The sequence below is a fragment of the Shinella sp. WSJ-2 genome, from assembly GCF_003432075.1.
Taxonomy (GTDB): domain Bacteria; phylum Pseudomonadota; class Alphaproteobacteria; order Rhizobiales; family Rhizobiaceae; genus Shinella.
In genome coordinates this window covers 1-41,194 of sequence record NZ_QWBU01000022.1, presented here as the reverse complement: position 1 = coordinate 41,194, position 41,194 = coordinate 1, and the positions used below count along the sequence as shown (strand labels likewise).

Annotated in this window: 32 protein-coding genes, 2 tRNA genes and 2 pseudogenes; 12 read left to right on the top strand and 24 right to left on the bottom strand. The window is 60.3% G+C overall.

The features are described 5' to 3' along the window. A pseudogene (gene purU / locus D0Y60_RS24010) lies at window positions 1-277 on the bottom strand (formyltetrahydrofolate deformylase); the annotation flags it as partial. Window positions 278-648: 371 nt separating this feature from the next. Here purU and D0Y60_RS24005 point away from each other — a divergent pair. Next, the gene (locus D0Y60_RS24005) at window positions 649-1,833 is read left to right on the top strand and encodes a hypothetical protein (protein WP_117372500.1); all 1,185 of its coding nucleotides are present in this window, start codon (window positions 649-651) and stop codon (window positions 1,831-1,833) included. A gap of 13 nt (window positions 1,834-1,846) precedes the next feature. On the opposite strand, the gene D0Y60_RS24000 is transcribed toward D0Y60_RS24005, so the two are convergent. From D0Y60_RS24000 to D0Y60_RS23965, 8 genes are read right to left on the bottom strand one after another with little or no spacing between them, the layout of a single operon-like run. Continuing rightward, entirely contained in the window at window positions 1,847-2,860 is a 1,014-nt protein-coding gene (locus D0Y60_RS24000) for a succinylglutamate desuccinylase/aspartoacylase family protein (protein WP_117372499.1), read from the bottom strand. 9 nt (window positions 2,861-2,869) lie between these two features. Next, entirely contained in the window at window positions 2,870-3,214 is a 345-nt protein-coding gene (locus D0Y60_RS23995; RefSeq protein ID WP_117372498.1) for a RidA family protein, read from the bottom strand. A 35-nt stretch (window positions 3,215-3,249) separates the two neighbouring features. Further along, window positions 3,250-4,554 carry an alanine racemase gene (locus tag D0Y60_RS23990; RefSeq protein WP_117372497.1) on the bottom strand — a complete coding sequence of 435 codons (1,305 nt, stop codon included), beginning with the start codon at window positions 4,552-4,554 and terminating at the stop codon, window positions 3,250-3,252. Continuing rightward, window positions 4,547-5,503, bottom strand: a complete 957-nt coding sequence (locus D0Y60_RS23985; protein ID WP_117372496.1) for an amidohydrolase family protein — start codon at window positions 5,501-5,503, stop codon at window positions 4,547-4,549. The genes D0Y60_RS23990 and D0Y60_RS23985 overlap by 8 nt, the downstream gene beginning before the upstream one ends. Further along, entirely contained in the window at window positions 5,500-6,441 is a 942-nt protein-coding gene (locus tag D0Y60_RS23980) for an ABC transporter permease (protein WP_117372502.1), read from the bottom strand. The genes D0Y60_RS23985 and D0Y60_RS23980 overlap by 4 nt, the downstream gene beginning before the upstream one ends. After that, window positions 6,438-7,403: an ABC transporter permease gene (locus D0Y60_RS23975; RefSeq protein ID WP_117372495.1), complete on the bottom strand. Its 966-nt coding sequence runs from the start codon at window positions 7,401-7,403 to the stop codon at window positions 6,438-6,440. Before D0Y60_RS23975 ends, D0Y60_RS23980 begins: the two co-directional genes overlap by 4 nt. Continuing rightward, the gene (locus D0Y60_RS23970) at window positions 7,400-8,908 is read right to left on the bottom strand and encodes a sugar ABC transporter ATP-binding protein (protein WP_117372494.1); all 1,509 of its coding nucleotides are present in this window, start codon (window positions 8,906-8,908) and stop codon (window positions 7,400-7,402) included. Before D0Y60_RS23970 ends, D0Y60_RS23975 begins: the two co-directional genes overlap by 4 nt. A gap of 21 nt (window positions 8,909-8,929) precedes the next feature. Then, window positions 8,930-10,003, bottom strand: a complete 1,074-nt coding sequence (locus D0Y60_RS23965; RefSeq protein WP_117372493.1) for an ABC transporter substrate-binding protein — start codon at window positions 10,001-10,003, stop codon at window positions 8,930-8,932. Between the two features lie 227 nt (window positions 10,004-10,230). Here D0Y60_RS23965 and D0Y60_RS23960 point away from each other — a divergent pair, with 227 nt between their 5' ends. After that, window positions 10,231-11,019, top strand: coding sequence for an IclR family transcriptional regulator (locus tag D0Y60_RS23960; RefSeq protein ID WP_117372492.1), 789 nt, complete (start codon window positions 10,231-10,233; stop codon window positions 11,017-11,019). Between the two features lie 5 nt (window positions 11,020-11,024). On the opposite strand, the gene D0Y60_RS23955 is transcribed toward D0Y60_RS23960, so the two are convergent. After that, window positions 11,025-12,239: a TIGR03862 family flavoprotein gene (locus D0Y60_RS23955; protein WP_117372491.1), complete on the bottom strand. Its 1,215-nt coding sequence runs from the start codon at window positions 12,237-12,239 to the stop codon at window positions 11,025-11,027. A gap of 125 nt (window positions 12,240-12,364) precedes the next feature. Between D0Y60_RS23955 and D0Y60_RS23950 the strand changes: the two genes are divergently transcribed. After that, on the top strand, window positions 12,365-12,766 hold the full coding sequence (locus D0Y60_RS23950) for a cupin domain-containing protein (RefSeq protein ID WP_117372490.1): 402 nt from the start codon (window positions 12,365-12,367) through the stop codon (window positions 12,764-12,766). Here D0Y60_RS23950 and D0Y60_RS23945 read toward each other — a convergent pair. The 7 genes from D0Y60_RS23945 to zorA all read right to left on the bottom strand — a co-directional run bounded on the left by D0Y60_RS23945 (window position 12,763) and on the right by zorA (window position 22,719). Continuing rightward, window positions 12,763-13,227: a hypothetical protein gene (locus D0Y60_RS23945; protein ID WP_117372489.1), complete on the bottom strand. Its 465-nt coding sequence runs from the start codon at window positions 13,225-13,227 to the stop codon at window positions 12,763-12,765. The two genes, D0Y60_RS23950 and D0Y60_RS23945, sit on opposite strands and share 4 nt — an antisense overlap. A gap of 54 nt (window positions 13,228-13,281) precedes the next feature. Next, window positions 13,282-14,904, bottom strand: a complete 1,623-nt coding sequence (locus D0Y60_RS23940) for an ABC-F family ATP-binding cassette domain-containing protein (RefSeq protein WP_117372488.1) — start codon at window positions 14,902-14,904, stop codon at window positions 13,282-13,284. A gap of 108 nt (window positions 14,905-15,012) precedes the next feature. Continuing rightward, window positions 15,013-15,102, bottom strand: a tRNA-Ser gene (locus D0Y60_RS23935). Window positions 15,103-15,222: 120 nt separating this feature from the next. Continuing rightward, entirely contained in the window at window positions 15,223-18,189 is a 2,967-nt protein-coding gene (locus tag D0Y60_RS23930; RefSeq protein ID WP_117372487.1) for a DEAD/DEAH box helicase, read from the bottom strand. A 9-nt stretch (window positions 18,190-18,198) separates the two neighbouring features. After that, complete coding sequence (locus D0Y60_RS23925; RefSeq protein ID WP_117372486.1) at window positions 18,199-19,611, bottom strand: EH signature domain-containing protein; 1,413 nt, start codon at window positions 19,609-19,611, stop codon at window positions 18,199-18,201. Further along, the gene (locus D0Y60_RS23920) at window positions 19,608-20,552 is read right to left on the bottom strand and encodes an OmpA family protein (RefSeq protein WP_117372485.1); all 945 of its coding nucleotides are present in this window, start codon (window positions 20,550-20,552) and stop codon (window positions 19,608-19,610) included. Before D0Y60_RS23920 ends, D0Y60_RS23925 begins: the two co-directional genes overlap by 4 nt. A 7-nt stretch (window positions 20,553-20,559) precedes the next feature. Further along, window positions 20,560-22,719, bottom strand: coding sequence for an anti-phage ZorAB system protein ZorA (gene zorA / locus D0Y60_RS23915; RefSeq protein WP_147324559.1), 2,160 nt, complete (start codon window positions 22,717-22,719; stop codon window positions 20,560-20,562). Window positions 22,720-22,925: 206 nt separating this feature from the next. Between zorA and D0Y60_RS23910 the strand changes: the two genes are divergently transcribed. From D0Y60_RS23910 to D0Y60_RS23890, 5 genes and pseudogenes are all read left to right on the top strand, one after another. Then, on the top strand, window positions 22,926-24,476 hold the full coding sequence (locus tag D0Y60_RS23910; protein ID WP_117372483.1) for a class I SAM-dependent DNA methyltransferase: 1,551 nt from the start codon (window positions 22,926-22,928) through the stop codon (window positions 24,474-24,476). Beyond that, window positions 24,473-25,651, top strand: coding sequence for a restriction endonuclease subunit S (locus tag D0Y60_RS23905; RefSeq protein WP_117372482.1), 1,179 nt, complete (start codon window positions 24,473-24,475; stop codon window positions 25,649-25,651). The genes D0Y60_RS23910 and D0Y60_RS23905 overlap by 4 nt, the downstream gene beginning before the upstream one ends. 6 nt (window positions 25,652-25,657) lie before the next feature. Then, window positions 25,658-29,074 carry a DEAD/DEAH box helicase family protein gene (locus D0Y60_RS23900; RefSeq protein WP_117372481.1) on the top strand — a complete coding sequence of 1,139 codons (3,417 nt, stop codon included), beginning with the start codon at window positions 25,658-25,660 and terminating at the stop codon, window positions 29,072-29,074. Window positions 29,075-29,134: 60 nt separating this feature from the next. Beyond that, window positions 29,135-30,208 carry a hypothetical protein gene (locus D0Y60_RS23895; RefSeq protein WP_147324558.1) on the top strand — a complete coding sequence of 358 codons (1,074 nt, stop codon included), beginning with the start codon at window positions 29,135-29,137 and terminating at the stop codon, window positions 30,206-30,208. Between the two features lie 245 nt (window positions 30,209-30,453). Then, window positions 30,454-31,197 (top strand): annotated as a pseudogene (locus D0Y60_RS23890) (NYN domain-containing protein). 151 nt (window positions 31,198-31,348) lie between these two features. On the opposite strand, the gene D0Y60_RS23885 reads toward D0Y60_RS23890, so the two are convergent. Further along, a complete protein-coding gene (locus D0Y60_RS23885) occupies window positions 31,349-32,488 on the bottom strand; it encodes a DUF4268 domain-containing protein (RefSeq protein WP_117372479.1) in 1,140 nt (379 codons plus the stop codon). 255 nt (window positions 32,489-32,743) lie between these two features. After that, window positions 32,744-33,124 (bottom strand): hypothetical protein, encoded by a 381-nt coding sequence (locus D0Y60_RS23880; RefSeq protein WP_117372478.1) that lies wholly within the window; start codon window positions 33,122-33,124, stop codon window positions 32,744-32,746. A gap of 223 nt (window positions 33,125-33,347) precedes the next feature. On the opposite strand from D0Y60_RS23880, the gene D0Y60_RS23875 reads away from it, so the two are divergent. Next, entirely contained in the window at window positions 33,348-33,929 is a 582-nt protein-coding gene (locus tag D0Y60_RS23875; protein ID WP_117372477.1) for a recombinase family protein, read from the top strand. 9 nt (window positions 33,930-33,938) lie between these two features. On the opposite strand, the gene D0Y60_RS23870 is transcribed toward D0Y60_RS23875, so the two are convergent. From D0Y60_RS23870 to D0Y60_RS23860, 3 genes are all read right to left on the bottom strand, one after another. Then, window positions 33,939-34,283, bottom strand: a complete 345-nt coding sequence (locus D0Y60_RS23870; RefSeq protein WP_117372476.1) for a hypothetical protein — start codon at window positions 34,281-34,283, stop codon at window positions 33,939-33,941. 70 nt (window positions 34,284-34,353) lie between these two features. Continuing rightward, complete coding sequence (locus D0Y60_RS23865) at window positions 34,354-34,887, bottom strand: hypothetical protein (protein WP_117372475.1); 534 nt, start codon at window positions 34,885-34,887, stop codon at window positions 34,354-34,356. Between the two features lie 1,335 nt (window positions 34,888-36,222). Beyond that, a complete protein-coding gene (locus D0Y60_RS23860) occupies window positions 36,223-37,215 on the bottom strand; it encodes a site-specific integrase (protein WP_117372474.1) in 993 nt (330 codons plus the stop codon). Between the two features lie 182 nt (window positions 37,216-37,397). On the opposite strand from D0Y60_RS23860, the gene D0Y60_RS23855 reads away from it, so the two are divergent. From D0Y60_RS23855 to D0Y60_RS24660, 3 genes are all read left to right on the top strand, one after another. Beyond that, window positions 37,398-38,681 carry a PAN domain-containing protein gene (locus D0Y60_RS23855; RefSeq protein WP_245409295.1) on the top strand — a complete coding sequence of 428 codons (1,284 nt, stop codon included), beginning with the start codon at window positions 37,398-37,400 and terminating at the stop codon, window positions 38,679-38,681. Window positions 38,682-38,873: 192 nt separating this feature from the next. After that, window positions 38,874-39,413: a type II toxin-antitoxin system antitoxin SocA domain-containing protein gene (locus D0Y60_RS23850; protein ID WP_117372473.1), complete on the top strand. Its 540-nt coding sequence runs from the start codon at window positions 38,874-38,876 to the stop codon at window positions 39,411-39,413. Then, window positions 39,379-39,762: a hypothetical protein gene (locus D0Y60_RS24660; RefSeq protein ID WP_147324557.1), complete on the top strand. Its 384-nt coding sequence runs from the start codon at window positions 39,379-39,381 to the stop codon at window positions 39,760-39,762. Before D0Y60_RS23850 ends, D0Y60_RS24660 begins: the two co-directional genes overlap by 35 nt. A 111-nt stretch (window positions 39,763-39,873) precedes the next feature. On the opposite strand, the gene D0Y60_RS23840 is transcribed toward D0Y60_RS24660, so the two are convergent. Both D0Y60_RS23840 and D0Y60_RS23835 read right to left on the bottom strand, forming a co-directional pair. After that, window positions 39,874-39,963: transfer RNA gene (locus tag D0Y60_RS23840), tRNA-Ser, on the bottom strand. Between the two features lie 194 nt (window positions 39,964-40,157). Then, the gene (locus tag D0Y60_RS23835; RefSeq protein WP_117372471.1) at window positions 40,158-41,099 is read right to left on the bottom strand and encodes a DUF5655 domain-containing protein; all 942 of its coding nucleotides are present in this window, start codon (window positions 41,097-41,099) and stop codon (window positions 40,158-40,160) included. Window positions 41,100-41,194: the final 95 nt, after the last annotated feature.

Sequence of the window (41,194 nt, the reverse complement as noted above, 5' to 3'; positions counted from 1 at the left end):
ACACCATGAGCAGCACCTTCATGCGCTCGTCGCTGTCGTTGAAGCGCCACGTCATCGCATATTTCTTGGCGACCGGGGCGAAACCCGACTTGATCTCTTCCTCGGAGACGCCTTCCTGCGAAAGGAAAGTAAGGCGCATGAAGAACAGGCCCGTCTCGAGATCGTCGAACTGCGACGAATCCGAGATGTAGCACCCCTTTTCGGCGAGGTAGCCGGTGATCGCGGCGACGATGCCGCGGGTCGATTGGCAGGATACGGTCAGGACGTGGCTTTTCATCTGTTCGTTTCTCGCGTTCGGCCGATGCGGGGGCAAGCACCGGCGATCCCCTTGTCTGCCGCCGAATTTTTACGGCTCGGCGCATATTTCAGGCCGCTTGCGTCAACGCAAGCCCCTGCAATGACGAGAAGCTACGCCGCCTCTTGCGAGGAATCCCTCCGGTTCGCGACATCCAATGCGTCGAAAATGCCACCGGGGGGCTTCACGGGGCCCGCGCGGCGCCAAAGACCGCCCGCGCTTGACCTGATGTGATGGTGCGTGGCGCGCGATTCTTGCAGCAATGCAAGCCGGCCTGCCGAAACGGAAAAATCTTTCTGGACACTATTATGGACACATGTTCTATACACTGGACAGATTTGACGGAGCCGATCATGCATCTTTCCATGTGGACCTACCCCTGGGACGTTCAGGACCAGGGGCTTAAGGCGCTTGCCGCCGACCTGAAGGGCCGCGCCGGCCTCAACACGGTGAGCCTTGCCACATCCTATCACGCCGGCCGCTTTCTCCAGCCGCGCAGCCCTGAGCAGAAAGCCTATTTCCCCGAGGACGGCACCGTCTATTTCCGCCCGGACGAAACCCTCTGGCAGGGCAAGGCGATCCAGCCGCTGATGGCGCAGAACACGGTCGAGCGCGGCGATATGCTGGACGCACTGATCAAGGCCCGCGCGGAAACCGGTCTTGCCGTCTCCTGCTGGACGGTCTGCCTGCACAACAGCCGGCTCGGCTTGCTGCATCCCGATCATGTGACGCGCAACGCCTTCGGCAATGCCAACACCTACAATCTCTGCCCGTCGAGCCCGGCGGCGCGCGACTATGTCGTGACGCTGGTGCGCGACATCACCAACAGTTACAAACCCGACATGCTGGAACTCGAAAGCCCGAATTTCATGGGCTTCGCGCATGAACACCACCATGAGAAGGACGGCGTCGGCCTGAATGCCGAGGACGACTTCCTGCTCTCGCTCTGCTTCTGCGATCATTGCACCGCGCGGGCGAAAAAGGCCGGCGTACCGATCGAAGGCGCGCAAAAAATCGTTTCGCGCTTCATCGCCGAGCTTTGCGAGCGCGCGATACCGGAAAAGCAGTTTCCCGATTTCCCGCAAGCCGGCATCGACGCCTTCCGCGCCTATCCGGACCTGCATGCCTTCCTGACCTGGCGCTTCGAGCCGGTGACGAGCCTGATCGAGGAGATCAAGGCCGCAGCCGATCCGGCGACCCGCATCGTGCTGATCGACCTGAAGGATGCCTGGCTCGGCGGCGTCGATCTCGTCGAGGTCGGCAAACGCTGCGACGGCGCGATCCTCTGCTGCTACAACATGACGCCGGAAGCGATCGGCGACGTCATCCGCGCCGGCCGGGCGATGCTCGGCAAGGACAAGTTCGTCGGGCTCGGCCTGCGCGTCTTCTACCCGGAAGTCGACGGTCCCGAAATCCTCACCGCACGCGCGAAAGCCGCCGTCGACGCGGGCGCCGACGGCGTCAATTTCTACAATTACGGACTCATTCCGGCGAAACGTCTTGACTGGGTGGGCGAGGCCGTCGGCGCGATCATCTGATCGCGCCAGCGCCTTATCTGTCGATCGGCTCGGCGACCTGGATCAGGCAGTCACCGGCCTGGCTGTCCGTGTGCAGGCGGTGGGAGATGACGATGCCGCTCTCGGCAAAGTGCAGCTCCTCCTCCGGCAGGTCCAGCCGCTCGAGATCGTGATACCAGCCGGCACGGTCGCCGGCCGCGACCCGCGCACCAAGCGGCACCGCCGGTTCGAACCAGCCGCGCCTGTTCGCATAGATGCCCTGGCTGTGCCGCAAGAGCGACAGAAGCTGCAGGGCTGGCGGTGCACGAAGCGGCGCCCGTGACAGCTGCGGTGCATCGACAATGCCGAGCGCCATCAACAGCCGGTCGATTGCCGCCGCCGTGAAGGCCATGCTCTCGGGCGTCACCGTGCCGCCACCGCCGAATTCACCGGAAAGGCCGATCGTGCCTGCGCGGCCGGCGGCCCCCATCGAGGTCGGTGCGGCCGGGCCGTTGTCGGCGATGAAGGCATGGGCCGCCCCCATTGCCCGCATCAGCGCCACGGAGCGCTCAAAGCGCGCGGCATCCGCCTGCCGCTCGATCAGCGTGCAGGCGAGATGCGCCATGGACGTGCCGCCCGAATGCAGATCGAGCACCGCGTCATGCCGCGGGAAGAGATCGTGTTCGAGGAAATGCGCCATGCGCGCCGTCGGCGTGCCCGCGGGATCGCCCGGAAAGGCGCGGTTGAGATTGCCGCCGTCGAAGGGCGAGCAGCGTTTTGCCGCCATCACCGCCGGCAGATTGGCCATCGGCAGGATGGTGACGGCCCCACGCATCGCCGACACATCGAGCCGGCGCATCAGCCGGCCGAGCTGAAGCTCGCCCTCATATTCGTCGCCATGGTTGCCCGCCATCAAAAGCAGGCTCGGCCGCGCGCCGTTTTTCAGGCGCAGGATCGGGACGCGGATCTGGTAATAGGGCGAGCGATCGACCGAATAGGGAATGGCGAGATGCCCGGCCTGCCGGCCGTCCCTGTCGAAGTCGATCGGATTGACGAGGCCGCTGTGCATCTCAGCCCCTCAAAGTGCCGCGACGGCGGTCATCTCGACGCGCAGGTCCGGATCGGCAAGGCGGGCCTCGACGCAGGCGCGGGCCGGCGGATTTGCCGGATCGATCCAGGCGTCGTAGACGCCGTTCATCGCATCGAAATCGACGATGGCAGGCAGGAAGACATTGACGGCCAGGAGTTTCGAGCGATCCGTGCCGGCTTCCTTCAGGAGGGCGTCGATCTTGCCGAGCACGTCGCCCGTCTGGCCTTCGATGCCGGCCTTGCGATCGTCCGCCACCTGGCCGGCGATGTAGACGAGCCCGCCATAGCTGACGGCCTGGCTCATGCGGGACCCCTTCTGGTAACGCTGGATCATAACGTGTTTTCCTTTTCTTGCCTTGGGAGGAGGTATCAGCCGAAGCTGGTGAGATAGGCCGTCGTGACCGAGTGGTCGGGCGCGAGGCCGTAAAGGATGGCGTGCCGGTCAAGGCAGGTGCAGGGATGCGAAATGCCGAATTCGACGACATCGCCAATGGCGACATCAGCCCCGGCCGGCAGCGCCACGAAGGCATGCTGGTCGTTGAGACGCAGCACGCCAGCCTCGGTGAAACCGGCAAGCCGCCCCCCGTTCCGATAGAGCGCGAGCGGACGCGGCAAGCCCTGATCGATCGCCACGTCGCGCAGGCCCATGCCACAGATGGCAAGGCCCGGCTCGGGCAGGGACAGAACCTCCGCCCAGACCCTAAGCGCCGGCTTGAACGCCTGCGCGGCAGACCGGACATCCGCCCCCACACGAAACCCGTCGCGCGCATCGAGGCCGGCAAGGCCGCGCTCGTAGATGCCGTGATCGTGGAAGAAGATCGCGCCGCTGCGGAGGACAAGCCGGCAATCGGGGTCGGCAGCAACGGCCGCAGACAGGCCGGCAACGACCCGGTCGAAGAAGACGGAGCCGCCGGCGGTGAGAAGGAGCGGCCGGTCCTTGCCGACCCGCGCCCGAACCTGCGGCAGGAACTCTGCGGTGAGGGCCATCAGCCCGTCGATACGGGCAAGCGTCTCCTCGGCATCAGCCGTCGCGGCGGCACCCTCATAGGCCGCCACACCGGAGAGGCGAAACGCCGGGCTTTCAGCCGTGAGGATGACGTCCAGAATCTCCGTCGCCGCTTCGATGCTGCGGGCACCGGCGCGGCCGGCGCCGAGCTCGACCATCAGGCCCAGCGGCGGCAGGTCATTGCGGGATTGCCAGGCATCGCGCAGCGTCAGGGCGAGCGGCACGGAATCGACGAAGATATGCAGCTCAGCATCGGGATAATTGGCGAGCAGCGCGGCCAGCCGGCGGGCGGCGGCGGGGCCGCCGATCTCGTTGGCCAGGATCAGCCGGCGCTGGCCGGCCTTCAGCAGCACGGCGGCCTGACGGATATCGGCCACCGTCGTCCCCCAAGCACCGGCGGCGATCAGCGCGGCGGACAAGGCGGTGGACATCGGCGTTTTGGCGTGCGGCGCAATCTCGACGCCATGACTTTTCACATAGGCCATCATCGCCGCGACATTGCCGGCAAAGGCTTCCTGCTCGAGCGAGATCAGCGGCAGCGCCATTTTTCCATCGAACGGTTTCCAGCCCTGCCGGCCGATCGCCGCAAGCGGCAGGGCCGCATGGCCCGGGGGAAAGCCACGGATGCGGTCATCGATGAGGGGATCGGCGGCGTGAAGGTCAGACATGCAGTTCTCCCTTGGCCGCAGCGGGTGCGGCCAGTTCGAGACGGTAGGTTTCATTGGCGGTGGTGAAGAACAGGGCCTGCTGCTCATCGAGCGAAAGCGGCGCGGCCAGGGTTCGGAAAACGTCGTAGATTTCGTCGAAGGAGGCGTGCAGGCCGGCAACCGGGAAATCGCTGGCGAACATCGCACGCGATGGACCGAAACAATCGAGGCAATGCTCGATGACCGGCGACAGGCTTTCCAGCGTCCAGTCATTGTCATAGGCGACGAGGTCGGAAATCTTCAGCCGCACATTCGGTTCGCGGCCGAGCGCGCGCAGGCCGCTACGCCAGATCGCCATGCCGGTCTCGTTGCGGTCGGCCGGGCTGCCGCCATGGTTGAGCACAAAAAGCGTCTCGGGAAAGGCGCGCACGAGATCGAGCGCCTCGCCCATCTGCGGGGGATAGAGCATCAGGTCGAAGACGAGGCCATGGCGGGAAAGTTCGGCAAGACCGGCCCGCCAGACCGGATCGGCCATGCGATGGGCGTGCGGGGCAAAGCTTTTCGACGGCTCCGCATGCCAGCTGACGATATCGCGGATGCCGACGACATGAGGATTGGCCGCCTCCGTCGCGATCAGCCTGACGGCATCGGGACTGTCGAGCGGCACGCGGGCGATAAAACGGCTGGCCACGCCGGTGCTGCGGTCGAGACCATCGAGCCAGCGGCTTTCCTCTAGCGGATGCGCATCGGACCAGCCGGCTTCGACATGCACCGTGGCGACGACGTTCTGGTTTGCCGCATCCCGGCGATAGTCTTCGACGCCGTAATCCCGCAGGATCGGCGCGAGGCTGCCATAGACCATCTCGCCGCCCGTCGCCCGCGCCTTCTCCAGCCAGGGATGCCGGCCGAGCGAGAGGTCCCAGAGATGGTGGTGCGGGTCGATGACCGGCCCGCTGTAGCGCACCGTCATCGCCGCGCCTCGCGGCCGGAAACCAAAAGCAGCGCCAGAATCAGCGTGCCGAACATGATGGAACGCCAGCCGGGCGAGGCATTGACGACAGTGATCAGCGCGGTCGTCGTGACAAGCAGGATGGCACCCGGAATGGTGCCGGCATAGGTGCCGCGCCCGCCGAGGATGGAGGTGCCACCGAGCACGACGGCGGCAATCGACGTCAGGAGGTAGGGATCGCCGATGCCGACATAACCCTGCCGGTTCATGCCGAGCACCAGAATGCCGGCAAGGCCCGCGAAGAAGCCGGAAAGCGCATAGAGGATCAGCGTGTTGCGCGTCAGGCTGACGCCGGACAGGCGGGCGGCCAGCGGATTGGCGCCGATGGCAAGGAACCGCGCGCCGATCGGCATGCGGTGGATCAAGGCGAGCACGACGGCCGAAACGACAATCCAGAGCAGCACGCCGGAGGGAACGCCGAGCGGCCGGCCCTGGCCGAGCAGGATGACGGCCGGATTGCTGACCGTGACGGCGCTGCCACCGGCGACGACGACGAGCAGACCTTGCAGGAAGGTCGCCATGGCGAGCGTCATGATGATCGGCGGCACGCGCAGATAGGCCGCCCCCGCACCATTGAGGAAACCAATGCCGGTCGCGATGGCGAGCGCCAGCGCGATACCGACGAGGCCGGTCGGATCCCAGGCGGGTGAGATCAATGGAAGCAGGATCGCCGTCACCGTGATGATGGCGCCGACCGAGAGATCGATGCCGCCCATCAGGATGACGAGTGTCTGGCCAGCGGCGGCGATGCCGATGACGGCAGCAAGCTCCAGGAGGTAGCGCAAGTGCCCATAGGCGCCGAAGCCACGCAGGGTAAGGCCGGCGATAAGCCAGACAAGCGCCACCAGCACGAAGGTGAGCAGCGGCGGATTGCGGAAGATGGATTTCACGGCACTCAACGCTTTGCCCTCCATGCTTTCAGAAGCTCCGGCACCGCGACGGCGCCGACGATAATCAGGCCCTGCGCGATGTATTGCGCGACCGGCGGAAAGCCGAGGAAGAACATCACGTTGATCATGACGGAAAGCAGCAGGCTGCCGCAGATCGCGCCGCGCATCGTGCCCTTGCCGCCGAGGAAACCGACGCCGCCGAGCACTGCCGCGGCGATGGAATTCAGCGTGAAGGGCGTGCCGATGACCGGATCGCCGGAGCCCGTCTGGGCCGCGACGAAGAGGCCGGCAAGCGCCGCCAGCAGGCCGGACAGCGCGAAGGCGACGACCTTCGCCCGCTCCACCGGCACGCCGGAGCGGAAGGCGCCGACGGGATTGTCACCGGCCGCATAGATGCCGAGGCCGAGCGGCGTGGCGAGGAATGCCTTCCAGGCAACGAGCACGACGACGAGCAGCAGGAAGGCGACGGGCGTGTGGCCGGCGAGCGTGTTGGACAGCCAGCCCGGAATGAAGCCGCCGGGACGCGGCAACAGGATCAGCGCGACGCCGGTGATGATGAAGGAGCCGGCCAATGTGACGATGATCGCAGGCAACCTCAGATGCGCGACGATCGCGCCGATGACGGCACCGATGGCAAGGCCGGTGAGCGCGACGGCGACGATACCGCCGGGCACGCCGAACACACCGTCCATGGTCGTTGCCGCGATGACGGCGCCGAGGCTGACGAGCGGGCCGATGGCGAGCGTGATGCCGCCATTCAGCATCAGCAGCGCCTGCGCCATCGTCACCAGTGCGAGCGGGAACCAGTTCTGGGTGAATTTCGAGAAGCCGCCGACCGAGAGGATGCCCGGAAACAGCACGGCATAGAGGATGAGAAAGGCGGCGACGATGAGATAGAGCCCGCCAAGGCCGCGATTGCGGCGGCGCTGGATGGCGCCATAGAGCCATGAGGAGGACGAAACAGCGCTCATGCGGCCGCTCCCTTTCTGTCGATGCCCATGGCCGCGCCGACGATGGCCTCTTCGCTGATCGCCTCGCCTGCCAGCTCGGCGGCGACGCGTCCCTCGCGCAGCACCACGACGCGGTCGCAGAGATGGACGAGCTCCGGCGTATCGGAGCTGGCGATGATGACGAGCCGCCCTTCGGCGGCGAAGCCGCGCAACATCAGGTAGATTTCCCGCTTGGTCTCGATATCGACGCCGCGCGTCGGATCGTTGAGCAGCAGCACCGAGGGATCGAGCGGCAGCCATTTGGCGAGCGCCACCTTCTGCTGGTTGCCGCCGGAAAGCGCCTGGACGGGGCGAGCGACGTCACCCTTGATGGTGAGCCTTTTGGCAAGTTCGGCAATCAGCCCGGCTTCACCCGCGCGATCGCGAAAACCGTTGCGGGCAAGGCGTCCAAGCGAGGGGAGGATCAGGTTGGACGCAATGGAATGGGGCAGGACAAGCCCCTCATGCTTGCGGTCGGCCGGCACATAGACGAGGCCGGCGGCATTCGCCGCACCGACATTGGCGGGCAGGCCCGGCTTGCTGGAGACTTCCGCCTTCGCGGCCTTGGCGGGGATGGCGCCATAGAGGCCAAGCAGCAGGTCTTCCTGCCCCTGCCCCACCAGGCCGCCGATGCCGACGATCTCGCCGGCCCGGCCGGAAAAGCCGATATCGCGCACGAGACCGGCGGAAAAACCTTCGACCTCAACGCGCAATGCGCCGGGATTGGCGGAGGCGCGCGGCGGGAAGAGATCGCCCGTCTCGCGGCCGACCATCAGGCGCACCAGTCCCTCACCGTCGATGCCGGACAGCGACTGGTCCGCCGTGACGCCACCGTCTTTCAGCACCGTGACGTGGGAGCAGAGCGCCTGCACCTCGTTGAGGCGGTGGGAAATGTAAAGAAGGGCCGTGCCGCGATCGCGCAGCGTTTCGATGAGGCCGGCGAGAATGCCCGCCTCATGCGCCGAGAGCGAGGAGGTCGGCTCGTCGAGGATCAGCACGCGCGGCTTGCGGTAGAGCGCCTTGGCGATCTCCACCATCTGCCGCCGGCCGAGCGCCAGATCCGCCACGGGCATATCGAGCGGTTCGGTGAGGCCGACCATGGCACAGACGTCGCGCACGCCGCGATGCAGTTCGGCATAGTCGATCAGGCCGAAGCGGCGCGGGAAGGCGCCAAGCCCGATATTTTCCGCAATCGACAGGTCCGCCGTGAGGCTCAGCTCCTGCTGCACCACAGCTATACCGGAAGCGCGGGCGGCGGCCGGGCTGAAACGCCCGACCGGCTTGCCGTCGACGGCAATCGTGCCGCTATCCGGCTGAAGAGCACCGGAGAGAAGGTTGATCAGCGTGGACTTTCCCGCACCGTTCTCCCCGAGCAGGGCATGAACCCTGCCCGGACGAAGGGCGATATCGACGCCCTTCAGAACGGGATTGCCGAAAAATCCCTTGAACACCTGCCGGGCTTCCAGCAGGGGTTTTTGATCCATCATGACGGCATCCTTCAGAGCGGATTACTTCTGGGCGAGCAGCTTGTCGAAGAGCGCCTGGTCGTAATCCGAGTAGATGTAACCGTCGGCCGGGAACTTGTCGGCGCGGGCGAGATAGCCGTCGATCGTGCTGTCGTCGATGACCGGCAGTGGCACCTTGACGAAGGCCGGCACGTCCTTGCCTTCCAGCGCCTGCACGGCGGTGTAGACCGACAGCGCGCCCAGCCAGTTCGGCTGCATGGTGGCCCAGCCCTTCAGGCCCTTTTCCTTCCACAGTTCGAGGAACTGGCGGGCGTTTTCACCGGTGATCGGAACCTGCTCGCGGCCCTGGCGGTCGAAGGCCATGACGGAGCCGGCCGAGAGTGCGCCGCCGAGCGACAGCACGCCGTCGATTTCCGGATTGGCGAAGAGCAGGCTGGTCATCGCTTCCTGCGCGGGGGCGGCGTTGTATTCCGTGTTGGTCTCGGTGATGATTTCGAGGCCCGGATTGGCGTCGAGCACCGGCTGGGCGCCCTTGCGGCGGTCATCGCTGACGGAAATGCCGGCCGGGCCGTTCATGACGATGATCTTGCCCTTGCCGCCGAGCTGGTCGGACAGCCACTTGGCCGCACCGGCACCCCATTCGCTGGAATCGGTGTTGATCTTCGCCGTCACCTTGTCGGTGTTGACGAGGCTGTCGAAGTTGACGACGGCGATGCCCTTGTCGCAGGCATCCGAAATCACGCGGTCGAGCGCGTTGGACGAGCCGGCGATGACGACGATGGCGTCGACATTGGCATCGATCATCGACTGGATGTGCTGGATCTGCGTCTGGGCATTGCCCTGCGCGTCCGTGATCATCAGGTCCTTCACGAGGCCGGCCTTCTTCAGCTGCTCGACCTCGGCGGCAATCGTGCCCTCCGTCTGCTTCATCCAGGTCGGCACGGAATAGATGTTGGCCCAGCCGACCGTATAGGGCGCCTTGCGATCGCCCTTGATGCAATTGGCGGCAGCGGACGCCGTGCCGGCCGAAAGCGCAAGCAGGCCCATGGCGACGGCGGCGCTCGCGAAGAGGCGGCTGCGCAGCGAAGCGGACGGGTTGTTCTCAAAAGTCTTCATTGTCGATCCCCTTTTGTGTGCGGCAGCAGAAACGGGCTTGCCATCCGTCAATGTCCAATATAATGTACATATGATCTAAATACCGGACGTCGCGATCTTATGCCGAATTTTGCGCTCCGCAAGAGGGGTGCCGAAATTTCCTGCATGGAAGGCAAGGTGCGCGCATTGACAGCGGCAGCGCCCGGCATGAGAAGCTTGGCGGCAACGAGAGGCAGGAAGGAACGACGATGGATGCAGTTCTGGACGAAGCGGCGGGAAAACGCGCACGCGGGCTCGACCGGGCCTTCGAGATCCTCGACTTCCTGCGCGAGAAACGCCAGGCGCTGAAGCCGAACGAGATCGCCGCGCAGATCGGCGCGCCGCGCTCATCGGTCTACGAGCTGGTGAACCTGCTCTTGCGCAACGGCATCCTGGAATTCACCGGCGGCGAGGGCCGCGTCTATCTCGGTCGAAAACTCTATTTCCTCGGCGCGGCCTATGAGAACCATTTCGATTTCACGCGCGAATGCGAGGCGGCGCTGGAGCGGCTGGCCGACGAGACGCGCGAGACCGCGCAGTTCTGCATGCTGGACGGCAACAAATACACCGTCGTGCGCATGCGCGAGGGGGCCCGCCCCTTCCGCATCTCCACCGATGTCGGCCAGTCCGTGCCGATCCCGTGGACCGCGTCCGGCCGCGTGCTCGTATCGCATATGACCGATGCCGAAATCCTCGCCTTCATTCCGCCGCAGGATTTCCAGCTGCCGAGCGGCGAATGGCTCGATCCGGCGACCTTCCTCGCCGAGGTGCGCGCCGCCGAAGGCGACGGCCATTTCACCTTCAACAGCATCGTCGACAGCTTTACCCATTGTTTTGCCGTGCCGGTCATGGGTGATGCGGGCCATGCCGTCGCGACGCTCTGCCTCGTTGCGCCGCGCGCGGACGGGCTTGCCAATCGCGAACAGTATCTTGCCTGCCTGAAGGACGCCGCCCGGCGCCTTGGCGGCCACGCGCCGGCCCAGGCGAAACGGGCCTGAGCGTCTCAGGCCCGCTTGGATAGCCAGCGATCGATCCCATCGGCCGCCGCGCGGCCGGTCGCAAAGCAGGCCGTCAGCAGATAGCCGCCGGTCGGCGCTTCCCAGTCAATCATCTCACCTGCGACGAAGATGCCCGGCAGCGCGGTCAGCCCATAACCGTCACCAAGCGCATCGAAGCGGATGCCGCCGGCCGAAGAGATCGCTTCGGCGATCGGCCGCGGCCGGACGAGACGAATGGGCAGTGCCTTCACCGCCGCCGCCAGTGCCTCAGGCGAGAGACGCGCGACATCGGCAACACATTCCCGCAGCAGCGCCGCCTTGACGCCATCCAGCCCCGCGCCTTTGCGCAGCCGGGTGGAAAAGCTCGCCTTGCCGCCCTGCCGGGCGAAATCTGCAGTCAGGCGCTCGGCACTTCTTCCATGTGCAAGATCAACCACCAGCGTCGCCGTGTCAGTCGTCTCCAGAGCGTCGCGCAACGCTGCCGCATGGGCATAGACCAGACTGCCCTCGATCCCGGTTTTCGAGAGGACGAACTCGCCGGGAATCGTGCCGGCGGCCGATTGCGCGGTCACGCCCTTTACCGCCGCGCCGGCGAATTTCTCGACAAGGACGGGAGACCAGTCCACGTCGAAGCCGCAATTGGCCGGGCGCAGCGGCACAATGCCGACGCCCTTTTCCGCAAGCCACTCCACCCAGGCGCCATCCGATCCAAGCCGCGGCCAGCTCGCGCCGCCCAGCGCCAGAAGCACCGCATCGAACGCTATCACCGTCTCGCCATCGGGCGTCTCGATCCGCAATCCGCCCTCGGCAAAGCCCGTCCAGCGATGCCGCACACGGATATCGACGCCCTGTCTTTCCAGCCGGGCCCGCCAGGCGCGCAACAGCGGCGAGGCCTTCATGACCTCGGGAAAGACCCGGCCCGACGTGCCGACGAAGGTTTTTGTGCCGAGGCCATCCGCCCAGGCCCGGAGATCATCCGGCGTAAAGGCCTCAAGTGCTGCGCGCAGCCGCGTATTTGCGGCGCCGAAACGGGTCGCGAACCGCGCAAAGGGCTCGGAATGGGTGATGTTTAGGCCGGATTTTCCGGCGAGCAGAAATTTTCGGCCGATGGTCGGCATGGCCTCAAGCACTATCACGGCATGGCCGCGCGCCGACAGCACCTCCGCCGCCATCAGTCCGGCCGGCCCGCCGCCGACGATCCCGATCCGTCTTCCACTCATCCGCTTCGCCTCAAAACCCATTGCGTCGTCATAGAGCGTCTGCCACCACTTCGCCAGCAATCGCCTTATCGCGTGAACGCACAGCGTGGCCGATATAGGATCGCGCGACGAATCGGGAGACATGCATGGATATCAAGCGCAACGGCACCAGCCCCTCGGCCCCTGGCCATGCCGACTATTTCACCGGCACCGTCCGCCTCGACACGCCCTTCAAGGCCGAAGCTCCCGGACGCGCCGGCGGCGCCATCGTGACCTTCGAAGCCGGCGCCCGCACCGCCTGGCACACCCATCCGCTCGGCCAGACCGTCATCGTGACATCCGGCCTTGGCTGGGCACAGCGCGAGGGCGGACCCATCGAGGAAATCCGTCCCGGCGACGTCGTCTGGTTCCCGCCGGGCGAAAAACACTGGCACGGCGCCACCGACAAGACCGCCATGACCCACATCGCCATCGCCGAATCGGAAAACGGCTCGCCCGTGACCTGGCTGGAACAGGTGACGGATGAGCAATATCTCGGCCGGTCCTAATCCGCCGACGGCCGGTATTTTCGCGTGAAAGGCACGCCGTTGAACGTGTGCGTGCAGCAAGCGCAGTTGGGCTCCATCTGCTCGACGCTCAGAGCCGGATCGACTCTCTGCAGGCGATTGGTGTCATCCACGAAGAGGCCGCTGTAATAGGCGCTCTCGCCCATGCAGACGAACGGCTTCCTCTCCGCCTGCGACCGCGCCACCGTCCAGAAGATCGGTTCTGCCCTGTCCAGCCGGGCGATCGCCTCTGCATGCATGGCGTCCCAATCGTCCCCCACGCGCGACAGCAGAAACTTGAAGAGCGGCGTATAATCGAGTCCATGCCGCTGCCGACCACCCATCGCGCCGGCATGTACGCGATCGTCGCGCCGCCGGGAGGATTTGTAGTCCTCACCCCCACCATGGCGCACGCCGTGGGTACGCGTGTTGACGCTGCGATAAAGCGGCTTCTTTCGGTCCATGCGCCCCTCCGGTCTCGTCCGTCTTAACGCATGGCGCGCCTCGGCGACAGCCGATCAGACGTGAAGACCCGGCGCCTCATGGCCGGACTGGGCGACATATTCGGTATAGCCGCCCGGATATTGATGCACGTCGTCGCCGTTGAGTTCCAGCACGCGGTTCGACAGCGCACCGAGGAAGCGCCGGTCGTGCGACACGAACAGCATCGTGCCCTCGTAATCGGCAAGCGCCTTGATCAGCATTTCCTTGGTGTCGAGATCGAGATGGTTCGTGGGCTCGTCAAGGATCAGGAAATTCGGCGGATCGAACAGCATGGCCGCCATGACCAGCCGTGCCTTTTCGCCACCCGAAAGCACGCGGCACTTCTTCTCCACGTCATCGCCGGAGAACCCGAAGCAGCCGGCGAGCGTGCGCAGCGGCCCCTGCCCGGCGCGCGGAAACTCCGTCTCCAGCCATTCGAAAACCGTCAGATCGCCATCGAGCAGATCCATCGCATGCTGTGCAAAATAACCGACCTTGACGCTCGCGCCGATCGTCACGCTGCCTTGGTCCGGCGTGGCCGCCCCCGCAACGAGCTTCAGAAGCGTCGATTTGCCCGCACCATTGACGCCCATCACGCACCAGCGCTCGCGCCGGCGGATGAGAAAGCCGAAATCGCTGTAGATCGTCTTGCTGCCATAGGCCTTGTCGACATTCCTGAGATTGACCACGTCTTCGCCGGAGCGCGGCGCCGGCTGGAATTCGAACATCACGGTCTGGCGGCGGCGCGGCGGCTCGACGCGCTCGATCTTGTCGAGCTTCTTCACGCGGCTCTGCACCTGCGCGGCATGCGAGGCGCGCGCCTTGAAGCGCTCGATGAACTTGATCTCCTTGGCAAGCATGGCCTGCTGCCGCTCGAACTGCGCCTGCTGTTGCTTCTCGTTCTGCGCTCGCTGCTGCTCGTAAAAGCCGTAATCGCCGGAATAGGTGGTGAGCGAACCGGCATCGATCTCGATGATCTTGGTGACGATGCGGTTCATGAACTCGCGGTCGTGCGAGGTCATCAGCAGCGCCCCGTCATAGTTCTTCAGGAACTGTTCCAGCCAGATCAGGCTTTCGAGATCGAGGTGGTTGCTCGGTTCGTCGAGCAGCATGACATCGGGCCGCATGAGCAGGATACGGGCGAGCGCCACGCGCATCTTCCATCCGCCCGAAAGCTTGCCGACGTCGCCGTCCATCATCTCCTGGCTGAAACTCAGGCCCGCCAGAACTTCACGCGCCCGGCTTTCCAGCCCATAGCCGTCGAGCTCCTCATAGCGTGCCTGCACCTCGCCATAGCGCTCGATGATCGCATCCATCTCGTCGAGCCTGTCGGGATCGACCATCGCCGCCTCGAGTTCGTGCAGCTCCGCCGCGACCGAGCTCACCGGTCCGGCCCCGTCCATCACCTCGGTGACGGCGCTGCGCCCCTCCATCTCGCCGACATCCTGACTGAAATAACCGATCGAGACATTCTTCTCCGTCGAGATCTGCCCCTCATCCGGCTGCTCCTGTCCGGTGATCATCCGGAACAGCGTCGTCTTGCCAGCCCCGTTCGGCCCGACCAGCCCGATCTTCTCGCCCTTGTTCAAGGCGGCCGCCGCCTCGATGAACAGAATGCGATGGCTGTTGGACTTGCTGATATTCTCGATACGGATCATGGAAAAACGGGCCTCGTCGTGTCCCGCGCCCTATGCCACGACGCGATGCACAAAGTCCATGCGCTCCCTTCGGGAACGCCAGTCATTTAAGCTTGGGAAAGAAAACAATGGCGGAGAGGGTGGGATTCGAACCCACGATACGGTTGCCCGTATGCCGCATTTCGAGTGCGGTGCTTTCGACCACTCAGCCACCTCTCCGCTTAACTGGTCGGCGCTCTTCAGCGCGGGGCGGTTTATGGTGGCAGATGCTTGCGAAGGCAATTTTGACTCCGGCACCGGCAGTGTGGCCGAGGCGTGCCTCGAATGCTCGCAGTAACATCATCCAACCACGTCCGCGAACAAGCCATCGACATCTCGTTCCGAAGTCGGCGGTGCAAGCATGTCTCGCGACAATGATCGTTTACGCTCCAGCAAATCGTGCAGTTTCTGGTCGAACGAGCCAGCCCCATGGGTAGGGTGGATCGCCATTGGCAGGTGAATTGTGACATCCTTGTTTTGACCGATGCGAAAGGCGCGGTCGTTGCATTGATCCTCGACCGCCGGATTCCACCATCTGCTGAGATGGATCACATGATTCGCCGCCGTAATGGTGAGGCCGATACCCGCGGCTTTCGGCGAGAGGATGAGGAGATCGAAACCTGTCGGGGCCTTTTGGAAGGCATCGACGATCTCCTGGCGCTGTCGGCCGACCATCGTTCCATTGATAATCGGCGGTCGCGCCGAAAGATTCAGATGCTCCGCGATCGCCGCTGCAAACGTCTGTTGCATGGCCCGGTCTTCAAGGAAAACAAGAGCCTTTTCCGACCGCCTACGAATCTCCTCAAGAAGAGTGACGGCCTTCTGCACCCGCGCGGAACTGTTGATCCATGACATGCGCCAGGCTGCATCATAGGCATTGGCCTCGCCTGCGCGATCAGGATGCAAGGATATGCCGCGGAGCAGATGGAGGGTCTCAAGCATGCTCTTGCGGCTTTTCGAACCCGCGCGTGCCGCTGCGACGGCGTCATCATACGCCCTTGTCTGGCTCGCCGGCATCGCCACGGAGTATGGCAAGATATGCTTGGCTGGCAGGTCCTTTGCGACGTCATCCTTCATACGCCGCAACATGATGGCTGGCGCATTGCCCTGAGGCCGGTCCATCTTCGCCTTGAGCTCGGCAAGTGCATGCGGATCTTCATCGCCATACGTGCTGGAAAAGCTTTTGAGGTCACCCAGATAGCCGGGCGCGATCCGATCCATGATGCACCATAGATCCTCCAATCGGTTTTCGATCGGCGTTCCGGTCATACCCAGAACGAAGTCGATGTTCATCGTCTTGGCGGTGTGGCTGTTGATCGAATCCGGCGACTTCACTTTCTGCATCTCGTCGAAGATTGCTATCGAATAGGCGATGCGCGCAAAGCTGCGGTGATAAAGGGCGAGTGTCTCATAAGTCGTGAGGATCCAGTCGGCCTGTCGCATATAATCGACATCCAGCGCGTCTTCTTCGGTCCATCCGGCGCTTTTGCGAGTCTTAAGTGCTTTCAGACCAGAGCCGAATGCCTCCGCACAGGAACCAAGCTTGCCCGGCTTGAGATGGATGCCGGCCTCTTTTTTCCAGTTGTCGAGAAGGGATGTCGGAGCAACGATCAGGATCGGGCCCTGCAGCGCTCGATAGGCGCCCCGCCTCGCCGCCATGTTGTCCCTGATCCAGGCAAGAAACGCGAGTGCCTGAAATGTTTTGCCAAGTCCCATATCGTCCGCGAGCAGCGCACCGGGCCAACCTTGCGTCCAGCAATTGCAAAGCCAGTCGAAACCCTGGAGCTGATGCTGCTTGGGCTGTGTGCCGTTTATGCTCTGCGTTGGAAAGCCGCCGGGGATTAGCCTGCTTCGTTTCGCCAGTCTGGACTGGAAGTCAAGCTCCTCCAGGTTTTGCCTGATGATCAGGACATCATTGTCCGAATCCTCGCGAGATACCCTTTCGCCCTGCAGCTCGCCAGAATAGGACACGCCGTCTTCATCGAGCCTCGTGAGCATCGTTCGAACATCTGTAGTTGGATAAAGCTCCTGCTCGAAATTGATCTCCTCGGAGCGGTCATGCTCCGCCTGGTCACAGAGAACTTGCAGTTCCTCGATCTTGTCCGGAGTGGCATTGAGTGACTTGCTACCGATCCGAACAACGAAGTTTTCCGGAAGCCACTGGTTGGACTTTTTCTTGATCCAGGGCAGGCTTGGTTTTTGCCACAAGCCCAGGCCTTCGATCCGATCGGAATATTGCGCCGTCTCGACGAAAAGGCTGGAGGCGAGCACGTCGCCGTCATCGCCCAGCGCCGCTGCGATACGGGTGCGCGGGTTCTTCAGGAACTCTCTGCGGGCCTCGGGCGATGCGCTGCGCATCTGCTTGACCACGTCGAGTGCGGTGCGAAGCGTTGGCTCCAGCAGAAGGTAGGTATTGCGGGCAACCACATAAGCCGCTTCGGTCTTGCCGGGCCGGGAGAGCGCCTGTTCGTAAAATGTGTCCTGGAGGATTGGTGGCAACAGCGCATCGGCATCGTTGCTGCGCTTGTCGGTGTCTGAAGCCCAAGCCGAGGCATCGTCGCCGTCGGTTTCAGGCGCATCATTGCCATCGTCCACCTCGCCAAGCTCAGGCTCGACCGTGCGCGACATCAGCACCGGCAGGAAATCGGTTCCCTGAGCTGTTTCGCGGACATCAAGGCCGAATGCGCCGGCCTGATAAATCGCCAGAGAACCCACAAACTTGTCGGCCTGCACGTCGCTGCCAAGATGGGCCTTCAACTTATCCTGAACCTGCTGCCAGAAAGGAAGGCGCTCGGCGAAGGGTCGGCCGGCGGAATTGTTGTAGTCGCGGGCCGCGATGTGGATGTCGTAGAGCGGACGAGACAATCGCGCCCAGTCGCCACCCACGCGGAGGAAGGGGCCGTGAAAGTCCGGGGTGATAGGCCGAGAGTTTCGGTCCTGCCAGGTCAGGAGTAGGATGCTGTCGGAGTTGTCGATCCGGCCGCGCATGGAAAGGTTGACCGAAAGACCAACCAGTTTGGGCACGCACAGCATAGCGGCCTGCGTCGCAGACAAAGACAAGATGAATTCCGGCTTTGCGAAGACGCCATCACCTGAAGGAACGAGGTCACCGGCTGCGACGGCATGCGATAGAAAGCGAAAGCCGTGATCTGCAGCGACAGCCTTGTCGCCCCACTCCTGATAGGGAATTGCTTTCTTGCCGAGTAGGCGTCTCCGTTCGAACTCGATGAGAGCGCCGTTATGCTGTGGGACGCACCTGAAGCTCATGATCAATCCCTATTTGTAGTCACTGGGCTGCAACCTCATATTCGTCATCCGATATATTCGTTCTGCGACCGTGCGCTGCCAGCTATAGGTTTTGGGTGAGCTATGCGTTTTGACGAGGTGTCGTGAAGTTTCTGTATCGTCCTTAGCAATCATTACGTCGTCCGAACTATAGCTTCGCTGATAGAGCTTTGGCGCACTTCGCTCGGACGCATCGGACCAGATGTTCACCTTGCCATTGTGGCTCCAGTCGGCGACAATTCCTTGCCCCACCTCCAGGAGAAGCACGGCGTGCGTGCGCTGGACCTGTTTGGAGCCAGCACCGACAAATGTGGCGAAGTCTACGCTCTTGCCAAAACGATTACGCGCCAATCGAGCACCGTCCTCCGCGAAGACAACCCATGCACCTCTGATTATACCTTTCCTATGCGCGGCCTCCCAGAACGCACGTCGATATCTCCACATCTGAGCGTCGTTTGGATCCTTTACTGTGAGTCCAACTATATCGAGGAACTGTCGAAGCGATTGCTCGGTGAGCCACGAAACGATCAATGCCTTGATCTGAGGGAAGCGTTCCCAGCGGCCAGGATAGGTTCGCGGGTCTTTAAAAATCGAAACGATGAAATTTAGGAAGATATCTTTTATCGCTTTCTCGGGAGACTTTCCGAGAAACGGTTTGATCAACGCTTCGGCTATCTCCAGATCAAGTCCCTTGAAGACAAGCTCGTTTCGGCTGTCGAGCGCGTATGATTTGACCATCTCCAGGCGCTTCATATGGTCGGGTTCTGCCCCGTCGCCGAGTTGCACCAACAGATTTCGGGTGATCGCTTCCGTGAAGCCAGACTGGGCGTCAAGCGCGCCGAACCCGAGAGATCGCATCGTGTCGGAAGGCGACATAGTCTGACGCAACGCCAGGGCAGCGATATTCTTCGGGCCACGCACCGGATCGTAAAGTGCATGGTCGGTTTGATATGATGCGAACAGCCCGCCCCAGCGAAGACTGCCTCGTTGCAAGATCGAACTGACGACCTCGAGTCCTGGCCTGTCTGAGCGAAACTGTATCAAATAAACTGCCGCGAGCGTTCGAAACAGCTTGCGCTTGTCGCTTCTATCCACTTCCTCGACTATTCGCTTCAGGGCCGCCGGATGGTCGGCCAGTGGCGTCCTGGCTTCCCACAGGCACCAGATGGCATCGCGAAGTTCTTTTGTCGACAAAGCATCGCCTGCCAGCAGCATAGGCAGAAGTCGCGCGGCAATTTCATTGATGGAAACGACGTCATGCCTTGTGGCGTCATCAATACCAGTTGCGCCAATTGATCGCGCTGCTTCATGCACGAAGGCGTGTTTGGGTATGACGTCATGACCGGAGAGCCCGGCCGCGCGGGCCGTCATGCCTGTGCAAGCTTCGCGGAACAGCCCAATCATCTGAGTGTCGCTGCCTCCCGCAGTTTCTCGATCTGTCCCTCCATGTTGTCAGTGAGACGGAGCACGTCTTTCAGTCGATCGGAAGGGTCAACCTGCATGACAAAGCGCATGTCGATGCGCCGGTTCTTCTCCCAAGCCTGTTGAGCAATTTCAGCGCCTTGCGCATGCATTTCTGTCCCCGGTATCGGCCGCGTCGAGGAGTAGCCTGAAACGGAAAGGATTTCCTTCTCCTCTGGGTTTCTAAGCGCTCTAAGCGATGGCTCGAAGGCAGTAAGCGTTCTGTAGGTCTCGACAGCCCGCTCGGTTGATAGTTGCCAATTCCGGCTATCACCGGCTGCTGTCTCCGACCCTTGTTTGTCGGTGTGGCCTTCAATGAAAACGGTGTCGATTGCAGCGCCAGGCGCGAGCTGCTTGCAATGCGTTGCACTATTTGAAACGACGCAACTTGTGTATCGCGGCAACACCCGCGCCAGCACAGCAGCAAGCTTTTTAACATTATCTGAAGCCTGTGCGTTCAGGTTTGACTTGTCGGTGGCAAAGCGAATTGCGTTTTCCGTCAAGCGCAGAACGCCATTTTCACGATCGATCTGAACGTCGAGACCCGTGGCTTTCAGTTCGCGCTCAAGATCGTTGAGCAATGCGGTCCGCTCGCGCTGCGACTGGCTGAGATCCTCAAGCTCTTCGTTGATCTCGGATCGCAAGCCATGGAGCTGCTCGCTTACCTGCCTGACTTTCTCCAGGACTTCTTCGATCTGCACTTTCGATTTATCGGCTTGCTTTTCGGATTCGTCAGTCTGCTTCTGAAACTGCAGCGCGAAAACCATCAACATAATGATGAAGATGAAAAGGATGCCAATCATCATGTCGGTCATCGACACGAAATAATTTTCCTCTTCCTCCTCAACCGCCGGCTTACCGGCAGCATCGTCAAATGCCAGCATAGCTCACCTACTCCGCCGCAGGCCGCACAGAAGATCGCAGGTCTGAGATCGAGCTGGAGAATTCGTCAAACGAATCGCTCATTTCCTTTACCGACGACGATAGCGTATTGACCGCATTGGCGAGCCCACGATCAATATCGGTTGCGTAGCGGCTCAGCGTGTCGCCCTGCCGCTCGGTCGCTGTCGCAAGGTCGCTGACCGATTTCGCCAGTGCTTCGTCAATGCGGGCGAACCGTGCTTCATAATTGCTCCAGATCGTGGCCATGCTCTCGGATTGCTCGCGCAGCGATCCGTTCAGCTGCTGTGAGGCAGCCTGGCTGGCCGCAAGCGCCTCGACGGCTGCGCGGAGCGAATCTTCGAAGTTGGACGTTGCTGAGGCAATCCTTTCACCGGACTGCAGCAAAGGTGCCGATGCCGAGCGGATATCGGTTGCCGTCTTTGAGAACGCATCGGAGACTATACGCGTTTGCGACGTTGCTTCGCCCAGGGCATTGGCCTGTGAAGAGAGTGCTGAATTGGATCCGCGCAATGCACTTTCGAAGCGGTCCACTTCCTGGCGGATCGTAGCGATTGCCTCGGCAAGGCCTGTTTTGATAGCTTCGGCGGCTCCCGCTGCGATCGCGCTGACGGTCGAGACCGCACTTTCCTGCGCGGTTCTAATTTGCTCCTGCGTTTTTGCCACGCCATCCCGCAGGTCGCCGTCGAGAGAAGTCATGCTGCCGGTCAGGGTGCTGACCTGAATTTCCAGCTTCTCCATCACTCGGCCCATGGCCGCCTCGATCCGCTCCGAAGCTCCACCCGCGGCACGCCCTAGCTCCGCGTCGACCTGCTCGCTCGCCTTGTCAAATGTCGCCTTCATGGCGGCAAGAATCTCCGCAAGCCCATCGCGGTTGCGGTTGGCGCCGTCGTCCATCGAGCGGGCGGCATCGGCGACCAGGCGGTTGAGATTTTCCGCTGCCTCGCTCATACGACGCGCGAAATCCTCTCCCGAACCGCGGACGCCGGTCTGCATATCAGCAAGCGTCGCCTGCATGGCACCCAAGGTTTCGGCAAGCTGGCGCAATTCCGTGCCGGCGCTGCCTTGGACGCTCGACGAGAATTGCGCGAGCATGTCGTTGATGCCGCTCTGGCTGCTCTCCGTGATCTTGCCGAGCACACCGGTGATACTGTCGTTGATCGGCGTCATTGCAGACGCGAACGCCGACTTGATCTGCGGCTCGAGTTCACGGCCCATTTGGGCAAAGAACTTATCGCTGTTGATTTCCTTCAGCTGATCCCGCTGTTCCTTGGCCGCTTCGGCTATCTCGATGGCAACCGATTGCGGTGGGACATATTTTAGCCTGCTCTCCGCAGCCTCGCAAAATTTGTGCACGCTGGCCTCGAGCCAGATCGTATAGACCTTGAACACGATGGATAGAAGAAGCGAGCAACCCAGCCCGGCGATGGAAGTGGTGAACTTGAAGGATGCGATCTGCAGTAGCTCGGTCATCGCCACCTGCATGTCGTCGACATTGCCCGCGCTGGAAGCGCTTCCCGCCTTGTAGAGTGCCAGGACTATGCCTGCGAATGTCAGCAGCAAGCCCACCGCAACAAAATACCCGGGAATGCTCGCCATGATCTTCAGGCCAAAAAAACGCTCCCGAATGGCGCCGAAATGGATGAAGCTCTGAGGTCGCACCGTGTTCTTGATGAGCGGCGGCTCACCCGCTGACGGCTTTATCAAGGTCTCATCGAACTCACGCCAGGCGTAACCAAGCAGCTTGCTGCTTTCCAAGTGGTGGTAGATCGACTGGTCGTATTCGTTGGCAAATTCAGCCCGTGTTTTCTGGCGTGAGACAACGCGGCGAAGGTTGTAGAGCGCGCCGATGATCGCGGCGACGTGGAGCAGCCCAAAAGTCACCATCAAGGAAATGGCCACAGCGAAGATAAGCGACGCGAGGCTGAAGATGAAATCCGTCTGACTCAGTGCGTCCAGCGCAGCTTTTGCGTCTTGCGCACCAACCTGGCCATTCAGCAACGCCAAACCGTTACTGACGCGTTCGAGGATCAAACCGATATCGAGCGGCGGCAACGCAAAGCTTAGAGCGAAGACAATCCCCATTGCCAACACCCAAAATGCCACCAGCCTTACAAACCAGTTCCAACACAAATTAACGAGATGCCCCATGCCCCTACCCACGATTTCACCAGAGCTGGTCCGCGATGCGCACCAGCGGCCCAATGTCATTGAAATGCTGTGCGATGCAAACGCACCGGTTGTTTTATTTCCCGCTAAATGCGGGAATTGTCCAGATAACAATCGGTTTACTTTGTTGAAATCGATAACGCAGCGGCTAATGTTGCGGCGAAATGATTTGCAGGGATACTCAACGCATGCTCACAGGTGAAATTCGCTCGAAGGTCGATCAGGTCTGGAATGCCTTCTGGGCGGGCGGCATCGCCAATCCGCTCGAGGTGATCGAGCAGATAACCTACCTCTTGTTCATGCGCGGCCTGGACGACATCCAGACCCGTGAGGAGAATAAGGCCAACATGCTCGGCCGGAAGATCGAGAGGGTGATCTTTCCTGACGGTGTCTACCGGCAGGATCGCGATGGCAAGGATGTGAGTTACCAGGAACTGCGCTGGTCGCGGCTGAAGAACGAAGATCCAGCCCGGATGTATCTGCTGGTCTCGGATTTCGTCTTTCCCTTCCTGCGTGAGATGGCCGAGGACGGCACCGCTCATTCGGAACACATGAAGGGTGCGCGCTTCACCATTCCGACGCCCGGCCTGCTCGCCAAGGTGGTCGATATGCTGGCGGAAATCCCGCTGGAGGACCGTGACACCAAGGGCGATCTCTATGAATACATGCTGGGCAAGATCGCGTCCGCCGGCCAGAACGGCCAGTTCCGCACGCCGCGCCACATCATCAAGCTGATGGTCGAACTCACGAAGCCGACGCCGCAGGATGTGATCTGCGATCCGGCGAGCGGCACCTGCGGCTTCCTGGTCGCGGCCGGCGAACATCTGCGCGAGCACCACAAGGGCCTGTTTCGCGATGCGAGCCTCAACCGGCATTTCCATGACGGCATGTTCCACGGCTACGATTTCGACCAGACCATGCTGCGCATCGGCTCGATGAACATGCAACTACACGGTGTCGAGGGCGCCGATATCCGCTACCGGGATTCGCTTTCCTCCAGCCATGGTGACGATGCCGATAAATATTCGCTGATCCTCGCCAACCCGCCCTTTGCCGGCTCGCTGGATTACGAAACGACCGCGGGCGATCTGTTGTCCATCGTCAAGACGAAGAAGACCGAACTTCTGTTCATGGCGCTGTTCCTGAAGCTCCTGAAACCCGGCGGCCGCGCGGCAGTCATCGTGCCGGATGGCGTGCTGTTCGGCTCGTCCACGGCGCACAAGGCGATCCGCAAAATGCTGGTGGACGATCACAAGCTGGACGCCATCATCAAGCTGCCGTCGGGCGTGTTCCGGCCCTATGCCGGCGTCTCCACCGCGATCGTCTTCTTCACCAAGACCAATTCCGGCGGCACGGATCACGTCTGGTTCTACGATCTGCAGGCCGACGGCATGAGCCTGGACGACAAGCGCCAGATGTTGCTGCCGGAGGAAAAGTTCGGCCCGGTGCCGAAGGAAAAGCTCACCGCAGATGAGCACGCAAAGAACAATCTGCCGGATGTGCTGACCCGCTGGGCCGAGCGCAATGGCGCGGAACGCGACAACCCACGCACCGGCCAGAGTTTTACCGTGACGCGGGATGAGATCGCGGCGGCGGATTATGACCTCTCGCTCAACCGCTACAAGGAAGTGGTCCACGAGGCGGCGGAGCACCGGCCGCCGAGGGAGATCATTGCGGAACTGCTGAAGCTGGAGGATGAGATTGCCGCGGGGTTGCGGGAGTTGGAGGGAATGCTGTGAGCTGGACGCGGGCACCGCTAGAAGAACTCGCTTCCGCCATCGACTATGGCATTACGGCTTCCGCAAACTTTTCTGAAGGTGAGGCGAAGTTTCTTCGTATTACCGACATCCAGGATAACTCGGTCGATTGGGCCAAAGTCCCCTACTGCGACGCCCCTCCCAAAAAACTTGCCAATGCGATGCTGGCCGATGGAGACATTGTATTCGCACGCACTGGGGCTACGACAGGAAAGAGCTTTCTGCTAAAAGCGACTCCGAAGAATGCCGTTTTTGCGTCCTACCTCATCCGAGTTAGGCCCACTGCAAAAATCGACTCTGGTTATCTTGCTCACTTCTTTAACACGGACGACTACTGGGGACAGATACGAGCAAAAGCTCAAGGCGCTGCTCAGGAAGGCGTGAACGCATCGAAGCTTGCTTCGCTGGAAATCCCCCTCCCGCCCCTTGATGAGCAGAAGCGGATTGCGGCGATCCTGGATAAGGCCGACCAGCTGCGCCAGAAGCGCCGCCAGGCCATCGCGCTGCTCGAAAGCCTCACCCAGTCGATCTTTCTGGAGATGTTCGGGGATCCGATAGGTAATCCAAATGGCTTCGAGGCTGTGGAGCTCGACGGCCTTGTCGATCGAAAGCGGGGTATAAGTTACGGAATAGTGCAGCGAGGAGGTGAATTCTCGGGCGGCATCCAGGTCCTTCGCATCGGAGATATCTTGGACGGCGAGGTGAGGATTGACGGGCTTGTGCGAACAGATCCACAAATCGCTTCAAAGTTCCAGCGAACTAGATTGCTTGGAGGAGAGCTGGTTATTTCCATCCGAGGAACAGTCGGTCGATGCGCAATCGTTCCGGAAACACTCACAAACGCCAATGTTTCTCGAGAAATAGCTGTAATCCCCTCCCTTGAGCGAGAGCGAAACGAATTTCACTTGGCTCTTCTTCGAACAGAATCAGCACAACGAAGACTTAGGGATGACGTTAAAGGCGTGGCACAAAGCGGGATAAATCTTGAAGACCTTAGGAAACTTCCGATAATTCGACCACCGCTGGATATGGTTGAGAAGTTTTTGCACATATGTTCAAAGTTGAGCTCGCAACGTAGTCGAGTGAAACTCTTTGATGAGTTGGGAGAGAAGACATTCTCCTCCCTCCAGCACCGCGCCTTCTCCGGTCAGCTCTGAGGTCCAATGTCCAATTTCGCCTTCCTCGCCCCCGAGTTTCCAGAGATCTTCGACAGCGCGAAGCGGGCGGAGGGGCTGGTGGAGGGCGATGCGCGGGCGGCGGCGTTTTATGCGCGGCGCACGGTGGAGCTGGCGGTGCAATGGGCCTACACCCATGATCCGGGCCTGAAATTTCCCTATCAGAGCAATATTTCGGCGCTGATCCACGAGCCGAGCTTCCAGAAGATCGCCGGGCAGGCGGTGTTTTCCAAGGCCCGCGTCATCATCAAGATCGGCAATCAGGCCGTTCATGAAAGTCGCGAAACCAAGGTGGCCGAGGCGGCCAATGCCGTGCGCGAGCTGTTCCACCTCTGTTTCTGGCTGGCCCGCACCTATGCGCGACGGGACCGCCCGGCGGACGATCTCGCCTTCGATCCCGCGCCGCTTTCCCGCAAAAACGATGTGGTGAAGCGCGCCTTTGCCGAGCTCACCCGCATGAAGGGCGAGATGGAGGCGAAGGACAAGTCCTTCGAAGCCATGCTGCGCGACAAGGCAGATCTCGATGCCGAGTTGCAGCGCCTGCGCGCCGAGGTGGCTGCGGCCCGCCGGGAGAACGAACGGAAGCCCGACCATCACGACTATTCCGAGGCCGCGACCCGCGACCTCTATATCGATCTCCTGCTGAAGGAAGCCGGCTGGAAGCTTGACAGTCCGCGCGACCGGGAATTTCCCGTCGAAGGCATGCCCAACAACGAAGGCAAGGGCTTTGTCGATTATGTGCTCTGGGGTGACGACGGCAAGCCGCTGGCGCTGATCGAGGCCAAGCGAACACGGCGCGATCCCCGCGCCGGCCAGCAGCAGGCAAAACTCTATGCCGACTGCCTGGAAAAACAGTTCGGCCAGCGGCCGATCATCTTCACCTCCAACGGTTACGAACACTGGATCTGGGATGACACTGCCTATCCGCAGCGCGCGGTTTCCGGCTTCTACAAGAAGGACGAACTGGCGCTGATGGTGCAGCGGCGGGTCAGCCGCAAGGCGATCGCAGACCTTCCGATCAACAGGAAAATCGTCGAACGCTCCTACCAGCACCGCGCGATCCGCCGCACGACAGAGGGTTTCGAGAAGGACCGGACGCGCAAGGCGCTGCTCGTCATGGCCACAGGCTCCGGCAAGACACGCACCGTGATCGCGCTCACCGACCTTCTGATGCGCGCCGGCTGGGTGAAGCGGGTGCTTTTCCTGGCTGACCGCGTGGCGCTGGTGAACCAGGCGGCGCGCGAGTTCAAACGGCAGCTGCCGGACACATCGCCCGTCAACCTGGTAACGGAAAAGGCCGGCGAGGGCCGCGTCTTCCTCTCCACCTATCCGACGATGATGAACCTGATCGACGAGCGCAAATCGGGCGAGGCGCGCTTCGGTCCCGGCCATTTCGACCTCGTCATCATCGACGAGGCGCATCGCTCGGTCTACCAGCGCTACGGCGCGATCTTCGACTATTTCGACAGCCTGCTCGTCGGCCTTACCGCCACGCCGAAGGACGAGATCGACCGCAACACTTACGGCCTGTTCGACCTCGAGGATGGCGTGCCGACTGACGCCTATTCGCTCGACAAGGCGGTGGAGGACGAATATCTCGTGCCGCCGCACTCGGTCTCCGTGCCGCTCAAATTCCAGCGCGAGGGCATTCGCTACGACGATCTTTCCGACACCGAGAAAGAGCAGTGGGACATGCTGGAATGGAACGAGGAGGATGGCGATCCGCCCGACAGCGTGCAGGCCGAGGCCGTCAACAAATGGCTGTTCAATGCCGATACCGTCGACAAAGTGCTGGCGCATGTGATGACCGAAGGACTGAAGGTGGCCGGCGGTGATCGCCTCGGCAAGACGATCATCTTCGCCAAGAACCAAGATCATGCGGAATTCATCGAGGAGCGCTTCAATCGCGCCTATCCGCATCTCGCCGGCCATTTCGCCCGCATCATCACCTTCAAGACCGAGTATGCGCAAAACCTCATCGACGATTTTTCGAAGAAGAACGGCAATCCGCATATCGCTATCTCGGTGGACATGCTCGATACCGGCATTGACGTGCCGGAGGTCGTCAATCTCGTCCTGTTCAAGCTGATCCGCTCGAAGACCAAGTTCTGGCAGATCATCGGCCGAGGCACGCGGCTTTGCCCGGACCTTTTCGGTCCTGGTGAGGACAAGGAATACTTCCGTGTCTTCGACTATTGCCAGAACCTTGAATTCTTCCGTCAGAACCCGCAGCCGGACGAAGGCCGAAACGCGAAAAGCCTGAACGAACGGCTGTTCGCCGCCCGCTTCGATCTCGTGCGCGCCCTGGACGAGACGCACAGGCTGGATGGCATGGCTGAGCCGGAACAGGAAGGCTATGACGCGGGAAACGGTGCGCCGCTGACCGAGCAGACGATCCGCGACGAGGCGCTGACTGCACTGCGCACCTATGTCACCGGCATGAACCTCGACAACTTCATCGTGCGCGGCAAGCGCCGTGCCGTGGAGAAATACAAGGGTGCCGGCGCCTGGGATGATCTGAGCGACGCGGTGCGCGCGGAACTGCTCGACGAGGTCGCCCCGCTGCCGAGCGAGGTGAAGGGCGAGGCGGAAGAGGCGAAACGCTTCGATCTTCTGATCTTCAATCTGCAGCTTGCGCTTCTCAAGGGCTCGAAGAGCTTCGACCGGTTGAAGAAACAACTGATCGAAATCGCCTCGGCGCTGGACGAGCAGACCGCGATCCCGCTCATCGCGGCCCAGCACCCGCTCATCCTCGAGATCCTCTCCGAGGCCTGGTGGGAGGGGATTACCGTGCAGCTGCTCGAATTGGTGCGGCTCAGGCTGCGCGGCCTCGTGCAGCATATCGAGAAGGGCAAGCGCCGGATCGTCTACACCGACTTCGCCGACGAGCTTGGCCCCAGCGCCGAGATCGATCTGCCGGAAGTGGGTGAGGTGGATTTCGCCCGCTTCAAACGCAAGGCGCGGCATTTCCTGCGCGAGCACGAGGACCACATCGCTATCGCCAAGCTGCGCCACGGCAAGCCGCTGACCTCGACAGACATCGACGAATTGCAGGCGATGCTTCTGACGGCTGGTATCGGTGACGCCAGGCACCTGGAGAAGGCGATCGAAATCGCGCACGGCTTCGGCGCCTTCGTGCGCTCCCTCGTCGGCCTCGACCTGGCGGCTGTCGCCGAAGCCTTCTCCGGCTTCATCTCCGACAGCGGCGCTACCGCCGACCAGATCGAGTTCATCGACATGGTCATCGAACACCTGACCGAAAAGGGCGTCATGGATCCCGGCCTGCTCTACGAGAGCCCCTTCATCGACGTCGCGCCGGAGGGGCCGCAGCAGGTCTTCGATTTCGAGAAGACGAAGAGGCTGGTCGAGGTCATCCGGGGACTGAACGAGAGCGCGGCGGGGTAGTCCAGAATAATGTTACAGTCATACCTTTTTCACATCGGCAGCGATGGTTCCCTCAGCGAAATGAAACCCCAAGCCTACGACAATGAAGACCATATCCAGCGGCTACTCGCGGAGTATCCGGCAATTCTGGGTGGGCAATACCGCGATCAGGAGCCACGCCGCTGGGCTTTGGTTCAACGCGAAGTTCCCGTTCCGGACGGAGCAATTTCGGAGCGGCGCTGGTCGCTCGATCATCTCTATGTGGATCAAGATTCCATTCCGACTCTCGTTGAGGTCAAGCGCAGTCGAGACACCCGAAGCCGGCGTGAAGTCGTCGGGCAAATGTTTGATTATGCGGCCAATGGTCCAGCCTATTGGTCAATCGGCGAGTTGCGCGACGCCTTTGCTTCTACGCATTCGGGTCTCGGCGGCGACCCTTCAGAGGCCCTGCAGGCTCTGTTGGGCGAGGACATTGACGCGGAGCGGTTCTGGTCGCGGGTGGAGGACAACCTTCGTGCTGGCCGCATCCGCATGATCTTCCTAGTTGACGAGATGCCGCCCGAATTGCTGCGGATCGTGGAATTCCTGGCAAAGCAACTGCGCACCGCAGAAGTTTACGCCGTCGAGGTTCGCCAGCATGTCGGAGCGAGCGGTCAAGTCCTCGCGACAAGCATCCTTGGGCAGTCTCAGAACGATGAGCAGAAAGTCTCCGTTGGCCGCAGCCTGGTCACCCCATCGATCGACGAGTGGTTCACGTCGTATCGCGAGCGACACGGAGACGTGGCAAATGAAATCGCCCGCAACATTTATGACTGGGCAGAACAGCTGTCGCTCCATCCTTTTGTTACAACTGCGCAGACACCGTCACTCGGTTGGTGGCTGCCAGAACAAGGCGCGCGGCGCTACCCGCTCTTTTTGACGGGCAACGGGAAAATTTCCATCTCGCTTTCTTACCTCGCAAGCTCACCACTGTTCGTGGAGGAAAGCGATCGTCAAGAGTTGGTTGACGGATTTCGCTCTACTGGAGTGCCGTTCATGTTGAGTTCTTTGAACGGTGACATCCGCATCCCGGTTACCGCGCTCCAGGATGAAATAACAAGAGGCACCTATTTGGCGCAGGTGCAGAAACTTGTTGAGCGCTTTCGGAATGGGTAGCGATCGGCACGTGTTTAGAATTCCGAGAGCGACCTAGTCAAAAATCGCGAACCGCGCGCAAGCTAAATTTTCCTGGTTAACTCACGGTCGCTTGCTGGCCGGCTCGGTGGTCAAAACGCCGATCCGCGGCTTTAATGGACGAACGCTCTAGGTAATTCTGAAACGGAATGGACGACTTGACCTAGCGTTGAGAGATTCGAGAAGCTACTTGGAAGCGGTCGGAGCCCACCAAGGAACAAGTGGACATGCCAACTGAACCTTGATCGCCGCGCCTTGCCGTCCTCATCGACGCCGACAACGCGTCAGCCAAGATCGTCGACGGCCTATTCGAGGAGATCGCGAAGATCGGGGAAGCTAGCGTCCGCCGCATCTATGGCGATTTCGCAAGCGCGCGCTCGAAGTCTTGGATCGATGTGCTTGCAAAGCATGCGATCATTCCACAGCAGCAGTTCGCCTACACGATCGGCAAGAACGCTTCGGATATCACCCTCGTCATCGACGCGATGGATCTCCTCCACAGCGGCCGCTTCGATGGCTTTTGCCTGGTCTCGTCCGATAGCGACTTCACGCGCCTGGCTGCGAGGATCCGCGAACAGGGCGTCGATGTCTTCGGGTTCGGCGAGCAAAAAACTCCAGAAAGCTTTCGGCAGGCGTGCCGTAGATTTATCTACACCGAAAACCTGCTACCGGTGGTCGTTTCAAATGGTGTCGAGGCCATGCAGGCTCCAATGTCACTCCAGCAGCCGAACGCGGCGACGCCAATTATCAAAAAGGTGATCTCCCAGATGGAAAGCGAGGACGGTTGGGTGCCGCTCGGTGCCGTGGGCAACCAGCTTGCGAACCTGGCGTCGGACTTCGATCCACGAACATACGGATTTCGAAAGCTGAGTGACCTGGTGAGGAAGACAAATGCCTTCGACCTCGAGCAGTTCGAGGGGAAGCCGCTGCGGATCCGAGTTAAGCAGCCAGGGCCGAAGAAGAAGGCTTGATCGCGAAGCCGGATGGTTCTGGTTGACGCACAGCTGCTCGCTGGCTGGCTTAAAGCAGCCTAAGAATTTCTGGCCAGCGACTCCGACACGGCCGTTGTCCTGGGAGTCTGTTTGCCGTTTTCCAGGAATCGCGTTTTTCCAAGCCAAGCCATTAATCGCTTTCCCGGTCTTCGCTTCTGGACTGGCGCGAAAGGCTTACCAAGCGATCCCTGAATGCGGGCTCTAAACGTCGCACGCCGTCGACCATCCACTGTGCCATGGAACTCCATTCGTCTTCATCAAATCCGCTAAAGCTATGTCTTGCCACGATACGAGACTGCACTTGGCCATCATTGCGGCGCCACTCGAGAGGAGCGCCGAATGCTTCTTCTATCTCCGCTTTCTGAGCGAAAAGAGCATCGAAGAGCCGCTTGTTTTCGTGCTCGGACTTGCGGTTTAGGTTCACCTCGACTCGTGCTTCTGACTGAGTGAAAGCAAGTGCGTAGGGACAGTCACGAACGCCCGATCCTGCGACTATCCAGTTTTGCCTGCCGGGGCTGATGTTGCTAAACAGCGTAACGTTGGCCTCACGCATCTTTTGCAGAACGAAGGACCAGTATCGCAAGCGGACGTCGTGGCGCCTGCTCTGGGTGGCGAAACTCGCCGTCTCCTCCACTTCCTTAGAAGCTATTCCAATCATATAATCAGCGGCTTCGGGCGGCGGGATGATCTGCTGCAAGTCTAGGAAAAGCTCGTCGCCCAAACCGAATGCAGTTACTCGAAAGCACTGCACAGCGATGCCACGACCAATTAACCACAGTGCGGTCGCGGTAACTTCACGCCGGAAATTTGCAGCGACAAACATGATGCGCTGGCCACTACCCGGATTAAGGACGACCTCCTCGAGGTTCTCAATCCCTAGGAATTCGCAGATCAGGTCAGACGCACTACCGCCATCGCAATGGCGATCGAGATATTGCTGGAAGACCTCCACAATCTGGGCCTTCTTCATGCCGGAAACGTAGGCAGCATACTTCAATGCCTGCCACGTAACATCACGGCCGGAGTCATCCAGCTTGTTCTCGATCACCACGAGATTGCCGCTCTTGTCGAGCGCAAGAAGATCAAGGCGTTCACGTGTCTCGTCGAACCCGTCGAACTCCTTCTGAAGTATCAGCAGATCCTCGCCCAAAGCATCGGGCTGGTGGACGAGCCACTCCTGTAGATGGTCTCGCTCGCGCAACGCCAGGTCGCCAAATCGTTTCCGACTTAGGCGTGCTATTCGGTTACTGGAACGATCAACCCGGAACATCAGGATACCTTTTTACGCATATTTGCAAGAAACGGACCGGGTAGTGGTAGCTGTCCCGTTGTATTGCTGGCAAGCTCTTGCGCGATGCAAGTTCTCAATTGCTGGACGGGATGCTCCTGGCTGACTCACAGCTGCTCGCTGGCGAGCGCCGAGCGTTCCGACGCTGCTTCACAGCTCTCGACATGCCAAACGCGCCAGCGAGTCTACCTGATCGCTCTGGGCGACAGCGACCGGATATTGAGATTGTGTGACACTTCAATCGCCAAATTTCTTCGCGACAAGCTGCTTCAAGCTGGTCGCTTCGCTTTTGTAGATGCTGTCCAGCGTCGCCAGAGAGTCGTGGTCCTCTGGATAACATCTTCCTCCCCTGAGGACGACTTCGGCTCGTCGTCGTTGCACGAACTGAGAGATCACATCACTCATGTTAATATCTGGCACGACCATTAGAGTTTCAAAAACCTGATCTTCTAGCAGCGGATCGACCGCGATATTACAACTCTCCGATACCGACCTTATTCTCGCTGCTGTCGTCGCGAGCACATCGACCAGTGTGCTTAGCTCATCGGCGGCACCGGCCGGACTAGAGATTAGCGCACTCGCAAGGGCTGCGATGGCCGTCAGCAGTTTGATCGTCATGGAAGCGCTTCACTCTCATGTTGGCGCTGCACAAAAGGGAAGGGTTCCGTCATAACGAACCCGCGTTCCGACGCCCCGCGCTAAAGTGTTGATTTCTCAGCCGTCAATTGCCGCGGTGCACAGAAATCCCCGTGCGCACAAAAAGGTTCCTTTTAATCAATGGCTTGGCGAGTATTTTGGAGGAGAACACCCGCCATCGTGGTAGAGCTGAAGCAGAATAGATATGCGCAATTTCGGATATGCTCGCGTCAGCACAGTCGAGCAAAACATGGATATGCAACTAACAGCGCTAAGAGCCGCTGGCTGCGGAACGATCTTGACGGACGAGGGCTTCTCCGGCGCGGACTTCACTCGTCCAGGTTTAACCAAGATGTTGCGAACCCTGCATCGAGGTGACACGCTCACCGTCTGGAGGCTGGATCGTCTCGGACGGTCACTGTTTGAGCTCCTAAAGCTGGTTCGGGAACTGAACGAGCGTGGCGTCGAGTTCCGCTCTCTGAGCGAGAGCCTCGACACAAGCACATCCGCCGGACGCTTGCTTCTGCACGTCCTGGCAAGCATGGCCGAGTTCGAACGATCTCTAATCAGCGAGCGGACGCGGGCGGGCATGGCCGCCGCACGTGCTCGCGGTAGCCGGATGGGCAGAAGACCGGCGATGACGCCAGAACAGTTAAACACTGCAAAAGCAGCAATCGAGATCGACCACCGGTCGGTAGCTGAGGTTGCAGGTGAATACAGGATCCACCCGCGAACTCTCGGTCGACTGTTGCGCCATCAGTCCGCTGCCTCGACCTCGCCCGGCTGACGGGCTCACCTAGTCAGCAGCACCCCTCTTCAAGACGGCATGCACCCACCGCACGCCGACAGGGGGCATCTGTCCATCTTCCGCTGCGATCAGCCTGCCAATCAGACGAGCCACGTCGCCATAGCTGCGCTCCTCCCGGAGCCAGGTCAGGTATTCGTAGCCGCAGATCTTCCGCATGTCGGGGTCATAGCGGCGCGGAAACGGCTCCTGGTCTTCGGTAAGGATCTGGCACAAATCCCGGAGCGTCACAGGTGCGTTGTCGCGCACGTCAGCACCGTAGCTATCCTTCTTATCCATGTAGTATTCGAAGCGGTCGCGGAAGAACCGGCGGATGTCGATTATATTGTCAGGCATATTGGTCTCTGCTCAAGAGTGGGAGGCGCTAGTTAAGCCTCGTTCCGAGAAATTGGTGATCTTCAAACGGTCAGAACATTCCGAACGTCGGATCACTCATCATCTGATTCACTTCTTCTGATTCCGCCTGGCGCATGCTGTTCCGCTGCTGCTGACGAACGATGAGTTCCGCCTGTATGTCCGAAGCTGAGGCTCCGTTCGCTTCACGGCGCTTGACGAAATTGCGATCCGCACGCTGGCCACGCTTGCGTTCTTCCTTCTCAGCGGCCGTCAAATGCGACAGATTTTCGTTCGGTTTAGCGCGGACCTTGCGGCGGCTTGCGTTCCGTGACTCCCGTCCTTCACCTGCGCGCCAGCTATCTACATCGCGACGCCGACGCCAACCTTCATCACCGTCACGCCTCGTTTCTTCCTCAAACCGCTTCTTTGCCTCGCGGATTTGATATTCCAGTTCCGCCAGCCGGCGCTCCTTATCCGGCTGCGTGGAGAGCTCTTCATGCCTTTCCTGCAATTCCCGAAGTTCCCTCAGCCGACGGTCAAAGGGCGTCAGCCTGGTCTTCGCCGGAATGAAGGTGAAAGTGTCGTCATCGCTAACGTCTGCCATTGGTTGCCCTCGTCTGTTGTTCACACGAGGACTTATAGCGGTGAGGCAACGGAACCGCCGCGGGTCGTGAGCGAAGGCGATATGACGAGATAAAAGACCGGATCAGGGGCCTATTTGGACCATTCCATAGCCGGGAAGCGTCCCTACAAAGCACGTGAACTTTTGGCCGTAATTATTAACTAATAATACATAATAACTTATAATATTTAGTATTACTAATAGACCGGACAACAGTTCACGCTTGTTCCAGCACAGACACTCGGTCGCCTGCGGCTCCCTCCCTGCGCGGCCTTCGGCCTTGCCCGCGCCGTTGGCGCGGACGAACGAACGCCCGGTGGTTCAACGTTTCTTCGAGAATGAGAGGCTAATTGGCATGGAAGGCATGAAACAGGGAGAACACTCCGGCTGGTCGCCTACGGCTCCGGCAACGGAAATCTCGAGGTCGGTTCAATTTCCGCCCCTAACTGGTCCGGCTGACAGAAAGCACCAAAAGAGCGGTCAACACACTCGACCTCAGGTCTGGCACCTCTTTATTGACTCGAGGATTCTCAGTGGCGCGATCGGTCACTTGGAGTGATGAAATCTAGCGCTATTACCTTCGGTGCGTGCCAGTGAGCTCCTGGGTCGATTTCGGCTGAGGAGGTTTGGACCTCCGGATCGTTGCCAGTGTGGAAAGCATCCCCATCGAGCAGCTCGCTTATTTCTAGGACTTCGATGTTTGCTGATGGACCAGCGCTCGATCGTCGATCGCCGCAGCCCTGGCAGAGGAGGTCCACCGGCACCGGGCGGACATGAACGAGAGGCGGACGCTCTGCTCTGGATCGTCCACGGAGGACGGAGGGCTTTAGTGGCACTCGACCGCTGTCAGCTTCTCGTCGCGGGTCGTGCTAATCCCCGTGCGCTGGCGCAGGCACATAGATTGATCTACGACGGCGTCCTGGCGCGCCGGCAGATATGTTTTCTCCACTGGCACCAAAGGAGTTGGTGGCGTCGCACGTCCGGCTCGACCCGTCCGCCGTTCGCAAAATTTGGTAGTCAAAATTGGTTGATTGGTAGGAAACGAGGCGCCAAACGTCAGATGCAACTCAAGCGCGTTGCATAACCTTTACACCGACGCCAAAAACGCAGGAAACGGGTCAAATCCGCAAGATGATGTAAACATCATGACAAGGTCAGCTGCAAAACCGCAATGATTTCGGGATTGGAGGCAAGGCAATACGCAACTTAAAATACACATTCTTGGACGATTTTGTCCCGCAACCTTGACGCATGCGGCTCCCAGGCAAGGTTGATGTAAACGTTGCACAAGGCAACGCCGTCAACCTTAGATGGAATCTACCCCAGGCGCGCGACCAGATCGTCGGCTGATAGATGTGAGTAGCGCCTAAGCATCCGGAGCTCTTTATGTCCGCTGATCGTGGAAACCTCGATCACGTTCAGACCGCGCTCGAAGAGACGGCTGACGCCTTCGTGGCGCAAATCATGGAAGCGCAGCGACTTGATGCCGACCCGGATCAGTAATCGACGCCAAGTCTGCTCCAGCGCGCCAGGCGTCATTGGGAAAACTGTAGATTGATCTACCGGCGCAAGATCCTTCCAAACCATCAGCGCGTCGAACGCGCGCTGCGACAGTGGCACCTCGCGACCGGAGCCATTTTTGGTCATAGCTAGCGTGATCACCCGGCGATTGTGCGAGATGTCGGACCACTTGAGCCCTAGAATCTCCCCTCGGCGCATCCCGGTCTCGATGGCGAGGATGACAAGCGTCTTGAGGAAGGGAATCTGTCCGGCATCGCAGCCGTCAAGCAGACGCTGTTCCTCGTCGCCGGTCAGACGTCGGCTGCGCTCGTTCCGAATGACCGGGCGGCGCACGAGCTTCACGACGTTCTTTGCAAGAGGCAGGCCCCAATCGCGGATCGCAACCTCGATTACGTGGCTGAGGATGGCGAGCTCGCGGACGGTAGTAGAAGGAGCTACTGTGCGGAGCCGCTCATCCCTGAACGACGCGATGTCCTGCTGGCTCAGCCCGGTCATCGTCCGGTAGGCAAGCTCGTGACGACTCAGCACGTCGATCCGCTGGATCTCCTGGACCGATCCGCGTTTGCTCGGCGAGATTTCGCGCTGGTAGCGCAGCAGCAGTTCGCCGAGCGTGGTGCTCTCGAGGATCTTGGTGTCCGGCGCGGCACCGAAACGATCGACCTGAGCCTCGAGATCACGCGCCCACTTCTCGGCTTCCTGCTTCGTGTCGAAGGATTTGCAGCGAGGCTTCATGCCACGCCGACGCACCTGCGCTTGCCAGCGTCCTCTGAGTTTGCGGATCGTCGCCATGTGATCTCCAATCGAATTTGAAGATCACGCGTAGGATGCCCCTGTAGAGGTGCCAAGGATTATCCCGGCACCGGCAGCGGCGGTGATTAACTGCACTTAAAGGTAGATTGAGCCAGCCTCATCCAACCCTTGCCTCGTCTAGGCTGATGTAGTTTGATGGCTGCGGGTGAGGGTCTGCGGTCATGCGTAATCAACTTCGAGCTGCGCTCGCTACCGTTCTGTTATGGATAGCTCCTGTTTGCTACGCGAGCGCCGGAGAGAAGGCGTTCGGCCCCTTCACGGTTGATGACACAAAGCCAGACGTCATCATATTGAACGGTGAGATCGACGTTAACGCCGGCCTGAACTTTCGCCGCGCTCTTCAGGCGGCACCAGCGGCCAAGCTCATCACACTGAACAGCCCTGGTGGGAACGTCCAGATGGGCCTCCTGATTGCCGACGATATCCATCAGCGGAAGCTGGCAACCTATATCCCGAGCGACAGCAAGTGCTTCTCGTCATGTGCCTTCGTCTTTCTTGCAGGTGCCGAGAGAAAGGTTGACGGCGCTCTGGGCGTTCACCAGATCTCATCCGGCTCGCCTGACCTCGTCGGTGCTCAACTGGCGATCTCAGACATCATTGAGGTTTTGAACCGCTTCGGCACGCCGATCGACGTGATGCACATCATGTTCAAGACCCCTCCTGACGACATGCACGTATTCACTCAAGATGAAATCGGACGTTACGGATTGAACCGAACCGCTAGCGAACGATCAGGAGGATTGGCCTCCTCAGGGCAGGCGCCGATCACGACCACCCAACCTCTCGACGGCGATGAAGGGTCCGACGAACAACAGCAAACCTCTGGTCAGCCAACATCCGACTCGCTCCAAGCCAGCCTACCTCGAGATACAGCACTCTCACCAATCGAAGAGTTCACCAGGCGACCAAACCGAGTAGCGATCTACACTGGCCTGGATCTATTCGGTGACGATATCTCTTCCATTCGTGTTGATGATGCTGCGACATGCGCAAAGAGCTGCCTGGTCATGGAAGGCCAGTGCAAGGCGTTCACGTTTAATACGAATCCAAGACTCAAGAAGGGGCCGAACTGCTTTTTGAAGTCGAGTGCCGGCCGAGCAGATGGAAACAGCGTAGCTTTCTCTGGGCGCTTCCTAAGCGGAGCTGAGGCAGATCCATCAGCTTTCACAATGGGCGTTATCGATCCTCAAACGGCGCTGTTTGACAATGTCGATCTGCCGGGCGGTGATCTTTCACGACGACCGCATCAGTCGGCGAAAACGCCGCTTGCCTGTCGATTGGCCTGTGTAGACGAAGCACTTTGCATCGCTTTCACATACATCAAGGCTAAACGAGAGTGCTGGTTGAAAGGTGCGATCGGCTCACCAATCTTCGGAAAAGAGATGGTTTCCGGCGTAAAAAAGCTAGAGACATTCTCGCCTGCTAAGGTCATCAGTCTGGATTAAATAGATAAGCCTGCTCCCCTGACCGTTGTCATACGATCTCGGATCCTGCCGTTTCTCCACAGCCGATTCTCAGCGAGTCAACCCCCTGGCTCTAGCAAACGCACAAGAATCAACCTATATTCAACTGGAAAATCAGCGCGGGGGCCAAGGCTCCGGCGCTGTCTTTGTGATTCGCAGAAGGGAGGCACTCGCATGGTAGACACTACAGCGGAAGGTGCTCGGACTACTGCGGCAGCGGTAGCTAACGCCTTCCTCGACATCCAGGCAAACGATCGTTCGCAATTTCCGCTCATTGACCAGATGAAGCTACAGAAGCTTGTCTTCTACGCTCATGCGTGGTGGCTTGCGCACACAGGCCAGCCCCTATTTGGCGACGATATTGAAGCCTGGCCTTGGGGGCCGGTTGTTGGTGACATCTACGGAAACTTCAAGGAATTCGCCAGAAGCCCTATCCAAGGGAAAAAAGCCCGTGTTCTGACGCGATCTGAAAACGGCCCATTTATGAAATTTGAGCTTCCAGACCCACCAGATACTGAAGTGCTTTCGTTTCTGAAGAATGTCTGGGAAACTCATAAAGGTATGTCCGGCGTGCAGCTGTCAAATGCAACGCACGCACCAGGAGAGCCTTGGACAATTGTTAAGGAAAGCTACGGGACACTAGACTCCAAGCCTCGAATTCCTAATACATTGATCCGTGATGTCTTCCGATCAAAGCTCGCAAACACAAATTGACGACAGCAAATCGCCGGCGGAATGGAAAGTTCCATCGCCGCCGGCGCAGATCCCTGATCAGCCAGACACGGATACACGTAAAGATCCATGTTTTACAGATGGCCATGCGCCTAACCAGGTGTTCCACTTCTCGAAGTGGGGCTTCGCTTACGGCACAGACGATAAGGGGCACGCTGCGGCTTTGACGCTGTCATTCGCTATATTGGCTTTGATCTTACTCATCGTGTTTATGGGCGCGTTCTTAAGTGATCGCGAGTGGTTGGCGGATATCTTGAAAGTCCTGGGCAGCGCATTCTTGATCGTTGCAGGCATCGCTGTAGGAAAGTCCGCAGGAAAATCGGAAGACTAGAAACTGACTGGGGCGTGCCGACAATGTGGCCCTCACTAGTTTCAGCAGCGAATATCCAAGCTCAATCAAAACCAGAAATTTTAGGAAACCTTCGGGGCCAAAGGTCCATGATGGCGGAGAGGGTGGGATTCGAACCCACGATACGGTTGCCCGTATGCCGCATTTCGAGTGCGGTGCTTTCGACCACTCAGCCACCTCTCCGCTTAACTGGTCGGCGCTCTTCAGCGCGGTCGGGTAGGCCCGTAGCGCGGCTTCGGCGCTGCCCAAGTCAACCTTCCGTCGATGAGAGTGGCCGGCGTGTGCCTGGCGGATGACACATATTGCTCCGGGGACTTTTGGGTTGTCGGTCCAGGCCGAATCAAAGCCGACGACGGAGCTAACGTTGGCCTGCAAACTCATCCCCCTTCATACGTCCGTTGCAGCAGGGGCTGCGCTCTTTCGAAATCCGCCATCGACTTCAGCGACAGCTCCAAATCGCCAGTCCCGTGGTGGCCGATATTCGTTACATCGCGAGAGAACCCGTCTTCTAGGTCTACTGTGGACGGATCCAGTCTGAGGTAGGCGACGACGCTTCGCGCCTGCGGGTAGATCTGCAGGCAAACGAAATTCTTGAAACGTTTGAACCCCGTATACTGTTGCAGTTCCTTGACCTGCACATCGTCGCCGAGTCCGACGACAAATTGCTGCACGGCGTCGTAGATGTCTCTCAATTCCGCTGACGCTTGAGAGAGGCGATAGCCCATCCGGTTCCTCCAGTAGGGGTCGGCTTCGTCTCCTTCCTCCTTTTGCGACGTTTCCGGTGCCGCGCCTTTCTGGACTGCCGGCGCGATCACCCTAGCGGCCTTCGGCGCATGGACGAGCTCAATCATTAAGAGCTCGTCGCCGAAGCGGCGATAGCGAATGAGCTCGATGTTCCGGGCAATCTGTTTCACCGCGTGTTCGTCATATCGGGTGAAGTCGCCGGCGATGCAGAGCAGTCGCGGCGCGGTCCAGTCCACTGCCTTGGCAGCCTCCGGTCCAAGGCGCTCCATAACCAGCCACTGGAATTCCTTCCGGTGATCGAGCAGCCAGTCGAGATAGAAAAGCCCCTGGTTGATGACGTTCTCGTTCACCGAGCGCTTGTATTCGATGATGACCGGCGAATTATCCTCATCCAAGCCGAGCGTATCAATCCTGCCGCCGTGCACTGCGCCGGTTGAATGCTCACTGGCTAGAAACCGGATCCCGAGCAGGGCTTCCAGATTTGCCTCGAACAGTTTTTGAAGCGATTTTTCGACCTGGACGGCCGCACCGGCAAGCTCGGTCATGTTGATTGCCACTGAGAACTGACCCGGCATAGCCCGATATTTCCATTGAGAATTGACCCATGTTTCAACCGTCCCTCGCGAGTTTTCAGCGAGGGCTGTGGAGTGATTGACATGGCGTTACTGAG

Excerpts from the sequence above, each read along its gene's own strand:
- D0Y60_RS24005 (WP_117372500.1), top strand. The coding sequence starts at position 649 with ATGCATCTTTCCATGTGGACCTACCCCTGGGACGTTCAGGACCAGGGG.
- D0Y60_RS24000 (WP_117372499.1), bottom strand. The coding sequence starts at position 2,860 with ATGCACAGCGGCCTCGTCAATCCGATCGACTTCGACAGGGACGGCCGG.
- D0Y60_RS23995 (WP_117372498.1), bottom strand. The coding sequence starts at position 3,214 with ATGATCCAGCGTTACCAGAAGGGGTCCCGCATGAGCCAGGCCGTCAGC.
- D0Y60_RS23990 (WP_117372497.1), bottom strand. The coding sequence starts at position 4,554 with ATGTCTGACCTTCACGCCGCCGATCCCCTCATCGATGACCGCATCCGT.
- D0Y60_RS23985 (WP_117372496.1), bottom strand. The coding sequence starts at position 5,503 with ATGACGGTGCGCTACAGCGGGCCGGTCATCGACCCGCACCACCATCTC.
- D0Y60_RS23975 (WP_117372495.1), bottom strand. The coding sequence starts at position 7,403 with ATGAGCGCTGTTTCGTCCTCCTCATGGCTCTATGGCGCCATCCAGCGC.
- D0Y60_RS23970 (WP_117372494.1), bottom strand. The coding sequence starts at position 8,908 with ATGATGGATCAAAAACCCCTGCTGGAAGCCCGGCAGGTGTTCAAGGGA.
- D0Y60_RS23965 (WP_117372493.1), bottom strand. The coding sequence starts at position 10,003 with ATGAAGACTTTTGAGAACAACCCGTCCGCTTCGCTGCGCAGCCGCCTC.
- D0Y60_RS23960 (WP_117372492.1), top strand. The coding sequence starts at position 10,231 with ATGGATGCAGTTCTGGACGAAGCGGCGGGAAAACGCGCACGCGGGCTC.
- D0Y60_RS23955 (WP_117372491.1), bottom strand. The coding sequence starts at position 12,239 with ATGAGTGGAAGACGGATCGGGATCGTCGGCGGCGGGCCGGCCGGACTG.
- D0Y60_RS23950 (WP_117372490.1), top strand. The coding sequence starts at position 12,365 with ATGGATATCAAGCGCAACGGCACCAGCCCCTCGGCCCCTGGCCATGCC.
- D0Y60_RS23945 (WP_117372489.1), bottom strand. The coding sequence starts at position 13,227 with ATGGACCGAAAGAAGCCGCTTTATCGCAGCGTCAACACGCGTACCCAC.
- D0Y60_RS23940 (WP_117372488.1), bottom strand. The coding sequence starts at position 14,904 with ATGATCCGTATCGAGAATATCAGCAAGTCCAACAGCCATCGCATTCTG.
- D0Y60_RS23930 (WP_117372487.1), bottom strand. The coding sequence starts at position 18,189 with ATGAGCTTCAGGTGCGTCCCACAGCATAACGGCGCTCTCATCGAGTTC.
- D0Y60_RS23925 (WP_117372486.1), bottom strand. The coding sequence starts at position 19,611 with ATGATTGGGCTGTTCCGCGAAGCTTGCACAGGCATGACGGCCCGCGCG.
- D0Y60_RS23920 (WP_117372485.1), bottom strand. The coding sequence starts at position 20,552 with ATGCTGGCATTTGACGATGCTGCCGGTAAGCCGGCGGTTGAGGAGGAA.
- zorA (WP_147324559.1), bottom strand. The coding sequence starts at position 22,719 with ATGGGGCATCTCGTTAATTTGTGTTGGAACTGGTTTGTAAGGCTGGTG.
- D0Y60_RS23910 (WP_117372483.1), top strand. The coding sequence starts at position 22,926 with ATGCTCACAGGTGAAATTCGCTCGAAGGTCGATCAGGTCTGGAATGCC.
- D0Y60_RS23900 (WP_117372481.1), top strand. The coding sequence starts at position 25,658 with ATGTCCAATTTCGCCTTCCTCGCCCCCGAGTTTCCAGAGATCTTCGAC.
- D0Y60_RS23895 (WP_147324558.1), top strand. The coding sequence starts at position 29,135 with ATGAAACCCCAAGCCTACGACAATGAAGACCATATCCAGCGGCTACTC.
- D0Y60_RS23885 (WP_117372479.1), bottom strand. The coding sequence starts at position 32,488 with ATGTTCCGGGTTGATCGTTCCAGTAACCGAATAGCACGCCTAAGTCGG.
- D0Y60_RS23880 (WP_117372478.1), bottom strand. The coding sequence starts at position 33,124 with ATGACGATCAAACTGCTGACGGCCATCGCAGCCCTTGCGAGTGCGCTA.
- D0Y60_RS23875 (WP_117372477.1), top strand. The coding sequence starts at position 33,348 with ATGCGCAATTTCGGATATGCTCGCGTCAGCACAGTCGAGCAAAACATG.
- D0Y60_RS23870 (WP_117372476.1), bottom strand. The coding sequence starts at position 34,283 with ATGCCTGACAATATAATCGACATCCGCCGGTTCTTCCGCGACCGCTTC.
- D0Y60_RS23865 (WP_117372475.1), bottom strand. The coding sequence starts at position 34,887 with ATGGCAGACGTTAGCGATGACGACACTTTCACCTTCATTCCGGCGAAG.
- D0Y60_RS23860 (WP_117372474.1), bottom strand. The coding sequence starts at position 37,215 with ATGGCGACGATCCGCAAACTCAGAGGACGCTGGCAAGCGCAGGTGCGT.
- D0Y60_RS23855 (WP_245409295.1), top strand. The coding sequence starts at position 37,398 with ATGCGTAATCAACTTCGAGCTGCGCTCGCTACCGTTCTGTTATGGATA.
- D0Y60_RS23850 (WP_117372473.1), top strand. The coding sequence starts at position 38,874 with ATGGTAGACACTACAGCGGAAGGTGCTCGGACTACTGCGGCAGCGGTA.
- D0Y60_RS24660 (WP_147324557.1), top strand. The coding sequence starts at position 39,379 with ATGTCTTCCGATCAAAGCTCGCAAACACAAATTGACGACAGCAAATCG.
- D0Y60_RS23835 (WP_117372471.1), bottom strand. The coding sequence starts at position 41,099 with ATGCCGGGTCAGTTCTCAGTGGCAATCAACATGACCGAGCTTGCCGGT.